This is a genomic window from Achromobacter sp. JD-1, assembly GCF_038594925.1.
GTDB classification, from domain to species: Bacteria; Pseudomonadota; Gammaproteobacteria; order Burkholderiales; family Burkholderiaceae_B; genus Achromobacter; species Achromobacter spanius_C.
On record NZ_JBCGCS010000005.1, the window covers coordinates 56,126 to 111,239 of the forward strand.

Sequence of the window (55,114 nt, forward strand, 5' to 3'; positions counted from 1 at the left end):
GGTACTGGCGGGGAATCGCGAAGAAGCTGAAGATCAGCGCGATCACGAAGACGTTGTCCATGGACAGCGATTTCTCGATCATGAAGCCCGTGTAATAGGCCATGCCGCTGGTCGCGCCCAACTGCCACCACACCCAGCCGCCGAACAGCAGCGCGGCGGTGATGTAGCCGCCGGACAGCAACAGGCTTTCACGCACGCCGATCTCGCGGTCTTCCTTGTGCAGCACGCCCAGGTCAAAGGCCAGCAAGCTGACGACAATGCTCACGAACAGGAGCCAGGCCCAGGTCGGTGTCCCTAAAAAGTCGTTGGTGAAGAATGTGATCAAAGTGTCCATGATTGCCCCGCTGTGTTCGAAGGTGCCCATGATCCGGATTTGATGCCAACCGAGAAATCAGCCTGAAAGTGAGTTAAGGTTCGAAAAAACCGAAGTGAAGACAAGTCATGCTGAACTACCGACACCTGTATTACTTCTGGATGGTGGCCAAGGAAGGCGGCTTTTCCCGGGCCGCCGAACGGCTGGACATGGCCATCCAGACCATCAGCGCCCAAGTGCGCGATCTGGAAAAAAACCTGGGCCACCAGTTGCTGAAGCCCGCTGGGCGCGGCGTGGCCCTTACCGACGCCGGCAAGGCCGCTTTCGCGCGCGCCGAAGAGATTTTTCAGATTGGCCATGTGCTGCCGCAGGAAGTGCGCGCCGCCGCCACCAAGCCTGTCATCCGCCTGTCCGTGGGCCTGTCCGACGGCATCTCGAAGCTGGCGGCGCACGCCTTGCTGGGCCCCGTGCTGGACACGCCCGACCTGCGCCTGACCTGCCATGAAGGCGAGGTGGAAGAACTGCTGGGCGAACTGGCCCAACACCATCTGGACCTGGTGCTGGCCGGCCAGGGCGCGCCCGCCAACCCCAACCTGCGCCTGACCAGCGACCGTCTGGTGTCGTCGGCGGTGGACTGGTACGGCCCGGCGCGGCTAGTGCGCAAGGCCGACACGCAGGACTTCCCGCGCTGCCTGGAGCGGTTGCCCGTGCTGCTGCCCACCGGCCATTCCGTGTTGCGCCAGACGCTGGACCGCTGGTTCGGCGAACAGGGCGTGCTGCCCAATGTGGTGGGCGAATTCGAAGACAGCGCGCTGATGTCGGTGTTTGCCGCGCGCGGCCTGGGCGTATTCCCGCTCAGCCGGCTGGGTGGCGACGATATCGGCCTGCTGCGTGGCCTGCGCCCGCTGGCCCGCTGCGACGGCGTGCATGAAGAAATCCACGCCATCCGCAACCGGCGCGGCCAGCACCATCCCCTGGTTCAAGCGGTGCTGGCGCACGCAAAGACTTCGGTTTTTTCTTAATGTTTGTCACACGCACTCTGGTTTTTTAGAAATAGAATCCGCTTTATCGTGGCCCCTCTTTTGAATCGGAGTACCACTGCAATGAAGAAAATCATCTGGCTCACCTTCGCCGCGCTAGCCGCGCTCTGGACGGGGTTGGTGGCGCTGACCCTGCAACTGACTGACTGGGTGCTGGCCACCATCTCTACCGCGCAGGTGCCGGGCAGCGCGCTGGACACGTCCCAATGGGTTGCGCCCGCGTGGGCCGCGGGCTGGGTGGACCCGGCCTGGCTGGCGTCGCTGCAAGGCGGCCTGGTGTGGGCCGCGCAGGGCTTGAATCAAATCTTGCCGGTAGCGGGCAGCCTGGGCACGCTGATCGCGGTGCTCGGCTGGATCTTCTGGGGCTTCATCATGGTTGGCCTGGTGGCGCTGGCCATGGTCTTGCACTGGCTGGCGGGCAAGCGCGAGCAGGCCAATGCGGCGCCTGGCCGCCAGGTGATCTGACCCAGGGGTCAACTCAGGGAGTGACCACGAGGGGTAACCAAGTGGTGTAATACCGGCAGGCAACGCGCAGCCCGGTGCGCTGCCCCGACACAGGAGCGTGCCTTGCCCACCCGAACTGTTCCCGCCCCGACCTCTGCCGCCTTGTTGGTCGTGGCCTGCCTGTTGCCCCTGGGCGCCATGGCAGCCACGCCCGCATCACCCAGCAACACCAGCGTGGATGTCTGCACCGTCGCCGGCACGTCAGGGCAGTACAGCGTGCGTGTGCGCAATACGGGGGCCGCGCCGCTGGCGCGCGTCGACATCACCGGTGTGCACTTGAACGCCTCCGGGCAGGCGACCGAACCGGTCAACGTCAGCCTGTCGGATATTCCTCCCGGCAAATACAAAACCGCCATCCTGGCGCGGCGCGGCGAATCCGCCGCCTTGGACCGCATCGTCACCTACACCTTGGCCGACGGCAAACAGATCCCGCAACAGGAACTGTTTGCCGGCAAGGTGGCGCACGTATCGCCCGGCTCGGCATTGCAATACACGCTGGCGCCACTGGCCGTGCGCGGCTGGACGGTGGCGTATGGTTCGCCCAACGCCGCCAGGCTGGCGGCCGGCAGCGCCGTCATCCTGAGCTACCCGGTACGCAGCGGCAAGCAGCCCGCCACGCGGCCCGAAGCCGGCCGTACGCCGACGGCGGTGACGCCGCTGGAGCCTTGCGAATAACGCTGATCAGGTGCCGGCAAGCAGGTCGCGCTCGTTCAAGAGCGCATAGACGATTTCAGGCTTGTTCTCGAAACCCCGGCGGATGGCGGCGGGCAGCGCGGTGCGCGTCTTGCGGCACAAGCCCGGCGCGTCTTCCAGCTGAATCGCGATACCGCGCGACGTACGCACTTCGTTGTCGCTGGGCGTAATCACGATCACGATGCCCAACTGCGCCTGGATGCGGCCCTGCATGGCGCGCAGGTCATCCAGGCTGGTGATGTTTTCCAAGCGCGCGACGAGCCGTTTTTCTTCTTCCTTGGTCAGCCGCAGGATGCGGATATCCGCGGCGGGGTCCGCCAACAGGGTGTCGCGGTCGCACACACAGGCGCCCGGCGGACATTCTTGGCGGATGGGAAAGGGAAGGTTCATGGCGAAAAAACGCGCGACGACGCACAAGGCCTGGACGACACCAGACCGTCAATTCTACTCAAGATGCTCCGCCCCTCGCTGCTGCGCGCTACTCGTTTTCCCGCAGGGCGACGCGGTATATTGCCCCCCTTGCTCAAGGCGGGGAGAGGCGCATGAAACGGATTTTTCTGGCGGCCGCACTGGCGGCGTGGGCGGGGCAGGCGCAGGCGCAGGAGCAAGCCGCCCCGCGCAACGTGCCGTTTTCCATCAAGGCGGGCCTGCCGGGCGTGGTCACCCTCAGCAGCGGCGATACCCAGCAGGCCACCGTGCGCGTGGGCGATGGCCCCATGCAGCCCCTGGGCAGCTTCGATGACGACGTGGTTGACCAGGTCCAAGCCGTGGACATCAACCACGATGGCTACCGCGACCTGATACTGGGCCAAAGCGGCGGCAGCACGCAGCTTATCGCCCGGCTATTCCTGTATCAGCCTGATCGCGGCGGCTTCAAGGAAATTGTGCACCCCAACCCATCCAGCCCGTGCCGAGGCTTCGTCAACCCGGTCATCGACGACAAGCAGGCCGCGATCCACGTCGCGTGCCGCTATGGCGCCGCCAGCCACGGCTTCGAAGACTATGTGCTGCGACCCGACGGCACGGTGCGCGCCACGTCATGGGGCACGCAGGCGCTGTTCGGCCTGGAGAGCGAGGCCGCCGAACTGCGCTACCGCTTTCGCGAAGACGGGTCGATTGACCGCATCGACATCGAAGGCGAAGGATCGCCACTGGAAGGCGGCGCCGTGCCGGTCAGCAAGCTGGACCTGACCGACACCCCAGACGTCAACGCCACACCCACCCTGACCGCCACCGAAGGCGAACACCTGGACGTCGTGGCCCTGCGCCCGCCCGACTGGCTGCAAGTGCGCTACGCCAGCAAGACGGCGGGCGATGTGCTGAAGTGGGTGCGCTATGCCGATCTGCGCGTGGACAAGCATCGGCTGGTGGCGCCGTCGTCGCCTGGCCCCCTGACGCTGGACCTTGCCGACACGCTGGGCAACTGGAATGGCGAGGACGGCGGCCAGTTCATCGTCAGCGTGACCAACACCCGTGAAGCGCCTGTCGCCCTGAATGCGCCGCGAGTCTGGCTGCTGCTGACCAACGCACAGGGCCACCGCATCGTGCACCCGCTTTACCAGCGCGAAGCCGACACCCTGCACCCCGCCAACCCGCTGGGCCTGGCCCGCGACACTATCGTCTGGGCCGCCGGCGAAGACGGCAAGCCGGCCTACCTGCTGAACGACAACGGCTACAGCAACGTGCCGTTCCTGCCCGCGCTGGCGCCGGGCAAGTACCGAGCGGCCGTTGTATTGACCGACCCGGGCAATCTTGCACAGCCCATCGTGTCCAACGACATCGGCTTCGATTACCCCTTGCCGCAACAACCGCCCGCCTCACAATAAGCACGTCTTGAGGTTCATCCACCAGCGTACCGCCCATGCCGCTCAAGCTTCTTCGACCTCATCACGCCCGTTCGCGCCGCGCTTCAGCCTTCCGTCTCGCCGCCCTGCTCCTGGCCGCCCTGATCGCGCTGACCCTGGCCGCCGCCGCCCTGGCGGCCACCGGCCTGCTCACCCGCGCGCGCCCCGCCGACGTGGCCATCGTGTTGGGCAACACTGTGCTGCCCAGCGGCGAGCCCTCGCCTCGCCTGGCCGCGCGGCTTGATCGCGCCTACGAATGCTATGCGGCCCGACAATGCCGCATTCTTTTCGTCAGCGGCGGCGTCGACCCTGCCGGCGCCGATGAAGCCGCCGTGATGCGCAACTACTTGCAGGCGCGCGGCGTGCCCGCCGACCGCATCGTGATGGACAGCGCGGGCAACAATTCCTGGGCCACCGCGCGCCACGCCAGCGCCTATATGCGCGAACACGGCTACACCAGCGCGCTGGCCGTCACGCAATACTTCCACCTGCCGCGCACCATGCTGGCGTTGCGCCGCCACGGCGTGGCGGACGTCAGCGGCGGGTATCCCCGGTTTTTTGAATGGCGCGACCTCTATTCCGTATTCCGCGAGCTGCCCGCCGTAGCCTGGTACGGGTGGCGGTCGCTATAGTGACGTTCGTCAATCCGTATTGGTGACGTTCGTCACCCCTCATTGCCCGCCCCTTCAAGGACCCATGCCGTGCTGATTTTCCACAATCCCGTCCATGACAAACACGCAGGCCGCCAAGAGATGTTCCGCGGCAAACTCGTGCCCTGCCACGAAACGCCGGCGCGCCTGGAATATGTGCTGGACGCGCTGCGCCAGCGCGGCATTGGCGAACTGCGCGCGCCGTCGGCGCCCGACATGGACCTGATCAAGCGCGTGCACACGCCGCGCTACGTGGATTTTCTGGCCCGCGCCTGGCAGGACTGGGTGGCGCTGGACCCGGCCAATGCAGACCTCGACATCCTGCCGTCCGTCTGGCCCGTGCGGGGCTTTCGCCACGATATCGAACCCACCAACTTCGCCGCGCGCCTCGGCCTGTTCTCGTTCGACAGCGGCTGCCCGCTGACGGCCGGCACCTGGGAAGCGGCCACTGCCGGCGCGGCTTGCGCCATCGACGCAGCACGCGCCGTGATGGCGCCGAGCGGCCCGCGCGCCGCCATGGCCTTGACCCGCCCGCCCGGCCACCATGCGGGCGCCGACTTTTTCGGCGGCTATTGTTTCCTGAACAACGCGGCGCTGGCCGCGCAAGCCCTGCGCGATGCTGGCGCCGCGCGCGTGGCGGTCCTTGACGTGGACTACCACCACGGCAATGGCACGCAAAGCATTTTCTATGAACGGGGCGACGTGCTGACCGTATCGATACACGGCGACCCCACCACGGAATACCCCTTCTTTCTGGGCTATGCCGATGAAGCAGGCGAAGGCGCGGGCTTCGGCGCCAACCTGAACCTGCCACTTGCGGCCGGCACCGACTTCGCCACCTGGATGCAAGCGCTGCAAGAGGGCCTTGCGGCCATTCAGGCGTTCAAGGCCGATGCCGTGGTGGTGGCGCTGGGCGTGGACACCTACGAAGGCGACCCCATCTCGAAGTTCAAGCTGAAAAGCGCCGACTACCTTGACGTGGGCCGCGCGCTGGCCAGCCTGGGCCTGCCCACCGTGTTCACGATGGAAGGCGGCTATGCCGTGGCGGATGTGGGGATCAATGTGGCGAATGTGCTGGAGGGCGCGCGCTATTAATCCCGCGTTTCCAGCACCTTGTTGATGCGCAGCGCCAGCAAGGTGCACGCGGCGCCCGACAGCAGATAGATGCTGACGGCCACCAGCCCAAACCGAGCCGACAAGCCCAACGCCACCACCGGCGCGAACGCCGCGCCGATCAGCCAGGCCATGTCGGACGTGAGCGCCGCGCCGGTATAACGGAAGCGGCGCGTGAAGTTCGCGGTGACGGTGCCGGACGCCTGCCCATATGACAGGCCCAGCAACACAAAGCCCACCAGGATGAAAGCGTCCTGCGCGACCGGACCGCCCCCCAGCAGCCACGGCGTGAACAAGGCAAAAATGCCGATTGCCCCCGCCAGCAGGCCCAAGGTGGTGCGCCGACCGATGCGGTCGGCCAGCCAGCCCGAAGCCACCGTGCCCAGAATGCCCAGCACCGCGCCAAAGATCTGCACGATCAGCACGTCGGTAACCCGCTGCGTGGCGCTGATGGCAATCCAGGACAGCGGAAACACGGTGACCAGGTGGAACAGCGCGTAGCTGGCCAAGGCGGCAAACGCGCCAATGAACAGGTTGTAGCCTTGCGAACGCACCATCTCGGCAATGCTGATGGGTTCAAGCTCGCCTTCTTCAAGCAGTTGCGTGTATTCCTCGGTGACCACCAGACGCAAGCGCGCGAACAGCGCCACCACGTTGATGGCGAAGGCCACGAAGAACGGATAGCGCCAGCCCCATTCAAGGAAGTCCGCCTGCGTCAGCGTGACGTGCAAATACAGGAACAACGCGCTGGCCACCAGGAAACCCACCGGCGCGCCCAACTGCCCCATCATTGAATACCAGCCACGCCGATGCGGCGGCGCATTCAGCGCCAGCAACGACGGCAGGCCGTCCCAAGAACCGCCAAACGCCAAGCCTTGCAAGCAACGAAATACCGCCAACAAGACAATGGCGTGCGCGCCGATGGTTTCGTAGCTGGGCAGGAACGCCATGCCCACGGTGGCGGTGCCCAACACAAACAGGGCAACGGTCAGTTTTGTGGCGCGGCCCCAACGCCGCTGAATCGCCATCGACAGCGCGGTGCCGATGGGCCGCATGATGAACGCGAACGAGAAGATGACAAACGCCCAAAGCGTGCCTTCCAGCGGCGCTTCAAACGGGAAGAAGACTTTGGGAAAGACCAGCACGCAGGCGATGCCGAATACGAAAAAATCAAAGTATTCAGACGCGCGCCCCACCACCACGCCGACCGCGATTTCGCCTGGAGCCACCTTGGCATGGCTGGCCCCGCCGGACGTGGGCCCCGGGCCGGGAACGGAAGGGGCATGACCGGGATACCGCGTGGAGGTCGACATGGATTTGCTCACTGTTGGAAGTTCGAAAGGACGTCCGAAACCGCCTTGTCTACGATCTTGCAACCTGCTTGGCGCGCGACGAAGCCACCACGCGCCAAGCCGCATCCACACAGGGATAGCGCCCTGCCGCGCGCACAATCCCGTGCACACTTTTGTTCTTTTACCCTAGATTTTTCGCGGCTTCCAGCGTAGTGTTGCGTTTACTTCCCACGGTTACGTTTCGGGGTATGGCCATGTCGTCCCTCCCAAGGCTCCGCGGATTGATCTTGATTGCCGCCCTGCCATTGCTCGCTGGATGCAATGCGGTGCTGCTCTCGCCATCAGGCGACATAGCAGTGCAGCAACGCAATCTGATCATCATCTCAACCTGCTTGATGCTGCTGATCATCGTGCCGGTCATCTTCTTGACGTTTCTTTTTGCGTGGCGCTATCGGGCCAGCAACAAGGACGCGCACTACGACCCGGAATGGAACCACTCCACCATGCTGGAGCTGCTGATCTGGGCCGCGCCGCTCTTGATCATCATTGCGCTGGGCGCGCTGACCTGGGTCAGCACCCACCAGCTTGACCCCTACCGCCCGCTGGCCCGCCTGTCCGAAGGCCGCGAGGTGCCCGCCGGCACCAAGCCGCTGGTGGTCGAGGTGGTGGCGCTGGACTGGAAATGGCTGTTCCTGTATCCCGAACAAGGCGTGGCCGCCGTCAACGAAATGGCCGCGCCGGTCGACCGCCCCATCCAGTTCAAGATCACGTCGTCATCGGTGATGAACTCGTTCTTCGTCCCCGCGCTGGCCGGGCAGATCTACGCCATGCCCGGCATGCAGACCACCTTGCACGCCGTCATCAACCACCCCGGCGAATACGAAGGCCTGTCCGCCAACTTCAGCGGTCCGGGCTTCTCGGCGATGCGATTCAAGTTCCACGGCCTGGACCAGCAAGGCTTTGACAAATGGGTGGCCGACGCCCGCGCCTCCAGCACCACGCTTAGCCGCGACGCCTACCTGAAGCTTGAACAGCCCAGCGAACGCAACCCCGTGCAACGTTACGCCTCGGTGGCGCCAGGCCTGTTCGACGCCATCGTGAACCGCTGCGTGGAAGGCAACCGCATGTGCATGAAGGACGCCATGGCCATCGACTCGCAAGGCGGCATGGGCATACCCGGCGCGCTCAACATCACCACCCTGGACCCGGCCACGCGCGAGCGCCTGGGGCTGACCGGCACGCCGCCGCGCAAGTACGTGGGTTCCATGTGCACGTCGACCGAAGGGCTGGTGTTGTAGCGCCGCGCGTCTGCCGCGATCCGAACCGGATGACGCTGGGGTTTCATGAAATCGTGGTCTTTACGCTGGAATCAAGATGCCTGATCAACCAGACCTCACCAAGCTGATCTTCGGTCGATTGACCTGGGACGCCATCCCCTTTCACGACCCCATTCTGCTTGCCACGTTTTTCGTGGTCGCGGTGGGCGGCATCGTGCTGCTGGGCTCCATCACTTACTACAAGAAGTGGGGCTATCTGTGGCATGAATGGTTCACCAGCATCGACCACAAGAAAATCGGGATCATGTATGTGATTCTGGGCATCGTCATGCTGCTGCGCGGTTTCGCCGACGCCATCATGATGCGCTTGCAGCAGGCCGTGGCCTTTGGCGATTCCACCGGTTATCTGCCGCCCCACCACTACGACCAGATCTTCACCGCGCATGGCGTGATCATGATCTTCTTCGTGGCCATGCCGCTGGTCACGGGCCTGATGAACTACATCGTGCCGTTGCAGATCGGCGCGCGCGACGTGGCTTTTCCGTTCCTGAACAACTTCAGTTTCTGGATGACGACAGGCGGCGTGATCCTGGTGATGATGTCGCTGTTCGTGGGCGAATTCGCGCGCACCGGATGGCTGGCGTATCCACCACTATCAGGCATATTGCACAGCCCCGACGTTGGGGTCGATTACTACATATGGGCCTTGCAGATTGCCGGGGTGGGAACCCTGCTATCCGGCGTCAACCTGCTGGTCACCATCGTGAAAATGCGCGCGCCCGGCATGAAGATGATGCGCATGCCCATCTTCACCTGGACCGCCCTGTGCACCAACGTGTTGATCGTGGCGGCCTTCCCCGTGTTGACCGCCGTGCTGGCGCTGCTGTCCATGGACCGCTACGTGGGCACCAACTTCTTCACGGCGGACTTCGGCGGCAACGCCATGATGTACGTGAACCTGATCTGGATCTGGGGCCACCCCGAGGTCTACATCCTGATCCTGCCCGCCTTCGGCATTTTCTCGGAAGTGGTGGCCACGTTCTGCCGCAAGCGCCTGTTCGGCTATGCCTCCATGGTGTACGCCACGGTGGTGATTACGGTGCTGTCATACCTGGTCTGGCTGCACCACTTCTTCACCATGGGGTCAGGGGCCAGCGTGAACTCGTTCTTCGGGATCACGACCATGATCATCTCGATCCCGACCGGCGCCAAGATCTTCAACTGGCTGTTCACCATGTACCGCGGCCGCATCCAGTTTGAAGTCCCCATGCTGTGGACGATGGGCTTCATGGTCACGTTTGTGATCGGCGGTATGACAGGCGTGCTACTGGCGGTGCCGCCCGCTGACTTCGTCCTGCACAACAGCCTGTTCCTGGTGGCGCACTTTCACAACGTCATCATCGGCGGCGTACTGTTCGGGCTGATGGCCGGCATCACCTACTGGTTCCCCAAGGCCTTTGGCTACAAGCTTGACCCGTTCTGGGGCAAGTGCTCGTTCTGGTTCTGGCTGGTGGGCTTCTACGTGGCCTTCATGCCGCTGTACGTGCTGGGCCTGATGGGCGTGACCCGCCGCGTAAGCCACTTTGAAGACATGTCGTTGCAGATCTGGTTCCAGGTCGCGGCGTTTGGCGCGCTGCTGATCGCCTGCGGCATCGCCAGCTTCATCATCCAGTTGGTGGTCAGCTACCGCCGCCGCGACCAACTGCGCGACGAAACGGGCGACCCCTGGGACGCCCGCACGCTGGAATGGTCCACGTCGTCGCCCCCGCCCAACTACAACTTTGCCTTCACCCCGCGCGTGCATGACCTGGACGCCTGGTGGCAGATGAAGCAGCACGGCTACCAGCGGCCGCAGCAGGGCTTCATCCCCATCCACATGCCGAAGAACACCTGGGCCGGCGTGGTGCTGGCGGCCATCAGCGTGGTGATGGGCTTTGCGCTGATCTGGCACATGTGGCCACTGGCCGTGTTGTCTTTCGTGGCGCTGATCCTGGTGTCCATCATTCATACCTTCAACTACAAGCGCGACTACTACGTGCCGGCCGCCGAGGTCGTGCGCGAAGAAGACGCCCGCACGAGGTTGTTAGCGAAACATGTCTGATACCTTGGCCCCCACCCTGCAAGGCGGCGCCACGCCGCCCTCCGAGCCCGTGTTCTACGTCCCGGGCGAACATCACCCCAAGAACGGCACCCTGCTGGGCTTCTGGGTCTACCTGATGAGCGACTGCCTCATCTTTGCCTGCCTGTTCGCCGTCTACGGGGTATTGGGCCGCAGCTACGCGGCCGGCCCGTCCGGCGCCGACCTGTTCGACCTGCCCCTGGTGGCGGTGAACACGTCGCTGCTGCTGCTGTCGTCCATCACCTACGGTTTCGCCATGCTGGAGATGCGGCGCAAGCGCATCGGGGCGACGCAGTTGTGGCTGGGCATCACCGGCATTCTGGGCCTGGGCTTCCTGGCGTTGGAAATCTATGAGTTCACGCACCTGATCCACCTGGGCGCGGGGCCGCAGCGCAGCGCCTTCCTGTCGGCCTTCTTCACGCTGGTCGGCACGCACGGCTTGCACGTCACCTTTGGCATTGTCTGGCTGGTGACGATGATGATCCAGGTGCGCCTGCACGGCCTGATCCCCGAGAACCGCCGCCGCCTGATGTGCCTGTCGCTGTTCTGGCACTTCCTGGACCTGATCTGGGTGGGCGTGTTCACCTTCGTGTATCTGATGGGAGTGCTGCCATGAGCTCGCACATGGATAACCTGGCTGACCGCGGCCACCATGGCCATGACCACCATGACGACCATGACGACGACGGCGCCAGCCACGGCACCGTGAAGAGCTACGTCACGGGGTTCATCCTGGCGGCCATCCTGACCGCGATTCCCTTCTGGCTGGTCATGGACCGCGTGTTCGAGAGTTCCCGCACAACCGCCCTGATCATCCTGGCGTTCGCGATGGTGCAAATCGTGGTCCACCTTGTGTACTTCCTGCACATGGACACCAAGTCCGAAAGCGGCTGGAACATGTTGGCGTTAATATTCACGCTGGTGCTGGTCGTAATCACGCTCAGCGGATCAATCTGGATCATGTATCACTTGAACGCCAATATGATGCCCATGTCCATACACGACATGCGGAAAATGCCCTGATGGCCGCAGTAAAAGACAACACATTCCGCGACACCCCCCGTAAACCGCGCAGCAAAACCACCCTGGTCATCCTGGGGGTGGTGGCTGCCGCGCTCTTTGCGGGCTTGTGCGCCCTGGGAACCTGGCAGGTGCATCGCCTGGCCTGGAAGCAAGAGCTGATTGCGCAGGTGAAACAGCGCGCGCATGCGCCCACCGCGCCGGCGCCGGGCAAGCCGGACTGGCGCGGCCTGACCGCCGGCAATGCCGAATACCGCCACGTAACGGCAACCGGCACCTTCCAGTACGACCGCCAGACGCTGGTGCAGGCGGCCACCGAACTGGGCAGCGGCTATTGGGTCATGACCCCCTTGCAACTGGCCGATGGCGGTGGCACGGTGCTGGTCAACCGTGGTTTTGTGCTGCCGCAATGGCGCAAGAATCAGGCGGCGTCACCTCCGCCGCCCGCCGCCGACGCGCGCGTCACCGGGCTGCTGCGCATGGGTGAGCCAAGCAGCGGTTTTCTGCGCAACAACGATCCGGCCGCCAACCTCTGGTATTCGCGTGACCTGCCCGGCATCGCCAAGGCCCGTGGCCTGACTGACGTGGCGCCCTACTTCATTGATGCCGACGCCGCGTCCAGCCCCAGCCGCGACCCGGCCCAAGCTCCCGTCGGCGGGCTGACCGTGCTGACCTTCCCGAACAACCATCTGGTCTATGCCATTACCTGGTATGCGCTGGCGCTGATGATCATTGTTGGCGTGGTGATCTTCGTGCGCGAAGAAAAGCGCGGGCGCGGCAAGGGCTGACGCTAAACCGGCAAGTAAAAGCCGCGCTACCCGTCATGGGCAGCGCGGCTTTTTTATTTCACCATGACTCCAGCACCGAACTTCGCTGGACTACGCCATAGTCTGATACAGCAGGTTTATCAATAACTTAGGCGGATTCATCATATGCCGGTGCTTTCTGAAACTTGACCCGGCTTCCACCCGCTTGGCTCCCAACAGGCTCCTGGAAATCGGGTTTTCCGAGGAGTCATCATGGCGAAAATCAAACTCACCAAGTCCGCAGTCGATGCGGCACAAGCCCAAGCCCAGCCAGTCGAACTGCGCGATACCCTGGTTCCTGGCTTCCTGTGCAAGATCACCCCGGCAGGCCGCAAGGTGTTCATGCTCCAGTACCGCACGAACGCCGGAGAGCGGCGCAAACCTGCCCTGGGTCTGTACGGTGAGCTGACCGTCGAACAGGCCCGGTCGCTGGCACAGGAGTGGCTGGCGCAAGTGCGCCGGGGTGGCGACCCTGCTGCAGAGAAGGCTGCAGCGCGTCAGGCACCCACGGTCAAGGAACTCTGCATCAAGTTCATGGAGGACTATTCCAGCCAGCGTAACAAGCCGAGCACGCAGGAAGGCTATCAGAGCGTCATTGATCGCAACATCATCCCGATGCTTGGCCGCATGAAGGTGCAGGATCTGAAGCGGCCTGACGTGGCTTCGATGATGAAGAAGATGGCCCACAAGCCCGCTGATGCGAACCGCACGTTCAGCGTGATGCGCAAGATGTTCAACTTGGCAGAGGTATGGGGCTATCGCCCTGACGGCACCAACCCATGCCGCCATGTACCCATGTACCCGAACGGCAAAGCGACTCACCTCATCAGCGACGAGGAAATGGGCAAGTTGTTTCGCTACCTTGACCAGTTAGAGGCTGAAGGGCTGGAGCATGTTGTGATCCCGTTGGCCATCCGCCTGCAATTCGAGTTTGCCGCTCGCCTTTCTGAGATCGTCTCACTCCAATGGGATTGGATTGATCTGGAAAACCGGCGGGTGGTGTGGCCTGACAGCAAGACAGGCGGTATGTCCAAGCCCATGAGCGAAGAAGCCTATCGGCTTCTTTCGACGGCGGCTCGCAATGCTACGACGCCCCATGTATTACCGTCTCCGCGCCACCCTGATCGGCATTTGACCGACGGGGAGTATTACAACGGTTGGAGCCGCACTCTCAAAGCTGCTGGCGTGACGCATGTGGGTACGCACGGCATCCGTCACCGCTCGGCGACGGACATTGCCAATTCTGGCATCCCAGTGAAGGTCGGTATGGCTCTGACGGCGCACAAGACCGTGGCGATGTTCATGCGCTACGTCCACACCGAAGACAAGCCCGTGCGGGAGGCCGCCGAGTTGGTGGCGAACCGGCGCAAGGCGATCACCGGCGCTAAGCAATCCCCTGCGGAGGTGACGGGATGAGCAGGCGCAAGGTGTCCACCCCTTCACCAGCAGCGCCGAAGGCACTGTTGGGTGACATTCGGGCACTGATTGAGGCTGCGCACCAGCGCGCCGCCTCGGCGGTCAATGCCGAACTAACCTTGCTGTTCTGGCGCATCGGCCAGCGTATCCATACGGAGGTGCTGGCTGGGCAGCGTGCCGAGTACGGCGAGGAGATCTTGCCTTCCCTGGCCGAGCAGCTTGTCCGCGACTACGGGCGCAGCTTCGCGGACAAGAACCTGCGCCGGATGGTGCAGTTCGCGGCCACTTACCCCCAGGAGCCAATTGTCGTGACGCTGTCACGACAATTGAGCTGGTCACATTTCGTGGCCTTGCTGCCGCTGAAAGACCCCCTTCAGCGGGACTATTACGCTCAGATTGCGAGCACCGAGCGCTGGAGCGTGCGGACGCTACGCGAGCGCATCGACTCGATGTTGTACGAGCGCACGGCGCTATCCCAAAAACCGGAAGAAACCATCGCGCAGGAGCTGGCGACCCTGCGCGATGCAAAGCGCATGACCCCAGCACTGGTCATGCGCGATCCCTACATCCTCGACTTCCTGGGGCTGCGGGATAGCTGGCAGGAAAGCGACCTGGAGGCAGCCATCATCCGCGAAATGGAAGCTTTCCTGCTGGAGCTGGGCGCGGGCTTCTGCTTCGTTGCCCGGCAGAAGCGCATCCAGATCGACGACGAGGATTTCCACCTTGACCTGCTTTTCTACAACCGCAAGCTGCGGCGGCTGGTGGCGGTGGAATTGAAGATCGGCGAGTTCAAGGCAGCCTACAAGGGACAGATGGAGCTTTACTTGCGCTGGCTGGACAAGCACGAGCGGGAGCCGGAAGAAGCCTCGCCGCTGGGGATCATCCTTTGCACCGGCAAGAAGCGCGAACAGATCGAATTACTGGAACTGGACAAGTCAGGCATCCACGTCGCCGAGTACCTGACCAGCTTGCCGCCGCGAGCGGTGCTGGGCGATAAGCTGCAGCAGGCGACCGAGAGGGCGCGATTGCAGATCGAGCAGCGGGAGCCTAGCGAGAAGTCCTGACAGCAGCATCAGTGCGTCCTGGCGTACCGCCGTCGGGTTCGCGGGCTACGCCCCGCGCTTCGTGCCGAATCGCAGCCATCCGGCTTTGACCCCTGACGCCTTCGGCCCTCGTGGGCCTGCGCGCTCCGCTTGCCCGAAAGCCGACTGTGTGAAGTAAGTGGGTGTGGGCGGTCTTGCTGTTCCCTTCACCGTATCACGGCGTTCTCACCGTCAATGACTGCGCGTGCTAGCACGCTTGCGGCCTGTCGTCCGTCTTCGATCCCTGACTGCTTACGCTGCGCCGTGCTGGCCACGGTTCCGGGCAATTCCGCCCGAGCAACCGGAGCACGATCATGTCGCAACTGTCCTTTTCCTCGTTCGATGACGTTTTGCTGGTGCGTGACGCGCAGGGGCGCTACTTGCCGGCGTCGGTGGATCAAATTCTTGAAGCGGCACGCCAGGCCGTCGAGCTGAAGATGCAGCGTGGTGCTGAGTTCACTTCGCCTGCGCTGGTCAAGGAGTACCTGAGCAACAAGCTGTCAGGTTTCGAGCATGAAGTCTTTGCAGTGCTGTTTCTGGACACGCGTCACCGGCTGATCGAGTATCGGGAGATGTTCCACGGCACCATCGACAGTGCATCGGTGTATCCGCGCGAAGTGGTCAAGGAGGCGCTGCGGCTCAATGCGGCTGCGGTCATCGTTTCGCACAACCATCCGAGCGGAACCCCCGAGCCGAGCGCGGCTGACCGGGCGCTGACCCAACGGCTCAAGGAAGCGTTGGGTCTGGTAGACGTGCGCGTGCTCGATCACATCATCGTTGCGGGCAACGAAACGGCATCGTTCGCCGAGCGTGGGCTGATCTAGCCCAAGGGGCTTCGGCCCCTTTGTGCTGCACCTGGTGGCATAGCTATGCCCTCGCGGCCTGATGCTCAGGCCGTCGCAACCTGAATCATCTCGTCGTAATGTTTCTTGTCCACCTCTTCCAGCCACTGGAAGATGTGCCCGATGACGCTGTGGCTTTCGCCTGCTAAGTTTTCTGCGGATTCCTCAGTTATCTCAATAACGTCGCTATGTGAATACTTATTGATAAAGCGGTAGATTTTTTCTTTAAGCTCTGGTGTCGTGATGGTGCAATCTTTAAGGCCAGCCTCCATCAATTGACTAATGTCGCTTCGCCGCCTTGGATATTTGAAGGTGAAGAACGATTCAACAAGCTTTCGGGCGAGGTTAGCGGTCAAGAACGCCTCATCTCGATTGAGTGTCGTGTGGGCCCTGTACTCGTAGAGCTTCTTGAATATATAGTGGTACTCGGAACCGTAGTTCTTCAGTGAGTCGTCGGCATCCACAAGCAGGGAGTGACGAGGGGAGCCAGGTGGCGCATCTAGACGATAAAAGAAGCAATTCTCGGCATTGCCTTTTTTGACTCGATTCCTATTGGTGCCAGTGAACCAGTCTCTCACTAGCTTAAAGTACGTAAAGTTGTGAGTCAGTACAAAAAGTTGTTTGGCTTCCGTGCATTGCGTTCTCAGGAATGAATAGGCATGAAACAAGTGATTTGAATCAAAACTTGAAACTGGATCATCAACGACGACAATCGTGTCCTTGATGTTGTTTCCATTTTCCTTGAGCTTCGTGATGAAGTAGACAAATGCAATCGCAGTCTTCTCACCCTCACTCAAATTCCCGTCATGCTCACCAACTCCGTTTCTGATGATTTCATAACCCTTCTTCTTTTGATTGAAGCTCAGGCAAAGTTCAGAGCGGCCAATGAAACGATGCAAGATGTCATTGAATTCCTTCGCCCCGACCGTTTCATTCGATAGCAGCGCTTCTATGGCGCCGACCTCTCGACTAATTTTTTCAATTTCCTTGTAGTCGTTCTTTGCTTCTGACTCAAGGTCATTGCATTTCTTCTCGCTTCCAGCATAGTCAAATTCTTGCACTTCAGCCGCAGCGAAGTGAAGTTCCAGTGCCACCTTGCTTTTTGAGGTCTCAGATTTGAAATTTGAAGTCTTATTGTTGTGCTTTCCGACGAGAGCAGCAATCGACTTCAATATTTCATTGAAATTTGTGACATCATCTTCAACAACGTCTGTGACCAAAATGTCTGTCTTTGCAGGGTCTGTAATTTTAGCTTTCAGGGCTTCCCGCCATCCTTCGATCTGCTGGTCGATCTTCTCAGCAGCAGATGTGTATTCCTTCTGGAGCCTCTCTGCGTCGGCCGATAGTTCTTTATAAAACTCGGTCGCTGCGGGTAACTGATTGGCTGGAGCCCCTTGGGATTCAATCCACGTGGCGGCACTCTGAAGTCGGTGTTGAAAATCCGTAAACTCTTTACTGAAATGGGCAGCAAGAGCCTCAGCACGAAGCTGGGTGAACGGAGAGCCACAGAACTCGCAGGATTGCGAGTCATGGCTTTTATGGATCTCCAAGCCTGTTTGAACCCATTCGCGGATGTCTGGGTTATCAGTCAGCCGCTGGATAGCTTGATTGACCGCCGTAGTCCCAATCAAATCTCTGATGCGACCCGCCGCCTTCTTAAAATAGTCTGGCTCAATAACCGTTGAGGTGAACATGATGCTTGGCAACTGATCTGGCTTGGCGGCGTTCGTAAGGTCAATAACTTTGTCATCCGGAAGAACCGACTCGGCCTTGGTAATGGCCTCTCCGTTTTTCTGAATAAAACTAGAGAGTTTGCGGCGGTCATAATTCAAATAATAGCTATCGCTTGTATCAATCGCCTGAAGTCCTAGCTTCATCTTTTTAGCAGCATTGGTCAGAAACTTATCCAATGCCTCACGCTGTTTCTTGATATCGCCTTGCTTGTCGTCGAAAGCTTTCTTCTTCGACTGAAGCTCGCCCTTAAGCTTCTCCAACTTCTGTAGGTCATCAATCTTCTCTTTCGCAATAAGAAGGATGCTTTTTACAGACTTGTCCCAGTCAATGTTTTCATGCACGAAGCGTTGGTTGAAAACATGAATATTCAATTGGGATGAGTGAAGTGTGGCTTCGGTGATCGTTGAGCCGTCCTCCAAAGCGACTGAAAACTGCCCCGCGCTAAAACGAGGAACCATCGAGCGAAGCTCAAAGCAAGAGAAAAGATTCGATAGGGTTGACTTGCCTGTTCCATTCCAACCATAGACCAAGTTATACCGGCCGAACTTCTGAATCTTTGTTCCGTTGAAGTCGTTGAAGATGCCGAACTGCTTGAGACGGTTAATGCAGACGATCATTTTTGGAATCTCCCCATTCTTGCTTTGGCAACATTTTCTTGCAAAGACAATAATAAGCGAAGAGTGCCCTTGCGTCTCCGCTTCGCGGACCGCGCTGCTCCAGGTTCGCTACTCGCTCATCCCCGACGGGACTGGCATTCACCAGCCTTCCACATCCCTGACGCCTACGGCCCGGCTTCCAGCTTCGGGCCTGCGCGCTTCGCTTGCGTGCGGTTTGCACATAGCGGCGGCCGTTGCCATGTCCAGCCGTCTCTCCTGACTTCATCACCTTGCTCGCGACTGTAGCCCGTGGCCGCGTGCCATCAAGGCGCGTCAGGCCGTGTCCTCGGCTGCGCCTGCGGGCCGCACCTACCTGACACTTTTTTCCTTGACGGCCCACGTCCGTGGGCTCCTGACCGTCGCGGGCGATGAACTCAGGAAAGACGGTGGCAACAGGGCCAACCGGGTTCCTCGTGCCAACCGCACCGAACAGCCGAAAGGCTGGGCTCCGAATCTAGGAATCCGGTGTGCGGTTTGAACAGCAAACCCTTTTCGTCAGGAGAAAGACCATGCTTGCATCCCGTTTCGCTTCCCGTTCCCCGGTACTGCGCAGCGACTCCCCGCTGTCCGATGACCAGATTCACCGCGTGGCCCCGTCCATCTTTGCGGAAGCGCCCCACGAAAGCCGTTCCCAGCGTTACGCCTATATCCCCACCGCCACGGTGCTGACCGAACTGCGCAAGGAAGGGTTTCAGCCCTTCATGGTGACGCAGACCCGCACCCGCCACGAAGACCGGCGCGATTACACCAAGCACATGATCCGGCTGCGCCACGCCAGCCAGATCAACGCCCGAGGCGAGGCCAACGAAATCATTCTGCTGAACTCGCACGATGGCACCAGCAGCTACCAGATGCTGGCCGGCATGTTCCGTTTCGTGTGCAGCAATGGCCTTGTTTGCGGCAACACCGTGGCCGATGTGCGCGTGCCGCATAAGAGCGACGTGGCCGGGCAAGTGATCGAAGGTGCCTATCAGGTACTGCACGGTTTTGACCGTGCGCTGGAATCCCGCGAGTCCATGCAGGCCATCACGCTGGACGAAGGCGAGGCCGAAGTGTTCGCCCGCGCCGCGCTGTCGCTCAAGTACGACGACCCGGACAAGCCAGCCCCAATCACCGAATCGCAAATCCTGATGCCGCGCCGGTTCGACGACCGCCGCCCGGACTTGTGGATGACCTTCAACCGCATACAGGAAAACCTGACCAAAGGCGGTTTGTCTGGACGCAGCGCCAACGGACGCCGCCAGCAGACCCGCCCGGTGCAGGGCATTGATTCCGATGTGCGCCTCAATCGCGCCCTGTGGCTGCTGGCCGACGGCCTGCGCCAATTGAAAGCCTGATTTCCCTGCGCGGCAGGGGCAGGCAGCAACCCTTGCCGCGTCATTCGCTGCTGCATTCCATCATCGCAAGGAGTTTTCACCATGAACGCCATCAACCACACCGAAGCCCAAGCCATCCACGCCACGGCCAGCGCCGCGCCTGCCGTGCTGCTGGAAGCCGCCGACCCGAGCAAGAATCTGATTCTTGTGCCGCTGTCGCGGCTGGTATCGCGTCCCACGGGCCGCAACGTGCGCAAGACCCCGCGCATGTCGATTCCCGAACTCGCCGCCAGCATCCAGCGTGTCGGCCTGCTGCAAAACCTGATCGTGACCGCGACCGCTGACGGCGAGCGTTACGAAGTCGTGGCCGGAGGCCGTCGCCTTGCCGCCCTCAAGCTGCTGGCGAAGAAGCGCCGCATCAGCAAGGAATGGGAGGTGCCTTGCCTGCTGGTGGCCGATGGCACCGCCCGCACGGCCAGCCTGACCGAGAACGTGCAGCGTGAAGCTATGCACCCCGCCGACCAGTTCGAGGCATTCGCCGCGCTGGTGGCCGAAGGCCGACCCATCGAGGACATTGCCGCAGATTTCAGCGTCACGCCGCTGGTGGTGCAGCGCCGCTTGAAACTCGCCAACGTGTCGCCGCGCCTGCTGGCCGACTATCGAGCCGAGGCCGTGAGCCTTGACCAGTTGATGGCACTTGCCATCACCGACGACCACACCGCACAGGAAGCCGCGTTCTACGATGCGCCGACATGGCAGCGCAGCCCGCACAACCTGCGCGACCGCCTGACGGAGCGCGAGATTGATGCCCACCGGCATCCGCTGGTGCGCTTCGTTGGGCTGAATGCTTACGAGGCCGCAGGCGGTGGCACCCGCCGCGATCTGTTCGCGGAAGCCGATAGCGGCGTGTATCTGACCGATGCCACGCTGCTGGAACGGCTGGCGCAGGACAAGCTGGCCAGCCTTGCCGCCGAGGTGAAGGCCGAAGGCTGGGCATGGGTGGATGCCACCCCCGGCACGACCCATGCCGACCTGCAAGCCTTCCAGCGCGCCCCGAGGCAGCGCCGCAGCCCGAACAAGCGCGAAGCCCAACGCATCGAGAAGCTGCAAACCAAGATGCAGGCGCTGGCCGAGGCCGTGGATGCCGCCCTGGACGCCGACGATGAAGAAAAGGCCGACGCCTTGCAGGAGGAAGGCGAACACCTGGGCGAACAGTTGCAGGCGCTGGAAGATGGCTTGCTGGACTACGGGGAAGCCGTCAAAGCTGCCGCCGGGGCCATCGTCACCATCGACCGCAACGGCGAGGCCGTGATTCATCGTGGCCTGCTGCGCGAAGCTGAGGCCAAGGCGCTGCGCACGCTTGAACGGCTGCGGCAAGGTTTCGGCAGCGAAGCCGACAACGACGACGAAGGAGAGGAAGCGGACAACGCCCCCAAGACCGCCGCCATGTCCGACCGGCTGGCGCAACGCTTGAGCGCCCACCGTACCGCCGCGCTGCAAATCGAAGTCGCCCGGCATCCGCAGGTGGCGCTGGCCGCACTGGTGCATGGCATGGTGCAGACCGTCTTGCACGGCAGCTACTACGGCCACGACCTGCCGCTGGGCGTGAAGCTGACCCAGCAAGATCGGCTGGAAGGCATGGCCCCGGACTGGCCGGAATCGCCCGCCGCCGTGGCACTGCGCGAACTGCAACAGGTAGCGGGTGAAGCCTTGCCGGAGGACAGCGCCGAACTGTTCGCCGCACTATTGGCGAAGCCGCAGGATGAACTGGTGCGCCTGCTGGCCGTATGCGTGGCATCCACGGTCGATGTGGTGACGCCCCGCGCCACACAGCACCAGCCGGGTGCTGAACTGGCGCAGGCCGTGACGCTGGACATGGCGGCATGGTGGCAACCGACCGCCGAAGGCTATTTCCAGCATGTGCCGAAGGCCGCGATTCTGGACGCCGTGGGCGAATTCGCACCGGAGCACGTCACCCGGTTGGCGAAGTTGAAAAAAGGCGACATTGCCAGCGAAGCCGAACGGCTGGCCGATGGCACCGGCTGGATGCCTGCCATCTTCCGTGCCGAAGCCACGCAGCAGACCGTGCAGGAGGTGGTAACGGACGAGGCAGCCGAAGCCCCGGAGGAAGTCGCCGCCGTGGCGGATGAGCAGACGCAGGCCGAGGCACTGGCCGCCTGACCTTGCACCACAGATAGCGCCCCGGTTCCGGCCGGGGCGCTTCATGCCGAGGATTCCCCCATGAGCCACAACACCACGAACCGCCCACGCATGGCCGCGACCTACGCCCCCGGCACGGTGTGCGCCCGCCGCTGGCATGGCGATGGCGACGTGCGCGGCTACCGCCCGCCTTGCGGCTGGATAGCCCGCGCCGACCTGACCGACCTACACCCCATCACGGGCCGCGCCTTGCCGCGTGCCGTGTGGTGGATCATCGAAACCAAAGAATAGGGAGCAGCCCCGCGCCCAAGCCGTTCCGTCTTGGGCGCGGGGAATACCAAAAAACCGGGCGCGGCGGTGGCCGCGCCCGGTTTCAAGGCTCAAAGCCAAAACGCCCCTTTGCCGCCTTCGGTCAGGCGACAAAGGGGCCGCGCACAAGTCGCCTTGTGCGCAAAAGCCATTGAAGCCATGCAAGTGCAGCGGCGCACGCGCCGCCGACATTCCGACAGCACCTCGCCGCAATGGGCGGCGCTTGTGGGGCTACGCCCCGGCTTGCTGCGGCAGGTTGCACGAAAGCGTGCCATGCTCGACGCTGACGGTTCGTTGCCTGTGCGTCATGAAGGACGGTTCACCGACACACCACCTGGCCTCGATGTGGATCTTCCACGCCACGCATCAAGCATGTGGCCGCAAGTTGTGGCAGGAGCGTTCGTACCTTGTTGCTGGGGCATTGACCTGGCCGCGTCAGGGAACAAGCCGGTGAAGTTGTCATGCGAGGATGCCGAGTCGGCCATGTCTCCATTCGGGAGCGGGCGGCCCGTGCGTCCTTGGCTTGTCGTGAATCCTGGCGGTGGCGCGGCTGCGCCTTGGGCTTTATGACCACAACCTTGCGGCGAAAACAATTTCCCCTGCGCTGCGCGCATTCCTAGCGGGGCAAATTCTTTTCGCCTCCAGGTTCTCCACGTTGTTGCGACCGCTCCGCGGTGCGGCCAGCCCATCCCCCGCCGGGCGGATCACAACAAGGACGCACTGGCGCGACCTTGTTCAACCCGAAAGGAGAAATCATCATGGCTAACATCGGCACCCTCACCGCAGAGAAAGACGGCTTCACCGGCACGCTTCGCACCCTGACGCTCAACGTCAAGGTCAAGCTGGTTCCCAACGACAAGGGTGACAACGAAAGCGCACCCGACTACCGCCTGCAAGCGGCTGGCCACGACATCGGCGCGGCGTGGAAGAAGACCAGCGAGGCCGGACGCCCCTATGTGTCCGTGACGCTGGATGATCCTTCGTTCCCGGCAACGGTCTATGCCCGGCTGATCGAAGGCGAGGATGGCACGCACGACCTGATCTGGTCACGCAGCAAGCCCAAGGCGGCCTGACAGCCGCTCACCACGCCCCGCCGGTTACGCCGGGGCGTGGTGTTGCTGGATTGCTCAGGGCCGTTATGACGAATTACACGCCGTTTCTAGCGGATTTGATGTCGAGAAGGTTGATCTGGTCGATCTTGTCCTTGTGGATCACGATGGTCAGCTTCGCGGGATGTTTGAATCTCATCTCACTGATCCTGAACGTCCACAGCATTATCTTCAGAAGATCCTCGTCAGAAATGTTCTTGTGCCCTTTGATTCGCGTGATTCCTGAGCCGAAGATCGTGGTTGATACGCTTTTCTGAGCGTAGACATTGTTGACCTTGTCCCAAAAGTTGATGAGGAACTCAAGGTACTCCGGCATTGTTAGTATCGCTTTGTTGTTCTCGTCAAATTTGGAAAGTGCGGTCAGCAAGTAGTCTTTGTACAAGCAGATCGTGCCTATCTGATACCTTTTCTTCTTCCCCTGTTTCCTTGCTTCGTTCTCATCTATGACTTCTCTGTCGTCAAAGGCATATCCCTCGATGTAGCGATCCAGTTCGGACGTCGGTACGCCAAGATGCTTCTGAATAAAAATGCCATTGAGGGACGTATCACCAATCACCTTATTGTCCACCAAGGTGTCGAAGTACTCATTGAAGGCGATGGCCTTCAACCCTGGCTGCTGGAAGATGTCGCCGGTCTTAATCGCAACATCGCTGCCTTCGACATTGATGTTGATACTGTTCAAACTGTTCGACCGGAGCCATATCATCAAGTAGGTGAGGGCCAGTAGTGCCAAAAAAGCCCAGCCGACCTTAAGTTTCCATTCGGCAGGAATGTCAACAAAAAGAACTACGACTGACAGCGTGCCACTGACAACAGATGTGATTTCAAGAAATTTCTTGATGACCCGCTTATCAAAAAAGTTGACCTTCGCCATGATGAAAACCGTTCGCTCCAAGGTGTCAATTGATTATGGGTTGTATCTGTAGATACCCGGGGCCTTCTTAGTCCCCACCATGAACTCGCCATCCTGCAAAGATTTCTTGATGAGTTCCTTGTTCATTGGGACATGAAGCGTAGGGACTTTGCTCATCGAATCCCGGAAAATGGGCAGGCGTCCCCAGAGGTTTCTGACCCCCTCCTTCAATGATCCACTGACGAGAAGGCTTTCCTTGGTGGCGTACTCCGGGTAGACGACAATGATGGGGAGCCCTTGGTCATTGATGCCATAGTCGATTTCTTCCCGAAGGGCGCGGGAGTTCGTCGTGATTGAACTCAGTATGAGGATGATGTTTTTGGAGCTGCGAAGGCGTTCACGCAGTCTGGGTTTAAGTGTGCACTCCCAATCGCTGCCGTCGCGGACGCTGTAAGTTTTTGCATGAGAATCCACGAAGGGGAACGCTGCATCAGCGCCTTTCCACATTCTCAGGGTGTTGTAGTACTGAAAATCTTTAGTTGCATTGGCACCCAGCGCACTGGGATGGAACGGTTCTGCAACGTAAAAGGCTGTGTAATTCCCGTTTCGATACGCCATATCGTCTCTCAATCTCCATTTTGATTTAGTAGCGCCTCAAGCTCCTGTCGCACCTGCTCCAGCAATTGATCGGCCTTCTGCTCACTATCACCGGCATACGCCAGCGTCAGCAACGTGAGCGGATGAACCTTCATGACTTCGCACAGTTCGGTCAGCTTGTTTAGCGCTGGGCTTTTCAGGTCGCGCTCCAGCGAACTTAGATAGGTGCGGCTGGACACGTCCGAGAACGCCTCTTGGCTCAGGCCACGTGCTTTCCTGATCTTTCGCAACGCATCGGGCAGCGATGGCTTGAGCGTCGTCATTCTGGACTTTCCCCAAAATCCAGAATGACAACTCATTGCGCCCTATAGGACTACAATCTATAGTGTTCATTTCGTTTATTTGTTCTTTTACTGAAAGCCGCATTGGCGGTTTTCTTCAAAAGCGGAGAGCCTGATCCGTGTCTTTCCTGACTTCCGTGCATGTGCCTTCGTGCCTCTACGTCTCTGCGGATACGTGGGATTGCGCATTAGTGCTTTCGTTGGAAGGCGTGAAAGCGCCTCTGCTGCTCTGCAAGTCCGTGGACGTACAGCCATGACTCCGCTCATCACCGCCGACGAGCGCACGCGCCTGCTGTCCAACGGCCAGGCCCGCGCTGCCGGGCAGGACACCGACCCCCTGCCCGTGGTGCGCCTGTTCACGCCAGATGCGCATGCCACCTGGCTGCTAGCCTCGCTCGACCCAGCCGATGGCGATGCTGCTCACGGCCTGATCGACTTGGGGATTGGCATGCCTGCACTGGGAACGGTGAAGCTGTCCGACCTGGCCGCCATCGTCGGGCCGCGCCAGCAGCCCGTGATGCGGGATCGCTACTTCCAGCCCGTGCGGCGGCTGTCGGAATACCTGCGACTGGCCGAAGACAACGGCTCGATCACCGATTGAGCGCCACCGCCAAGCGGGGCGCACTGTGTCTATTTCGGTCTGGTTTGTGACCCGTTCGGTCTGAATCGGCAGTGTTGCACCGAAGCGGTGCGTGCCAGATCGAAACGGTCATGATGCCTGGCGCGGCCTGCGGCAAGCTGACCGACGCGGCATGCCATTGGAGTGCGTTGCCGCCGTCGCACTCGGACGATTTCAGCAACGCATCGGAGTTCATCGGTCTTGACACTGCCAGTTTACGCTTCACCCATGACGTTTTGACGATGGCCCCGTAGCACGCCGTTTCGCCGTGGCGACGCACCCCCAGCACAGGGAGGTTGCCGCATGGCCGATCGCAGTGCCGAGCCGTGGTATGCCACGGCGGCCTATCTCTACGTTCTGCATCTGGATAGCCCGGCGCTGGCCTGGGAGTACCTGCGCCGCCATCCCGACTACCGGCGCGACTGGCTCCGCCGTCGTCGCCAACCGGATGCTGCCGGGCATTGGGGGCTGCGCCTGCTGGAAGATCCCGCTCTGGATGCGCGAGACGCGCACCCGGCCTGGTTCCCCGATCACGATGCCGTGGTGCAGCTCTACCCAGATGCCGATCCACCGCCCGATGCCCTGTGCTTTGAGTTCTGGAAGCTGCCGGGCCACAAACACCTGATCCATGACGGCAAGCGCCTGGTGCTGGTGGCGCGCTGGCCTGGCTGCTGCCTGCGTTTCGTGCTCGCGCCAGGCTTGGCCGATGGCATGGCTTACGCCTATGCCATTCGAGCCTGCGCCGCGCCTTGCGAACGCTATGCGGCCCTGGCGAGCGAACTGAACAAGATCGCCGTAGCAGCCGGTGCCGTACCTGCGGCAACCGTCCGGCCACGCCCGCCGCTGTCCGCATTGCTGGAAATGCACACGCTGCAGGCGCTGGACGCGACCCTGGCGGGTGCGTCCTTGCGGGAGGTGGCCGAAGGGCTGTTTGGTGCGGATGCCGTTGCCGCCGACTGGCACGCCGACAGCGCTCTGCGCGCCCGCGTACGGCGGCTGGTGCGCCGGGGCGATGGGCTGATGCGCGGCGGTTATCGCCGTCTGGCACAGCTTCCGGCTGTCACTCCGTATGAGGGGGGACGTTTCGCATCCGCAGCAGAACGTCCCTGAGCAAGAGCCTCAAGTTTCTTGAGACTGCCTCCATCCGGCTGCGCTGTGTGGCCGGGCTTGATGGAGGTACATCCCATGCGACCCGCTCCCTTGCGGCCTGCCGCCGCTCCCGTTGCCACACCCGCACAACCCCAACGCTATCTCACCAACGACGAAGCCGCTGACTACCTGCGCCTGTCACCGCGCACGCTGGAGAAACAGCGCGTCATCGGTGGTGGCCCGAAGTTCCGCAAGTTCGGTCGCCGCGTCATGTACGCCGTGGCCGACCTCGATGCCTGGGCGGAAACGCGCAGCTTCGAGACCACGTCCGATCCTGAATATGCCGAGCACCACTCGGCTGATAGCCGTGCGCGCTGATCGGCGCATCGCTGGTGGCCATCGCCATGTCCCGCCCACCAGGGCACGCCTTGCAGCAGCGCGAACAGCTCGACCTGTTTCGCGCACTGCCGGGCGAGGACATGGCACCGCGCGATGCCCAGGACTTGATGGCCTATCCGTTCTTCTCGCTGGCGAAGTCGCGGCGCACCGCGCCGATCGACTTCCGCAGCGGCAACATCACCATTCGCGTGGAAGGTACGCAGGAGCACGGCATCGCTACGATCTGGGATGCCGACATTCTGATCTGGGCGGCCAGCCAGATCGTGGAAGCCAAGGACGCGGGCATCCAGCCGTCCCGGCGGATGCAGGCTACGCCTTACGAGATCCTGCGCTTCATCGGGCGCGGCAAGTCGCTGCGCGACTACCAGCGTCTCAAGGCCGCGCTCGACCGGCTGCAATCGACCACAGTGGCCACGTCCATCCGCGAAACCACGGGAAGGCGCTTGCACCGCTTTTCGTGGATCAACGAGTGGAAGGAGCTGGCCGATGCCAGAGGCACGCCGCTGGGCATCGAGCTGATTCTGCCGGACTGGTTCTATGCGGGCGTGCTGGACGCCGCCCTGGTGCTGACCATCGACCCGACGTACTTCCGACTCACGGGTGGCATCGAGCGCTGGCTGTACCGCCTGGTGCGCAAGCATGGCGGCCGGCAGGAATACGGCTGGCAGTTCGACTTCCGGCATCTGCACCGCAAGTCGGGCAGCAGCACGCGGTTTTCGGATTTCGCCTACGACCTGCGGGCGCTGGTCGCCCGGCAATCACTGCCGGGATACGAGCTGGGCATCGTGCGGATTCCCGAGGACGACATGGAATTGCTGACCTTCCGGCCCGTGCCGCAGACGGCACGGGGATAACAGCGGGACAAGCTGTGGATGGGGTCGTGCTATCAGGAGTAAGAGGTGTCGTGCTATCAGGAGTACGCCTATCGTGCTATCAGGAGTACGAAAACGCCGGAAAGCCAGTAACGGCGCGGGTTTGCGATCCCTCTAACATTACTAACTTAAATTCTCTAACTATTGATAGAGAAACAGCATTGCGGTGGACAACTGCCGCAGGCCGAAAAGCCAGCCAGGAAAAGCTGCAAAAATCACCCCGTTCGGCACGGCAAAAACAATCCGGCCTTCCAAGCTGGAGGGCCGCGCCATGATCGTCGCCTTGCTCAACCAAAAAGGCGGCGTCGGCAAGACCACGCTCGCCACGCACATCGCTGGCGAACTGGCGCTGCGCGGCCTGCACGTCGTCCTGCTGGATGCCGACCCGCAGGGTTCCTCACTGGACTGGACACAGCGCAGAAGCCAGCAGGGCTTGCCCCGGCTGTTCAGCGCCGTGGGCCTGGCGCGCGAAACACTGCACCAGGAAGCCCCAGAACTCGCCAGGCGGGCTGATCACGTCATCATTGACGGGCCACCCAGGATCGCCGCCTTGGCGCGTTCTGCGCTGCTGGCGGCTGAACGGGTGCTGATCCCGGTACAGCCCAGCCCCTACGACCTGTGGGCCAGCGCCGAGATGGTGGCGCTGATCCGTGAGGCCCAGGTGTTCCGGCCTGCGCTACGCGCGGCCTTCGTCATCAACCGGCGCGTCAGCACCACGGTAATCGGGCGCGAAGCACGGCAAGCCTTGGCCGAACAGCCGTTGCCAGCGCTGCGCAGCGAGGTGCGCCAGCGCATCGTCTTCGCCGACAGCGTGGCTGCTGGTCGATTGGCGCGGGAGACAGCCCCCGATAGTGCGGCGGCGCAGGAAATCACCGCGCTGGTCGATGAGCTGCTGCGGTGGCCGTCATGATCGACAACAGCAACCCACCCAACAGCAAACGCCCGGCCAAGCGGGTCGGCATCGGCGCGCGTCCGCCCGCCAATCCGCACGCCGAGGCGTGGATTCGCCAAGGCGACGCGGATGCGCTCAACAAGGGCGACCTCTACACCGCTCGCCTGACCCTCGACATCACGCCCGCCATGCGGGCGCGCATCAAAGTGTCGGCCTTCACGCAAGGCGTGACCGTGGCCGACCTGCTGCGCGGTTTGCTGGAGCGCGAGTTTCCAGAACACCGCAGGGAGAACACGCCATGACCGCATCCGCATTGTCTGCTGCCGCGCCTGTCGCCATCGCGGCCACGGCTACCCATGAAGCCTCTTCCAGCCAGCCTAGCAGCGCGCCGTTGACGCGCGTATCGCTCGCCTACATCGAACCGCGCTTCAAGCTCTACCTGCGTTTCGGCGAACCGGCACGCACGCTCCAGCTCGATCGCTGGCGGCGCTGCGCCATGTTCATGCCGGGTGCAATGCTCTGCCGCGTTCGTTGGCAGGCCAACGACTACGGCACGATCCGCTGGCAGCTCATGGTGATGCAGGCTGCTACACCGCTTGATGCCGTGCAGCGCATCCCCGGCGTGCAGCCAGGCGCATGCCTGCTGCTGCATGCCGAAGGTGACGCCAATGTGCGCGCCGTGCTGGAACGCATCGACGGCATCGAGGCGCTGGACATCGCTGCCATTGACGTGTCGCCCGCGTACTGGCGCACGCTGGGCAACCGTCTGGCGGCTCGCCTCGCGCTGCCCGAATACACCGCCGTGCGGCATGCCGCCTGGCTGGCCGGGAAGGTGCTGCCATGACAGCCCATCCCACCGCCGCACGCACGCCCGAAGCCGCGCCGCTTCCTCGCTCGCGCCTGCGCGCTCGCCTCGTGCTGGCGGGCTTCGCCGCCGTCGGCCTCGCTGCGCTGGCCTGGGCGGCTTTCGTGCAGCCGCTGCCGCGCCTGACCTACAACCCGTCCGACAGCGTGGCGATCGGCTGGTATCGCATCGAACCGTTCGACCTGCGCACCGCCTCGCTGCCACGTCCGTTGTCCGTGGGCAGCATCGTGCTGGTGCCGCTGCCCGACAGGGCCGCCATGCTGGCTGCGCAGCGCGGCTACCTGCCGACCCGCGTGCCGCTGCTCAAACGTGTGGGCGCGGTCGCGCCGCAACACGTCTGCATCGTCGCAGGGCAGGTTCGCATCGACGGCATGCCGGTAGCCGCTGCGCTGCCTACCGACCGGCTGGGCCGACCGTTGCCATCCTTGCAGCTTTGCCGCCGCCTCCAACCGGGCGAGCTGTTCCTGTTGAGCGCGACCAATCCGGCATCGTTCGACAGCCGCTATTTCGGGCCGGTCTGCGCATCCGCCGTGATCGGCGTTGCGCATCCAGTGTGGCTGGAGACACGCCCATGATGGCCGCCAATTCACTGTACGTTGCCGTGCCTCTTGTCGTGCTATCAGGCGCGTCATTCTGCAGGTCTTCGCTGTGTCGTCGCGCGCGCAGTGCGGGTGCATTCGCACCGCACTTCGCGCCGCCTTCGGCGCAGCCGTCCGACGTGCAGGCGTCTTGCCTCGAACGCGCTCGGCCTGCGGCCCAGGCTTGTCCATCTGCGCGTTCGCCGGCGGGCTGGCTGCAAGCAGCGCAGTGCCGCCGGGCCGACGACGCCCGGAGCGGGAGCGAGAGGCAAAGGCGGAAGGCAAGACAAAAGGACGCAGCACCGGGCCGCGTCGAAAGCCAGTCTGCACATGGGGGTGGCACGGCACGGAGCGGCTTCGCCGCCGTGCCGTGTTCGGCGTGAGGGTTGCGCCAATGCAGGCATGTCCGCGTGCTTCGCACGACAGGACACGCCGTAACTTTCGAGGAGCGCAGCCATGACCGACCGCCGCGACGACGATTTCCGGGTGCGCCCCAGCGCCCCGAAGAACCGGGGCAAGGGCCAGGGACAGAGCTTCGTTTCCAAGGTACTCAAGCAGGCTGGTAAGGCCAGCGGCGGCAAGTCCTCAATGCGCCATTCCGCCGCGTCCGGCGGCCAGGGCAAGCGCGCAGGTCAGCGGCCCGGTTCGCGCCTGGGGCGCGGCCATACGGCGGGGCGTTTCGCGGGTGCGAAGCTGACGCCCATGTCGCGGCGTGTGACCATCAAGACGCTGCTGGTCAATCAACGCAACGCCAGCCCGCAATCGCTCGCCAAGCACCTGCGCTACATCGAGCGCGACGGAGCCGGCCGCGATGGTGAACCGGGCCGGGCCTACGGGGCGCAGACGGACGAAGCCGACCTGGATGCTTTCAAGGAGCGGGCCGCCGATGACCGGCACCATTTCCGCTTCATCGTCTCACCGGAAGACGGTGCCGAGCTTCAGGAGTTGCGCACCTACACTCGGCATCTGGTGAACCGGATGGAAGCCGACCTGGGGACGCGGCTGGATTGGGTGGCGGTCGATCACTGGAACACCGACAACCCGCACACCCACCTGATCGTGCGCGGGCGTGACGAGACGGGCAAAGACCTCATCATCGCCGGTGACTACATCGCCCACGGCTTCCGCCATCGCGCTTCCGAACTGGCGACGGAGTGGCTGGGGCCGCGCACCGAATTGGAGATCCAGCAGACCTTGCAGCGCGAGGTGGAGCAAGAGCGGTGGACGAGCCTCGACCGCACATTGCAGCGCGAGGTCGGCGAGGATGGCCGGGTGCGGATCGAACGCTTCAACGAACCCCGGCTGCAACGCCAGCGGCTGCTGCTGATCGGCCGCCTGCAACGCTTGCAGCGTCTGGGCCTGGCCGACGAGGCGCAGCCCGGCACCTGGGCCGTCCATGCCGATGCCGAGAAGACCTTGCGCACCCTGGGCGAGCGCGGCGACATCATCCGCACGATGCAGCGGGCCATGAACGACCAGCCGCGCGAACTGGCGGTGTTCGCGCCGGGCCAGGACGCCGATGAACGCGGCCGCACCATCGTAGGCCGCGTCGCGGCCAAGGGGCTGGCCGACGAGTTGCACGACCGCGGCTATCTGGTCATCGACGGCGTGGACGGCAAGGCCCACTACGTCGCGCTCAATGCCCGCGACGAACTGGCGAACTATCCCACCGGCGCGGTGGTGGAAGTACGCGGTTCCGCCGAGGTGCGCGCGGCCGACAAGAACATCGCCGCGCTGGTAAGCGATGGCCTGTACCGCGCTGACCACCACCTTGCCATCGAGCAAGGCCGGGCCAAGCCCGGACGCGACCCGCAGGAAGTCGTCGCGGCCCATGTTCGCCGGCTGGAAGCCCTGCGCCGGGCCGGCATCGTGGCGCGCGTGGCAGAGGGGCTATGGAAGGTGCCGGACGACCTGGCCGAGCGTGGCCGCCAGTACGACGCGCAACGGCTGGGCGGCGTGGCGGTGGAACTGAAGTCGCACCTGCCCATCGAGCGGCAGGCCCGCGTGATTGGGGCCACCTGGCTGGATCAGCAGTTGATCGGCGGCGGCAAAGGGCTGGGCGACCTGGGCTTTGGCGGCGAGGTAAAGAACACCCTGCAACAGCGCGCCGATTTCCTGGCCGAACAGGGGCTGGCCGAGCGGCAGGGACAGCGTGTGATCCTCGCGCGAAACCTGCTGGGCACGCTACGCAATCGGGAACTGACGCAGGCCGCGAAGACCGTTGCCGCCGAAACCGGCCTGGAGCATCGCCCTGGGGCGGACGGACTGCGCGTGGCCGGCATCTACCGGCGCTCTGTCATGCTCGCCAGCGGGCGCTACGCCATACTCGACGACGGCCTGGGATTCAGCCTGGTGCCGTGGAAGCCGGTAATTGAGAAGAAGCTGGGGCAGCAGATCGCTGCGACGGTGCGCAGCGGGAGTGTGTCGTGGGAGGTTGGGAAGCAACGTAGCCCCTCCGTTTGAGATTTCCTTGTGATAAGCTCTTTTCGACCTCGGCGAATAGCCACTCCCGAAACGCCATCAATCGCGGAAGGTTGGAGCATTCGGGCCGGTAAACGACGTAATAGGCCACTTCCAATGCAAAACTGATTTCGGGGAATAGCCGCACCAGGCGGCCCGCCGCCAAATCATCACGCGCCATGACGCTGCGCGCGAGTGCGATGCCGTGTCCCTCAGCTGCCGCTTGCAGCACCGCCGCCGAGTTGTTGATCCTCATGCCGCGTGCGGTAGTCACGCCGGAAGCGCCCGCCTTATCCAGCCAGACGTCCCAGGTCGGGAAGCCCGCATGTCCGTCCATCGACAGGTCATGGATCAGGGTTTCGCGAACCAGATCACGTGGCTTTCGCAGGCGCCTGTGCTGGCCCGACAGTTCGGGGGAGCACACAGGAAAAACTTCTTCATCCATGAGCTTGTCGGCCTTCAAGCCAGGCCAGCTTCCCATGCCATAGCGCACGCCAATGTCCACTTGTTGGGCCACGAAGTCCACCGACTTGTGGTTGGTATCCAGGCGTACATCGGTGTCCGGGCAGGCGGTCTGGAACCGGCCGATACGTGGCAACAGCCATTTGGCGGCAAACGCAGGGCTGACCGTTACGGTGAGTACCCTGCTGGTTGAACCCTTCTGCAGCCGTTCCATTCCCAGCGTCAATCGGTCGAAGCCGGCACGAATGTCCGGTAGTGCGTGCTCGGCCGTCTCGGTCGGAACCAATCGTGCCTTTCCGCTGTTGCTCCGCACGAACAGTGGCGTACCCAGCCAGTCCTCCAGCGTGCGCACAAGCTGACCGACGGCTGCCGGCGTCACGTTCAGTTCGGCTGCTGCTGCGGAAAAGCTCTGATGGCGGGCGCTGGCCTCAAATGCCCGCAGGGCGTTCAGATGATTAGGTGACTTCATGGCGATAAAGTTTTTCTTTCAATAAGGCGAAGTTTATCTCAGTTGTCCAGACAGGAGAATCAAGGTTCAAATACAGCTTGAACCGGTGCGATCCGAGACGTTGATGGCGGCGGATGGCCGGACGTCAGATTGAACGGCCCGCAGCCCTGCAATGAGTCGATCACCATTCCTATCGGAGAACGTCATGACGAAGAAATCCACGTTGGCCACAACGGCAACCATCGCGCTGCTCTCAAGTTTCGCGATAATGATTCTGTTACATACCTACGGTCCCGGACGTGCATTCATGATGCAGTCAGCGTTTGACACGATGCACCCGATGTCAGGCATATGGCATGGCATGGGGTGGATGATGGTGTTTGGCCCCCTTGCGATGATTCTCTTTTTTGGCGGCGTCGTGACCCTGGCCGTCCTGTTTGTGCGGTTCTTAACCGGGCGGTCCTGACGGCACGATGCTCGTAAATTCAGACTTCTCGCTCCGATCTGTCGTTACGCTCTACCCGCATCTGAGCGGCGTAGATAAGGAGTGTTCTCAATTTTGGAGGCGGTAGCCTATGACACTCACACGTCGTTCGTTTTTAACTGGAGCCGTGCTGGCGGGCGGTTCGCTGTGGGCGGCCTCATCCCTTTGGCGGCCATCCTTTGCCGCCGAGGCGAGGCAACTGCGGATTCCCGAATTGATCGATGCCCGTGATCAGGGCCAATCGATAGCGCTTACTGCACAGGTTGGTAAAACCTCCTTTTTCCCTGGGCGCGAAAGCGTGACGCTAGGGTTTAACGGGAGCTATCTTGGCCCGACACTGCGTGTTCACCGTGGCGACGAGGTCGAAGTGGCGGTGAGAAACGCTTTGGGCGAGGACACGACGGTCCATTGGCACGGCCTGCTTATTCCGGGAGAGCTTGATGGCGGCCCCCACCAAACCATCCGTCCGGGATCCACATGGCGACCGGTGCTCCCGATTCGTCAGCCTGCGGCGACGCTCTGGTACCACTCGCATATGCATGGTCGTACTGGGGAGCAAGTCTATGCCGGACTGGCAGGCCTTCTGATCGTTAGCGATGACGATGAGCGGGCGCTTGGGTTGCCGTCGGAGTACGGGGTCGATGACCTGCCCTTGATCTTGCAGGATCGGCAATTCGAGAACGGCACCCTCATATTGCCTCAAGGCATGATGTCGACCATGCACGGGCGTCGAGGCGACACCCTGATGGTCAATGGGACCGTCAATCCGGTGGCTCGTGTTCCACGCGGGCTGGTTCGCCTGCGCTTGGTGAATGGCTCCAATGCCAGAGAGTACGATCTCGCGTTCGCGGATGATCGCCCCTTTCACTGGATAGCGTCTGAAGGCGGCTTGCTCGAAAAGCCGGTCGAGCTTCGCTCCCTGCGGCTTGCACCGGGAGAACGAGCGGAAATCCTGGCTGACTTTTCGGACGGCCGTCCAGCCACGCTCGAAACCGGGCCGGATGGCAATCTTTCAATGATGATGGGAATGATGAGGGGGGCGGCAAACCTGCTTGGCGGGAATGGGCGCGAGGCGGTCATTCAGTTTGAACCCCAGGGAAAGGCTGCGCTTGATTCCAAAGTGCCGGAAAGACTGCTTGCTCATGAGCGTCCGGACGTTTCGAAGGCGGTACGGCGGCGGCGGTTTGTCATGAACATGGGCATGGGAAACATGATGCGCGGCGGAATGGGGATGCTCAGCATCAATGGCCGCGCTTTCGACATGGGGAGGGTTGACGAACAGATCCGCCTTGGCGACACAGAAATTTGGGAGGTCACCGGAGAGATGATGGCGCATCCTTTCCATATCCACGGTGTCCATTTCGAAGTTTTGAGTCGTAACGGTGCGGCTCCCGGCATTCGTGACCAGGGGCTTAGGGATACGGTTGTCGCCCAGGAGCCGGTCGAGCTTTTGGTGAAGTTCACACAGACGGCCGTGGCATCACCTTTCATGTACCACTGCCATATCCTTGAACATGAAGACAACGGGATGATGGGGCAGTTTGTTGTCAGTTGATGCCTGTGGATTTGCTTATCCCAGTATCGACGTGGTTCACACGCTTTTTTAGTCAAGATTCTGTCTATTGTCAGATGAGGGAATTTCAGATGAGCAATCAATTCAAGGGCAAGAAGCTGCTGGTCGTCGGCGGCACGAGCGGCATGGGCATGCAAACTGCCCGGATGGTGCTGGCCCAGGGCGGCAGTGCGGTGATCGTGGGCAAGCGCCCGGAGAAGACCGATGCAGCGCGCAAGGAGCTGTCGGCCCTGGGGGCCGTCGCGGCGCTGACGGCCGATCTGTCCAGCGACGAAGGACTGGCCGGGATGCTTCAGGCCATCGATGAGGAGCATGCGGACATCGACCTGCTGGTCAACGCCGCCGGCATGTTCATTCCCAAGCCTTTTCTGGAGCACTCGGGCGCTGACTACGACCAGTACATGAAGCTGAACAAGGCGTTCTTCTTCATCACGCAGAAGGTCGCCGCCAACCTGGTCGCCAAGGATCGCCCCGGCGCCATCGTCAACATCGGCTCGATGTGGGCCAAACAGGCCATCGCCGCTACCCCATCATCTGCCTACTCAATGGCCAAGGCGGGCCTGCACTCGCTAACCCAGCACCTGGCGATGGAGCTGGCACCCAAGCACATCCGCGTCAATGCCGTGTCCCCCGCCGTGGTGGAGACGCCGATCTATGAAGGCTTCATCCCGAAGGCCGAAGTGCATGGCGCGCTGCAAGGGTTCAACAGTCTCCACCCCATCGGTCGCATTGGCACTGCGCAGGACGTTGCCGAAGTTGCCACCTTCCTGCTGTCGGACAAGGCGGCCTGGGTCACCGGCGCGATCTGGGACGTCGATGGCGGTGTGATGGCCGGTCGCAACTGATGCCGAAGGCGCTGGGGCTCTGAGCGGCTTCGTGAACTGAAGATATTCATATTGAATTAATTTTGAAGGAACTCATGATGGACAAGATGACATTTGCAGTAAGTGCCAAATGCGAAGGGACGGTAACGACCGCAACCTCTAGTGAACACAAACTTGTGATCGATGCCGACGCTGAGATGGGCGGCAAGGGAATGGGGCCTAATCCAATGGAAACCGTGTTATCGGCATTGGCTGCTTGCGAAAATATCACTGCCCGCCTTATTGCCCAGGAAATGGAATTTGATCTGCAAGGTATTGATTTTGAAATTACGGCAGAACTGGATCCGCAGGGGGTTATGGGCGATTTGAATATTCGTACCTACTTTGAGAAAGTGGAAGTAAAGGCCGTCTTGCAGACGACGGAGTCTGACGATCGAATCCAGGCACTGAAGCAAGCCGTCGAACGGCGTTGCCCGGCGTATGGCATGGTCAAGGCAGCGAATGTTGAAATGATTGATCTCTGGGTTAAGGCTTGAACAAAGGAGAAATGCAAATGGTTTACTTGCAAATCACCCTCCAGGTCGCTGAAGCCAACCGTCCCGCCGCTGTGGGCGTGTACCAGAAGTACAAGGCGCCGTTCCTCGACACCATCGCCGGTGCCAAGTCCAAGGAACTGCTGGTGCGCGATGAAGACGTGCAGGTGCTGCACGGTTTCGATACCAAGGAAAACGCCGAAGCCTATCTGCAAAGCGAGCTGTTCACTGCCGATGTGGTTGGCGGTCTCAAGCCGCTGCTCGATGCTGCGCCCGACGTTCGCATCTACCAAGTCGCCTGATCGGCTGACAACACATGCCGGGCGCACGCGTTGCGCCCGGCATTCCTTTTTCAATGCGAATTCTGGATGGCTTCCCTCATGCGCCTCAACGCTGATTTCTCGCTTCGCGTCGAGGTCACCCCTGACGACTATCACTGGGTGGCTTCGCCCCAGGCAGGGGTCGAGCGAGTGATGCTCGATCGCATCGGCGCCGAGAAGGCCCGTGCCACCAGCCTGGTGCGCTATGCACCGGAGTCGTGTTTCCCGCGCCATCCGCATCCCGGTGGCGAGGAGATCCTGGTGCTGTCGGGCACGTTCTCCGAAGACGATCAGGACTACCCCGCAGGCTGGTACATGCGCAACCCGCCCGGTTCCAGCCATGCGCCGGCCAGCCGCGAAGGCGCGCTCATCTTCGTCAAGCTGTGGCAGATGCTGCCCGACGAGCAGCCCAGCGTGCGCATCGATACCAACGATCCAGCCAACTGGCAGCAGCAGAACGGTCGCGCAGTGTGCCCGCTGTTCTCGGGCGAGGCCGAACAGGTTTGCCTGCTGCGCCTGGCGGCGCACGAGAGGGTGTTCTCTGGTCAGGTGGACGGTGCCGAACTGCTGGTACTCGCAGGCAGCCTGAATGAAGCAGGCAAAACCTATCCGTCTGGAAGCTGGTTGCGTTTGCCTGCAGTCGCGGCGTCACAGCTTGGTGCTGGCGCGCAGGGCGTCACGGTCTATCTCAAAACCGGCCACCTGCTGGACGTGGTGGGAGTGTGAGCATGCAGCACGCACGCATTGCCATCGTCGGCGCGGGGTTGAGCGGCCTGTATGCCACCTGGTTGTTACAGCGCCAAGGCATCGACGATGTCGTCATTCTGGAAGCGCGTGATGTATTGGGCGGCCGTATCGCCTCCTTCGACGCTGGCACCTCATCGCTCGACCGTTTCGATCTGGGGCCGACCTGGTTCTGGCCGGACTATCAGCGCGAGCTGGATCAACTGATTCACGAACTCGGCTTGGCGCGCTTCGCGCAGCATGAGGCTGGGGATATGGTGGTCGAGCGCACGGCAGGCGCACCACCTCAGCGCATGCGTGGCTATGCCAATGTGCCGACCTCAATGCGCCTGCTGGGCGGCATGGGCGCGCTGATCGACGCCATACGCGGACAACTGCCGACTGAGCGCATCGTCACCGGGCAGAGCGTGTGCCGTCTGCGCCGCATGGCGCATGGCATCGAGCTGGACAGCGAGGATGCCAACGGCCACGCCAGCACCTGGCACGCTCAGCACGTCCTACTGGCGTTGCCGCCGCGTCTGGTCACGCAGGGCATGACGTTCTCGCCTGCCTTGCCTGAAAGGCTCGCGGCCCAATGGCAGGAGACTGCGACCTGGATGGCACCGCACGCCAAATACATCGCGGTCTACGAGCAGCCGTTCTGGCGCGAGCAAGGCCTCTCCGGCGAGGCACGCAGCATGATCGGCCCGCTGGGTGAAATCCACGATTCCTCCATGCCGGGTGGCCGGGCCGCGCTGTTCGGCTTTTTCGGTCTGCCGGTGTCGGTGCGTCAGCAGGTGCCCGAAGACGTGCTGCGCCAGCATTGCCGGGCGCAGTTCGCACGCCTGTTCGGGCCGAAGGCGGCCACGCCGATCGCCGATGCGGTCAAGGACTGGGCAGTTGATCCGTTCACCGCCGTGGCCGATGACCAGCACAGCGGCGGCCAGCACCCCCATGCGCCGGTCGCCACTGTTGCCTCCGGCCCTTGGCAAGACGTGCTGATCGGCATCGCCAGTGAGTGGTCGCCGCAGTTTCCGGGCTACGTCGCGGGTGCCATCGAGGCGGCACGCCTGGGCGTACAGGCGTTGCCTGCGCCCGAGGCGGGCTTGGCCTGTTCAACACCGACTTGAAACAAAGAGCAGACATGTACGATTTTGATGTGGTCATCGACCGGCGCCATACAAACTCCATGAAGTGGGAGCATGGTCGCCAGTTCCTCACGCCTGAGCAGCGAGCGGCTGACCCGTTGCCGATGTGGGTGGCGGACATGGACTTTCGTGTCGCGCAGCCCATTTTGGATGCGCTGCGTCAGCAGACCGAGCTGGGGGTGCTGGGCTATGGCGGTACACCGGACTCCTACCGCGAGGCGGCTGCCTCATGGCAGTCGCGGCACTTTGGTTGGCAGGCGCAGCCCGAATGGCTGGTGCAATCGCCAGGCGTCATCAGCGCGCTGAACATGGCCATCCAGGTCTTCTCCCAGCCAGGTGACCATGTGCTGGTGCAGACGCCCGTGTATTTCCACTTCCTGCATGATGTAGTCGCCAATGGTCGTCGGCTGGCCCTGGCTCCGCTGACTCTGGAAGCGGGCCGTTACCGTTTTGACCCAGCGGTGTTCGAGGCTGCCATCCAGCCGAACACCCGGCTGTTCATCCTGAGTAATCCGCACAATCCGACGGGCAATGTCTGGACGCGCGAAGAACTGCTTTCCATGGCAGAAATCTGCGCGCGCCACGGGATCTTGATCGTGTCGGACGAAGTGCATCAGGATCTGGTGTTTGGTGAGGGGCAGCGGCATGTGCCGATGGCGATGCTGGACGAGACCATCGCGCAGAACACCATTGTCTGCACCGCACCCAGCAAAACATTCAATATCGCGGGCCTGTCCTGCGCCAACATCTTCATCCCCAACCCGCGCCACCGGCAGACGTTCTGGACGCAGTGTGAGCGTAATGGCGTATTCCTGGTCAACACCATGGGCACCGCCGCCTGCGAGGCAGCTTACCGCGAGGGCGAGCCGTGGATGAACGCGATGCTGGCCTATGTGGGCGAAAACCAGCGTCACTTCGCCGCTCGCGTTGCCGAACTCGGACTGCCGATCTCTGTCACGCCGACCGATGCGCTGTATCTGGCCTGGCTGGATTTCCGCCAACTCGACATGCCTGCTGCCGCACTACACGACTTCCTGCTTCGACAAGCGCAACTGTGGCTCGATCCTGGCCACAAGTTCGGCCTTGCTGGCGAAGGTTTCATGCGCATCAATCTGGCGTGTCCACGCGCCTTGGTGGATGACGCGCTGAACCGGTTGGCAATGGCTTTGTTGCGTTGATCCGTCACCCGATTTTCCCAGGAGATCAGAAAATGCCAGCCACTTATCGCGCCATGCAGGTCACAACGCCCGGTTCCCTAGAGATGGTCGAGCGTCCCATTCCCGAACCGGGCGCAGGCGAAGTGCTGATCGCTGTCGAGGCCTGCGGCATTTGCGGCGCGGATGCGTCCGACATCGAGGGCGCAGACCCGGCGCTGCAGCCTCACCGCGTACCGGGTCATGAGGTGGTCGGTCGCATTGTCGAGCTGGGCGCAGGTGTGCCCGCCCGCTGGACGATTGGCCAGCGGGTTGGCGTAGGTCGGCTGGGCGGTCATTGCAACGAGTGTGAGCAGTGCCGTCAGGGACTGTTCCAACTGTGCCGCAATCAGCCCTTCGTCGGCGCGTCCTGCGATGGCGGCTATGCCGAACGGATGGTCGCGCGCCATACCGGGCTGGTGTCCATTCCCGACGAACTAAACGCGGAAGATGCTGCACCGATCCTGTGTGCGGGCCTGGCGACCTTCAATGCACTCAAGAAATGCGGCGCGCAAGCCGGTGACTTGATTGCCATTCTCGGCATCGGCGGCTTGGGCCACATGGCGCTGCAGTACGCCCGTTGCATGGGCTTCAAGGTCGTTGCCATCGGACGTGGGCAGGACATTGCCGAAGATGCGCTGGCGCTGGGTGCTCACATCTATATCGACACCCATCAAGAAGACGCCGCCAGCGCGCTAAAGCGCCTGGGCGGGGCGATGGCGATCATCACCATGATCAGTGATCCGGCAGCGATCACGGCGTCCCTGGCCGGGCTGGCGCCGCAAGGCCGCCTGGTGGTGCTTGGGGCAGGCAAAGATCCGCTGCCTGTGTCGGCAGGCTTCCTGGTCAGTGGCGAGCGCAGCGTGCTGGGCTCGATCACCGGCTCACCTTACGAAAACGAGAAAACGCTGAATTTCAGCGTGCTGACGGGAGCCAGACCGTTGATCGAGACCTTACCGCTGGAGCGCGCCAATGAGGCGTATCAGCGCATGCGCTCGGGCGACGTGAAGTTTCGCATGGTGCTGACGATGAACAAGCAGCGCTGACAGTCACATCCATCTCAATGGCTATCCCGGTAGCCCCAACCTTATAAGAACAGAGTTCTCCCTTGCCAAATACTGAAACGGCATCGCTGCCACAAACTCCAGCCTCCCTGTCGGAACGCGATCAGCGCGGCAACATCATTCGCCTCACTTTGGCGCAAGCGCTGGCGGGAGCGAACTCTGTGGTGGTCTATGCCACGGGGGCAATCATCGGCCACATGCTGGCCCCGAACAAGACGCTGGCAACGCTACCCATTTCCATCTTCGTGGTGGGCATGGCCGCCTGCATCCTGCCCGCAGGTGCCATTGCCCGACGCCACGGTCGGCGTGCTGCATTCCTGGCGGGTACTGTGTGCGGCGTACTGACGGGTTTGCTGGCAGCCGTCGCGGTGATGCTGGGTTCGTTCTGGCTGTTCTGCCTGGCGACCTTCTTCGGCGGTGCCTATGCCGCTGTGGTGCTGTCGTTTCGATTTGCGGCGGCGGATGGTGTCGATCCAACCAAGCGCGCCCGCGCCTTGTCCTTCGTCATGGGCGGTGGCGTACTTGCCGGTGTCGTCGGGCCGCAATTGGTGACGCATACCATGTACCTGTGGCCGGCGCATATGTTCGCTGCCACCTTTGTGGCTCAGGCCATCGTGGCTGCGCTGTCGGCCCTGGTGTTGCTGGGTGTGCGCTTGCCGATGCCCAGCGCGGCGGAAGTGGCGGGAGGCAGGCCGTTGGGCCTGATTGCGCGCCAGCCGCTGTTCATCACCGCCGTGATTTGCGGCGCGGTGTCGTACATGCTGATGAACTTCCTCATGACTGCGGCTCCGCTGGCGATGCAGATGTGTGGGCATTCGCAGGAGAGTTCCAACCTGGGCCTGCAATGGCATGTGATTGCCATGTACGCGCCGAGCTTCTTCACCGGCCACTTGATCACACGCTTTGGTGCTGGGCGTGTCGTGATCGTTGGTTTGCTGCTGACGGGCCTGTCTGCTGCGGTAGGGCTGATGGGTATTGATGTCGCCCACTTCTGGCTGACCCTGATCCTGCTCGGCGTGGGCTGGAACTTCGGCTTCATCGGCGCTTCCGCCCTGGTGCTCGAATGCCATCGGCCGGAAGAAAAAACCCGCGTGCAGTCGCTCAATGACTTCATCGTCTTCGGCACGATGGCGGTCGGCTCGTTCGCCTCGGGCGGGCTGCTGGCTGCCTATGACTGGAACACGGTGCTATGGGTGTCGTTCGTGCCGCTGGTGCTGGCCATGGTGGCGTTAGCGCTGGCTCGTCCTACGAAGCCATCTGTGGATAAGGTGAGCAACCCATAACGGAGAAATGGATCGAGGCTAACGGTCGTTGGCCTCGCCCAGCACTCAGGAGGACGTGGCCACGTTATCCTGTAACGCAAGACCGGCTGCACGCCACTCCGGCACTCCGCCAGCCAGTGGCATGGCCTGTACCCCGTGGGCCTGCAGGATGGAGACGGCCTGCATCGACAGCACGCAGTACGGCCCACGACAGTAAGCCACGACTTCCACACCCCGTGACAACTCGCCGATTCGATCAGCCAGTTGCTCCAGCGGGATGTTGATCGCGCCGGGCAGATGCCCCTGAGCAAATTCGTCGTCACCGCGAATGTCCAGCAACACCACGGCGCCTTCCTCCAGACGGTCAAGCAGGCCGTCAATCGAGACAGACTCCATCTCTTGGGGGCGTTGGCGACTATCTGTGATGGCCTGGCGGATGCGGGTGTGTTGGAACTCCACATAGTCATGCAGGGCAGCGACTACGGTAGCCAGCGGCCCTGGCCCTAGGCGATAGAGCATGCGTTTTCCGTCACGCCGCGCCTGTACGCAGCCTGCACGCTTGAGGTGTTGCAGATGCTGCGAAGCGTTCGCCACAGATATCCCGGTCAATTCGGCCAAGGTCTCGACCGACCTTTCTCCACGCACGATCTGCTCCAGCAACGCTAAGCGATGCGGATGCCCCAAGGTCTTGGCGACCTCGGCCAATGGGTCAAGGCGACTGGTGGCGTCGATAGGGAAATTAGGGTTCATTGACAGCAACATAACATCAATCTATCATTCAAGCAAAGAATTGAATGATAGATTGACACAGATCTACTTCGCCCCAAGCCCATTACATCAGCAACTTCGGAGTCTATGAACTATGAGCACTGCACTGTCACCCGCCGTCTGGGATTCGCTGTGGGTCTGCTTCGTCATCGCGTTGGCGGCCAGTAGCATTTCGATTTCGATCACTCAAGGCGAACTCTTTGCCCCCCTTCGCACCTGGGCACAAAAGATCGGCCACATGACGGGCTATCTGTTCCAGTGCTTCTTCTGCATCAGCCATTGGGTGGTGTTTCTGGGCATTGCCATCTATCGACCGGAAATTACCCACAGCGGTTTCGCGTTGGTGGATTGGGTGGTTGCGGCGTTCTTCAGCCTGACGATCTCTACGTTGGTCAGCGGATTGCTGTTCAAGGTGCTGTTGACCGGCATGGCCAAAAAGGTGCGCGACAAAGAACTCAAAGAGATGTTCGCGCCCAAGTGATCGACTTTCCTTCTCCCAAGGATTCGACCTTCATGTTTTCAGAATACGTTCGTGATGATTCGGCAGGTCTACAGCTCGCCAGTTTCCAATTGCACTGGCGCATCCCTTGTCCCACATCGCCTGTCGCGGCATTCGGATACCGTATCGGAATAGTCACCGACCAGGCATCCAGAACCACGGCCAACTTTTCTCTCCCAACTCTGGAGTCTTCTTCCATGCTTCAAGAACTGAACAACGACAACTTCGACACTGCCTTGGAACAAGCACCTGGCTTGTACGCGGTGCGCTTCTGGGCCGAATGGTGTTCCCCGTGCCGGACGATGTCCCCCATCTTCAAGGATGTTGCCCAAGACATGCAGGGCACCGTGCTGTTTGGTGAAGTCGATCTTGACCAGGCGCCGGAGCTGGCAGGCCGCTATGGTGTGCAAAGCATCCCGACCGTACTGCTTTTCAAGGATGGGAAGGTGATTGACCGCCTGACCGGCGCGGCACCCAAACCCAACGTCGCACGCTTCATCAACAACCATCTGAGCTGACCATGGCAACACATCGTCAACTCATCATTCTCGGCTCTGGCCCTGCAGGTTGGACTGCCGCTGTATATGCTGCCCGCGCAAATCTCAAGCCAGCCGTCATCACCGGCCTGCAGCAAGGCGGGCAATTGATGACGACCACAGAGGTGGACAACTGGCCAGGGGATGCCCACGGTCTGATGGGGCCGGATCTTATGGCGCGCATGCAGGAACACGCCGAGCGTTTTGAGACCGAAGTCATCTTTGATCACATCCACACGGCGGATCTGTCGCAGCGCCCCTTCCGCCTGACGGGCGACAGCGATAGCTATACCTGCGATGCGCTGATTATCGCGACGGGTGCCACCGCCAAATATCTGGGTATCGAATCGGAGGAGCATTACAAGGGGCGCGGCGTGTCAGCTTGCGCCACCTGCGATGGCTTCTTCTACAGGAATCAGGATGTCGTGGTGGTTGGCGGTGGCAACACCGCCGTCGAAGAAGCCCTTTACCTGTCCAACATTGCACGCAAGGTCTACCTGGTTCACCGGCGCGACACCCTGCGCGCAGAGAAGATCCTGCAGGACAAGCTGCGCGCCAAGGTCGAAGCCGGAAAGATCGAAACCGTCTGGCACCATCAGGTGGATGAGGTGCTGGGCAACGAGTCGGGTGTAACGGGAGTGCGCGTGAAATCGCTGCTCGACGGAGCGCTTCGTGAGATAGAGGCGCATGGCTTCTTCGTCGCTATTGGCCACCAGCCGAACACCAGCTTGTTCGACGGGCAGTTGGCGATGAACAACGGCTATCTGGAGATCCATTCTGGCCTGGGCGGCAACGCAACGCAGACCTCAGTGGCTGGCGTGTTCGCCGCAGGCGATGTGGCTGACCAGCACTACCGCCAAGCCATCACCTCGGCAGGCTTCGGTTGCATGGCTGCGCTGGATGCAGAGCGCTACTTGGATGTTTCAGGAGCTTGACGTTGATGAAATAACCAATGGCTGGGCGAGTTCCATAGCTTAGCCATCGAGGGATAGAGGGGCATGTATGGAATTCCGTCACCTGCGATGTTTTCTCGCCGTTGCTGAAGAACTGCATTTCGCCAAAGCTGCAGAACGGCTGCATATTGAGCAGTCCCCGCTATCCCGCACCATCAAGGAACTCGAAGAGGACTTGGGCGAACAGTTGTTCGTCCGTACCAGTCGCAGTACCCGACTGACCAGGGCCGGAAAGTTATTCTTGGAGCATGTCCCGCGAATCTTCACCGCCGTACAGCAGGCCCGGGACAGCGTAAAGGCTGCTGCAAGTGGCTTCGATGGGCAATTGCGTATAGCGCTATCCGATGGCATTACACCTTCGCGCTTACCGACGTTGTTGGCCTTGTGTCGCCAGGAAGAGCCAGAAGTCGATATTCGATTGTTTGAAGTGCCACTGTCACAACAGATCAAGGGGTTGCACGAAGACCTCTATGACGTGGGATTCTCACTGTCTGAAGAAGTGGGAGACGGCATCGTCAGCAGTCCTGTCTGGCAGGATGTATTCATGGTCGCGGTGCCTGCCCGGCACCCACTGCTCAAATACAAAAGAATCCCCTTGGAAGAGGCGCTGCGCTATCCCTTGGTGTTGTGTGATCCGCAGGTGTGTGAGGGGCATGCGCGCCAGGTTGAACGCCTGCTGCGTCGATCAGATACGGAGCCGCTGATTGCCGAGCGCGTGGCCTCTTGTGACCTCATGATGGCACTGGTATCGGCTGGATTCGCCCTGGGTTTAGCCAGCGCGCCGTACATCACGGCCAGCCGTGAGCCCGGTGTGATCGCTAGATCGCTGGCAGGACGATCAGCAAAGCTAACGACCTATCTGCTGCATCGAGAAAGCGAATCATCCGCCGTTTTGATGCGTTTCTTGGAACGTGTGAAAGCACTCCGGTCGAAAAGCGAAATGATGTCTCCCCATTGTGAGGGTGGCACCTTGGAGGATAGTGATCAATGAACTTGAAACTGCTTACCCCGTTCCTGTTGGTTACTACGCTGGCAGCCTGCGGCCCGTCCGAGCCGCCGAAGCAGGAAATCAATGTGCCGACCGTGGACGAACTGGCCGCCGATCCCGAGCGTTTGAAGGAACTGCGCCACCAGTGCAAGACCGAACGTCCGGCAATGGGCGACGTGCTGTGTAACCGGGTGGCCGAAGCGACGAACAAGCGCTTCTTCGGCGACGGCAAGGTGCCTTACACGCCATCGGAAACACCCCCGAAGTTCTGACCGTTGGCGGCTTGCCGCATATCCTGATTTACTTTCTCGACACGCCGCAGTGCGCCCACGCCTGCGGCGTTTTTATTGGCTTCGTCCCTGCATGGAGCGATGTTTTCTGCATCACCTTGCTGCCGATAACGGTCTTTGACCGGCACTGAACCGGCACCGATCCTGACGCCTGCGGCACGCCTTTGTGCCGCGTTTTCCACGGGGAATCAGCGCAGGAGAAATCGGAGGCCAAGGTATGCAGGCTCAGGGTGTGTTGTTCGGGCAGATCGCCGCCGTGTTCGGCATCGTGATCGCCGGTGTGTGGGGTGCCACGCAATGGACAGCCGCCGCCTTGGGTTACCAGCTACGCCTGGGCTCGCCCTGGTTCGACTTCCACGGCACGCCGGTCTATTACCCGTGGAAGCTGTTCGAGTGGTGGTTCTTCTTCGACGCCTACGCGCCGCAGGTGTTCGACACCGGCGGCATGATCGCGGCAAGCAGCGGCCTGCTGGCTGTGGCGGTCGCCATCGCCATGTCGGTGTGGCGCTCGCGCCAGGCGCGCAAGGTGACGACCTATGGCTCGGCCCGCTGGGCTGATGCTGCCGACATTCGCAAAGCCGGGCTGACGCAGCCTGCTGGCGTCTTTCTCGGTCAGCATGAAGGCCACTATCTGCGGCACGAAGGGCCGGAGCATGTCCTGACCTTTGCGCCGACGCGATCGGGCAAAGGCGTGGGCCTGGTGGTGCCGACGCTGCTGTCCTGGCCCGCGTCCGCCGTCATCCACGACATCAAGGGCGAGAACTGGCAGATCACCGCTGGCTGGCGTTCGCGCTTCTCGCATTGCTTGCTGTTCAACCCGACCGATGCCAGTTCGGCGGCCTACAACCCGCTGCTGGAAGTGCGGCGCGGCGCGCATGAAGTGCGCGACGTGCAGAACATTGCCGACATTCTGGTTGATCCCGAAGGTGCGCTGGAGAAACGCAATCACTGGGAGAAGACCAGTCACGCGCTACTGGTCGGAGCGATCCTGCATGTGCTGTACGCGGGGGAAGACAAGACGCTGCGTGGCGTCGCCAACTTCCTGTCCGATCCGGCCAGCCCGTTCGAGCTGACCTTGCACCGGATGATGACGACCAAGCACCTGGGCGATGCCCAGCATCCCGTCGTTGCATCCGCTGCCCGCGAAGTGCTCAACAAGTCGGACAACGAGCGGTCTGGCGTGCTCTCCACCGCCATGTCGTTCCTCGGTCTGTACCGTGATCCGACCGTGGCCGAAGTCACTTCGCGCTGCGACTGGCGCATCGCTGACCTGATCGCAGCCGAGCATCCCGTCTCGCTGTACCTGGTGGTGCCGCCGTCGGACATCTCGCGCACCAAGCCGCTGATCCGGCTGATCCTCAACCAGATCGGGCGACGGCTCACCGAATCGCTCGATGGCTCCGACGGCATCGAGCGCCGCCACAAACTGCTATTGATGCTTGACGAGTTCCCGGCGCTGGGCCGCCTTGACTTCTTCGAGACGGCGCTGGCCTTCATGGCGGGCTATGGCATCCGCAGCTTCCTGATCGCACAGTCGCTCAACCAGATCGACAAGGCGTATGGCCAGAACCATTCGATTCTGGACAACTGCCATGTGCGCGTGACCTTCGCCACCAACGACGAACGCACGGCCAAACGCATTTCTGAAACCTTGGGCACGGCCACTGAGTTGCGCGCGCAGCGCAACTACGCAGGCCACCGGCTCGCACCCTGGCTGGGGCACCTGATGGTGTCGCGGCAGGAAACGGCGCGGCCACTGCTGACGCCGGGCGAAGTGATGCAACTGCCGACCGATGAAGCGGTGGTGATGGTGTCCAGCGTCGCACCGATCAAGGCGAAGAAGCTGCGCTATTTCGCCGACGCCAATTTCAAGCAACGGGTATTGCCGCCGCCTGCGGTGACGGCTGGCCGCTATGCCGATGTGCCGCCTGCACGACCTGACGACTGGAGCTGCCTGGCAATACCTGCAGTTCCTGCGGCGCCAGCCACTGCATCCAGCGATGACCTGGAGACCTTGGGATCGACCGACGACGGCGGCCCACGCCGCCAGCCCGAACTGTCCGAAGCCATCGCCTACGCCCCCGAGATGGATGCCCCGACCAGCGACCTGTCGCTGCTCGATGACGACGACATGCCCCCGGTGCTTCCCGGCCAGCTCGACCACGCCCTGCAACGCACGGCGCGGCTGGCTTCTCTCGACCCCAACGACGGAATCGACCTATGAGCCAATACCGATTGAACCTGTTCATCCAGCACGAACACGCCAAGCGTTTGGACGAGCTGGCCGCCAAGAAAGGCGTTTCCAAGTCCAGCATCGTCGCCGCTGCTTTGGCGTCCTGGCTATCGCCTGATGCCGGCGACCAGCGCGAGGCCGCCATCGCCAAGCGTCTGGATCGCCTGTCGCGGCAAGCCGAGCGCCTGGAGCGTGACCAGAACATCCAGATCGAAACGCTGGCGCTGTTCGTCCGCTACTACCTGACTGTCAGCACGCCGGTGCCGGAGGCCCATCAGGATGCAGCCCGCGCCCAGGGCAAGGCGCGTTTCGAGCAGTTCGTCGAACAGTTGGGCCGTCACCTGCTGCGCGGCCGCAGCCTGGTGCGCGACGTGGTGGAAGAACTGCACCCGGACACCGCACGGATGGATGAGGTGGCGGCGATGGCTGCCGCCCATGAGCGCACTGTGGAGCGTGCGCCATGAGTGCCGCTCCTCAAATCCCACCCGAGCCGCGTTCATCCGCTACAGCGTCCCAGGATCGCCGCATTCAGATGCTGCGCACGGCGATGGGGCCGGTGATAGCTGCTGCGCTGGAAGACCCGGACGTGGTGGAAGTGATGCTCAACCCCGATCGCACCCTGTGGGTGGATCGGCTGTCCTCTGGCCGTACGCCGCTTGGAGTCGAACTGCCCGAGGCCGATGGCGAACGCATCATCCGTCTGGTCGCCGCCCATGTCGGTGCGGAGGTGCATCGCGGCCAACCACTCTTGACCGCCGAACTGCCGGAAACCGGCGAACGTTTCGAGGGCATCCTACCGCCCGCCGCACCCGGCCCGGCCTTTGCGCTGCGCAAGCGTGCCGTGAGCATCATCGGCCTGGATCGCTATGTGGCCGACGGCATCCTGACCGCTGGGCAGGCCGACTTTCTGCGTCATGCCGTGCGCGAACGGCACAACATCCTGATCGCTGGTGGCACTAGCACTGGCAAGACCACACTGGCCAATGCCTTGCTGGCCGAGATCGCCGCGACCGGCGACCGCGTGCTGGTACTCGAAGACACCATCGAGCTGCAATGCGCGGCCCGTGACCATGTGCCGCTACGCACCCGTGCGGGCGTCGTGTCGATGCAGGAGCTGGTGCGCGCCACGATGCGGCTGCGCCCGGATCGCGTGATCGTCGGCGAAGTGCGCGGCGGCGAAGCCCTGGACTTGGTGAAGGTGTGGGGTACCGGCCATCCCGACGGCATCGCCACCATCCATGCCGGCTCCGCCTTGGGGGCACTGCTGCGCCTGGAACAACTGATCCTCGAAGTGGCGGTGAATCCGCCGCGTGCGCTGATCGCCGAGGCGGTCAATGTCGTCATCCACATCGCAGGCCGTGGCCGCAAGCGCCACGTCGAAACCATTTCCCGCGTCGTCGGTTTCGACGGCGCGGGCTACCGCCTGGCGGATGCGCTGGAAGCGCCGCTTCCCGAGCTGCCGCCGGTTCCTCTTGCAGCCGCTGCCGCTGCGCCTTCCTCAATCCCTGAACAACCTGGAGAACTGCCATGACGCACGTTGATGCTTTCCGTCTTTCTGTAAATCCGCTTTCCCCGCTGACCATGCTGGCGCGTTTGCATCGCCTAGCCCGACCCGCAGGACAAGGGTTGCTGCTCGCGGTGTTGATGCTGTTGCTGGCGGGCACGGCGCAGGCCGCCGGTTCCTCGATGCCGTGGGAAGGCCCGCTGCAATCCATTCTCGAATCCATCCAGGGGCCGGTGGCCCGCATCGTCGCGGTCATCATCATTATTGCGACGGGCCTGGCGCTGGCCTTCGGCGATACCAGTGGCGGTTTCCGCAAGCTGATCCAGATCGTCTTCGGCCTGTCCATCGCCTTCGCGGCCTCCAGCTTCTTCCTGTCGTTCTTCAGCTTCTCCGGCGGGGCCGTCGTATGAGCACGGCCACCGATCTTCCGGGCTTTGAAGTGCCGCTGCATCGCTCGCTGACCGAGCCGATCCTGCTGGGCGGTGCGCCGCGCACCGTGGCGATTGCCAACGGCACGCTGGCTGCCGCCGTCGGGCTGGGCCTGCAACTGTGGATTCCCGGCGTGGTGCTGTGGATCACCGGCCACTCGCTGGCGGTCTGGGGTGCGCGCGTCGATCCGCAGTTCATGCAGGTCTTCGCCCGGCACATCAAGCACAAGCCGCTGCTGGACGCATAGGGAGAAGCCGACATGCTGAACCTTGCCGAATACCGCCAGCGGCCCGCGCTGCTGGCCGACTGGCTGCCCTGGGCCGGGCTGATCGGGCCGGGCGTCGTCTTGAACAAGGATGGCTCGTTCCAGCGCACGGCGCGTTTTCGTGGGCCGGATCTGGACAGCGCCACGCAAGGCGAGCTGATCGCCACGTCGGCTCGGCTCAACAACGCACTGCGCCGCCTGGGATCGGGCTGGGCCTTGTTCATCGAAGCCGAGCGCCGCCCGGCAGCAGGCTATCCACGTTCCGAGTTTCCCGAACCGCTATCTTGGTTGGTGGAAGAAGAGCGCCGTTCGGCCTTCGAGGAATCCGGCCACCACTACGAGAGCGCCTATCACCTGACGCTCGCGTACCTGCCGCCGGAGGAATCCCGCGCCCGCGCCGCCAAGATGCTCTATGAGAACGCGCCGGGCGACGGCGTGGACTGGCAGGGTCGGCTGGAAGCCTTCGTGGCGGAAACGGATCGCGTGTTCGACCTGCTCGATGGCGTGATGCCGGAGATTGCCTGGCTCGATGACAGCCAAACACTGACCTACCTGCACGCCACGGTGTCCACGCGGCACTACCGCGTGGGCGTGCCCGACGTGCCGTTCCATATAGACGCACTGTTGGCCGACTCCGCCCTGGTCGGTGGCCTCGCACCCATGCTGGGCGACCAGCACCTGCGCGTGGTGTCGGTGCGGGGCTTTCCGACTTCGACCTGGCCGGGGATTCTGGACGACCTCAACCGTCTGGGCTTCGGCTACCGCTGGAGCACGCGCTTTCTGTGCATGGACAAAGCCGAGGCGGAAAAAGAACTGGGCCGCCTGCGCCGCCAGTGGTTCGCCAAGCGCAAGAATGTCGTCGCGCTGTTGCGTGAAACGATCTTCCAGCAGGAAAGCCCGCTGGTCGATACCGACGCCAACAACAAGGCCGCCGATGCAGACGCCGCCTTGCAGGAGCTGGGCAGCGATCAGGTGGCCTTCGGCTACCTGACGGCTACCGTGACAGTGCTCGACACCGACCCGGCCGTGGCCGACGAGAAGCTGCGGATGGTGGAGCGCGTCATCCAGGGCCGGGGCTTCGTCACCATCCCCGAAACCCTCAATGCGGTGGATGCCTGGTTGTCGTCCATCCCTGGCAACGCCTATGCCAACGTGCGTCAGCCCATCGTCTCGACGCTGAATCTGGCGCACATGATGCCGCTGTCCGCCGTGTGGGCCGGGCCGGAGAGAAACGCGCATCTGGATGGCCCACCGCTGATCGTCACTCGCACCGATGGCGCAACGCCGTTCCGGCTGGTGACGCATATCGGCGACGTGGGCCACACGCTGGTCGCCGGGCCGACCGGCATGGGCAAATCGGTGCTACTCGCCACACTGGCGATGCAGTTTCGCCGCTATCCCGGCTCGCGCATCTTCGCCTTCGATATGGGCCGCTCCATGCGCGCCACCATCCTCGGGCTGGGCGGCGAGCATTACGACCTGGGCAATGACGGGGCGATTGCGTTCCAGCCATTGGCCCGCATCGACCAGGAGAGCTATCGCACCTGGGCCGCCGAATGGGTGGAAGGCCGCCTGTTGCATGAAGGTGTCGCCATCGGCCCGGACGAGAAGGCCGTGATCTGGTCGGCACTGGGCAGCCTCGCCGGTGCGCCGGTGGAGCAACGCACGCTGACGGGCCTGTCGGTGCTGCTGCAATCCAACGCACTGCGCCAGGCACTTGCGCCCTATGTGCTGGGCGGTGCCCACGGAAAGCTGCTGGACGCCGATGCCGACCGCCTGGGTTCCGGCAGCGTGCAGGGCTTCGAGATGGAAGAGCTGATGCACAGCAAGGCGGCGGTGCTGGCCGTGCTGGGCTACCTGTTCGCCCGCTTCGATGAACGCTTCGACGGCGCGCCCACGCTGCTGATCCTCGATGAAGCCTGGTTGTTTCTCGATGACCCGGTGTTCGCCGCCCGCATCCGCCAGTGGCTCAAGACGCTGCGCAAGAAGAACGTCAGTGTCATCTTCGCCACGCAATCGCTGGCCGACATCAAGGATTCGAGCATTGCCCCGGCGGTGATCGAAAGCTGCGCCAGTCGGATTTTTCTGCCGAACCCGCAGGCCACCGAGCCGCAGATCCGCACGATCTACGAAGGCTTCGGGCTGAACGCGCGCCAGATCGAGATCGTGGCGACCGCGCAGCCCAAGCGTGACTACTACTACCAATCGCGTCTGGGCAATCGCCTGTTCGACCTCGACCTGGGGCCAGCCACGCTGGCCTTTGCCGGGGCTTCCACCCCGCAAGACCAACGCGACATGGATCGCGTGCTGCTGGACGCCGGCACACCGGGCTTCGCCGGTGCTTGGTTGCGGGATCGCGGCCTCGATTGGGCTGCCGACCTGTTGCCGTCCACGCCGGCGGCAGCGTCCTTCCTTGCTTCACAACCCCTGGAGGTTTCACCATGAAGACCCAACCCCGTTTGCTGTCCGTCTCGCTTGCCGCCGTGCTGTCGGTGTCGCTGCTGGCCGTTCAGCCCGCATCCGCGCTGACGGTGTTCGACCCGTCCAACTTCGTGCAGAACACGCTGACCGCCGTGCGCACGCTGGAGCAGATCAACAACCAGATCAACCAGCTTCAGAACGAAGCCCAGATGCTGATGAACCAGGCACGCAATCTGGCGAATCTGGACTTCAACATCGTCAATCGGCTGCGCTCGACGCTGGCGACGACTGAACGTTTGATCGCCGAGGCGCGCGGCTTGGCCTACGACGTGCAGAGCATGGATGCCACCTTCGCTCGGCTGTACCCGGAGCAGTACGCCGCGACCGTCAGCGGCGACCAGATGCTGCGCGACGCGCAGGAACGCTGGAAGAACACGCTGAACGGCCTGCATACCGCGATGCGGATGCAGGCGCAGGTGTCGCAGAACCTGGCGCAAGACGAAAGCGCGTTGTCCGATCTGGTCAGCCAGAGTCAGTCCGCCACTGGTGCGCTGCAAGCGATGCAGGCGACCAACCAGCTTCTGGCCTTGCAGGCCAAGCAGTCCATCCAGGCACAGCAGCTCCAGATCACGCAGGAACGCGCTGCCGCGCTGGAACTGGCACGCCAGGCGGCGGCTGTCGAACGTGGCCGTGAAGTGACGCGCCGCTTCCTGGGTGATGGCACGCCCTACACGCCGCAGCGCGTGGATTTCTACGGCAACTGACGGGAGACGACCATGCGATGCGTTTCCTTGCTGTTGCCTGTGCTGCTGGTCGCTTGCAGCCAGCAGCCGACCGAAGACCTGGCCGCTGCCCTGGCAGCCGATCCCGTGCGGCTCAAGGCTTTGCGTGCGCAGTGTGCAGCCGACCGGGCTACGGCAGGCGAAGACGCTTGCCTGGCAGCGGCTGAAGCCTTCCGGCGGCGCTTCTTCGCCGGTGAAACCGGGCCTGACGAGTTCCGCACGCTGGCCGATCTGCCGCCGATCCCGCCGAGCTTCGACACACCCGCCAGTGAGCAGGACGCCATGCCTTTCGAGGGGGACGTGCCATGAATGACGTGACAGTGATCGACCGATTTCTCGCTACCTTCTCGCGCTACATCGACTCGGGCTTTGGGCTGCTGCAGGGCGAAGTCGCGTTCCTAACCGCCACGCTGATCGTCATCGACATGACCATCGCTGGGCTGTACTGGGCGATGAGCCACGCCACCGGCCAGGGCGATGACGTGATCGCCAAGCTGCTGCGCAAGGTGCTCTACGTCGGTGCGTTCGCCTACATCATCAACAACTTCAACT

61 protein-coding genes (2 of these 61 cut by a window edge) are annotated in these 55,114 nt (G+C 62.3%); 51 read left to right on the forward strand and 10 right to left on the reverse strand.

The features are described from left to right. On the reverse strand, window positions 1–334 hold the 5' portion of the coding sequence (locus tag WBR68_RS09920) for a TerC family protein (RefSeq protein ID WP_050450119.1). Its footprint begins 653 nt before the window's first position; 334 of the gene's 987 nt are visible here — the first part of the coding sequence; its start codon is at window positions 332–334; its stop codon lies beyond the left edge, outside the window. Window positions 335–441: 107 nt separating this feature from the next. Here WBR68_RS09920 and WBR68_RS09925 point away from each other — a divergent pair, with 107 nt between their 5' ends. From WBR68_RS09925 to WBR68_RS09935, 3 genes are all read left to right on the forward strand, one after another. Continuing rightward, window positions 442–1,335 (forward strand): LysR family transcriptional regulator, encoded by an 894-nt coding sequence (locus WBR68_RS09925; protein ID WP_050450103.1) that lies wholly within the window; start codon window positions 442–444, stop codon window positions 1,333–1,335. 81 nt (window positions 1,336–1,416) lie between these two features. After that, window positions 1,417–1,818: a hypothetical protein gene (locus tag WBR68_RS09930; protein ID WP_050450102.1), complete on the forward strand. Its 402-nt coding sequence runs from the start codon at window positions 1,417–1,419 to the stop codon at window positions 1,816–1,818. Between the two features lie 102 nt (window positions 1,819–1,920). Next, on the forward strand, window positions 1,921–2,532 hold the full coding sequence (locus WBR68_RS09935) for a hypothetical protein (protein ID WP_230694094.1): 612 nt from the start codon (window positions 1,921–1,923) through the stop codon (window positions 2,530–2,532). Window positions 2,533–2,538: 6 nt separating this feature from the next. Here the strand turns inward: WBR68_RS09935 and WBR68_RS09940 are convergent, their stop codons facing one another. Beyond that, window positions 2,539–2,940 (reverse strand): hypothetical protein, encoded by a 402-nt coding sequence (locus WBR68_RS09940; protein WP_050450118.1) that lies wholly within the window; start codon window positions 2,938–2,940, stop codon window positions 2,539–2,541. A 152-nt stretch (window positions 2,941–3,092) separates the two neighbouring features. Here WBR68_RS09940 and WBR68_RS09945 point away from each other — a divergent pair, with 152 nt between their 5' ends. The 3 genes from WBR68_RS09945 to WBR68_RS09955 all read left to right on the forward strand — a co-directional run bounded on the left by WBR68_RS09945 (window position 3,093) and on the right by WBR68_RS09955 (window position 6,139). Then, on the forward strand, window positions 3,093–4,376 hold the full coding sequence (locus tag WBR68_RS09945; RefSeq protein ID WP_230694095.1) for an XAC2610-related protein: 1,284 nt from the start codon (window positions 3,093–3,095) through the stop codon (window positions 4,374–4,376). A 35-nt stretch (window positions 4,377–4,411) separates the two neighbouring features. Beyond that, entirely contained in the window at window positions 4,412–5,026 is a 615-nt protein-coding gene (locus WBR68_RS09950) for a YdcF family protein (RefSeq protein WP_230694096.1), read from the forward strand. A 69-nt stretch (window positions 5,027–5,095) separates the two neighbouring features. Further along, window positions 5,096–6,139: a histone deacetylase family protein gene (locus tag WBR68_RS09955; RefSeq protein ID WP_342490497.1), complete on the forward strand. Its 1,044-nt coding sequence runs from the start codon at window positions 5,096–5,098 to the stop codon at window positions 6,137–6,139. Here the strand turns inward: WBR68_RS09955 and WBR68_RS09960 are convergent. Then, window positions 6,136–7,470, reverse strand: coding sequence for an MFS transporter (locus WBR68_RS09960; RefSeq protein ID WP_127185616.1), 1,335 nt, complete (start codon window positions 7,468–7,470; stop codon window positions 6,136–6,138). The two genes, WBR68_RS09955 and WBR68_RS09960, sit on opposite strands and share 4 nt — an antisense overlap. Before the next feature lie 233 nt (window positions 7,471–7,703). Here WBR68_RS09960 and cyoA point away from each other — a divergent pair, with 233 nt between their 5' ends. The 8 genes from cyoA to radC all read left to right on the forward strand — a co-directional run bounded on the left by cyoA (window position 7,704) and on the right by radC (window position 15,993). Further along, window positions 7,704–8,747: a ubiquinol oxidase subunit II gene (gene cyoA, locus WBR68_RS09965; RefSeq protein WP_230694097.1), complete on the forward strand. Its 1,044-nt coding sequence runs from the start codon at window positions 7,704–7,706 to the stop codon at window positions 8,745–8,747. A gap of 76 nt (window positions 8,748–8,823) precedes the next feature. Next, a complete protein-coding gene (gene cyoB, locus WBR68_RS09970; protein WP_050445412.1) occupies window positions 8,824–10,827 on the forward strand; it encodes a cytochrome o ubiquinol oxidase subunit I in 2,004 nt (667 codons plus the stop codon). Next, on the forward strand, window positions 10,820–11,461 hold the full coding sequence (cyoC, locus tag WBR68_RS09975) for a cytochrome o ubiquinol oxidase subunit III (RefSeq protein WP_050445413.1): 642 nt from the start codon (window positions 10,820–10,822) through the stop codon (window positions 11,459–11,461). Before cyoB ends, cyoC begins: the two co-directional genes overlap by 8 nt. Next, complete coding sequence (gene cyoD, locus WBR68_RS09980) at window positions 11,458–11,868, forward strand: cytochrome o ubiquinol oxidase subunit IV (RefSeq protein ID WP_050445414.1); 411 nt, start codon at window positions 11,458–11,460, stop codon at window positions 11,866–11,868. Before cyoC ends, cyoD begins: the two co-directional genes overlap by 4 nt. Then, window positions 11,868–12,653, forward strand: coding sequence for an SURF1 family protein (locus WBR68_RS09985; RefSeq protein WP_050445416.1), 786 nt, complete (start codon window positions 11,868–11,870; stop codon window positions 12,651–12,653). The genes cyoD and WBR68_RS09985 overlap by 1 nt, the downstream gene beginning before the upstream one ends. 231 nt (window positions 12,654–12,884) lie before the next feature. Continuing rightward, entirely contained in the window at window positions 12,885–14,087 is a 1,203-nt protein-coding gene (locus tag WBR68_RS09990; protein WP_153855185.1) for a tyrosine-type recombinase/integrase, read from the forward strand. After that, complete coding sequence (locus WBR68_RS09995) at window positions 14,084–15,151, forward strand: PDDEXK nuclease domain-containing protein (protein ID WP_153855186.1); 1,068 nt, start codon at window positions 14,084–14,086, stop codon at window positions 15,149–15,151. Before WBR68_RS09990 ends, WBR68_RS09995 begins: the two co-directional genes overlap by 4 nt. A 332-nt stretch (window positions 15,152–15,483) precedes the next feature. Further along, window positions 15,484–15,993, forward strand: coding sequence for a RadC family protein (gene radC / locus WBR68_RS10000; protein ID WP_153855187.1), 510 nt, complete (start codon window positions 15,484–15,486; stop codon window positions 15,991–15,993). 65 nt (window positions 15,994–16,058) lie between these two features. On the opposite strand, the gene WBR68_RS10005 is transcribed toward radC, so the two are convergent. Next, a complete protein-coding gene (locus tag WBR68_RS10005; RefSeq protein ID WP_153855188.1) occupies window positions 16,059–18,362 on the reverse strand; it encodes an ATP-binding protein in 2,304 nt (767 codons plus the stop codon). 548 nt (window positions 18,363–18,910) lie between these two features. Here WBR68_RS10005 and WBR68_RS10010 point away from each other — a divergent pair. From WBR68_RS10010 to WBR68_RS10025, 4 genes are all read left to right on the forward strand, one after another. Then, a complete protein-coding gene (locus tag WBR68_RS10010) occupies window positions 18,911–19,738 on the forward strand; it encodes a DUF932 domain-containing protein (RefSeq protein WP_153855260.1) in 828 nt (275 codons plus the stop codon). 81 nt (window positions 19,739–19,819) lie between these two features. Next, window positions 19,820–21,898: a ParB/RepB/Spo0J family partition protein gene (locus WBR68_RS10015; protein ID WP_153855189.1), complete on the forward strand. Its 2,079-nt coding sequence runs from the start codon at window positions 19,820–19,822 to the stop codon at window positions 21,896–21,898. 60 nt (window positions 21,899–21,958) lie between these two features. Then, on the forward strand, window positions 21,959–22,168 hold the full coding sequence (locus WBR68_RS10020) for a hypothetical protein (RefSeq protein WP_153855190.1): 210 nt from the start codon (window positions 21,959–21,961) through the stop codon (window positions 22,166–22,168). A gap of 776 nt (window positions 22,169–22,944) precedes the next feature. Beyond that, window positions 22,945–23,259, forward strand: coding sequence for a DUF736 domain-containing protein (locus WBR68_RS10025; RefSeq protein ID WP_153855191.1), 315 nt, complete (start codon window positions 22,945–22,947; stop codon window positions 23,257–23,259). A gap of 73 nt (window positions 23,260–23,332) precedes the next feature. Here the strand turns inward: WBR68_RS10025 and WBR68_RS10030 are convergent, their stop codons facing one another. Genes WBR68_RS10030 through WBR68_RS10040 form a run of 3 tightly spaced genes read right to left on the reverse strand, consistent with a single transcriptional unit; the run spans window position 23,333 to window position 25,068 of the window. Next, window positions 23,333–24,169: a macro domain-containing protein gene (locus WBR68_RS10030; RefSeq protein WP_153855192.1), complete on the reverse strand. Its 837-nt coding sequence runs from the start codon at window positions 24,167–24,169 to the stop codon at window positions 23,333–23,335. 33 nt (window positions 24,170–24,202) lie between these two features. Continuing rightward, window positions 24,203–24,766: a TIR domain-containing protein gene (locus WBR68_RS10035; protein ID WP_153855193.1), complete on the reverse strand. Its 564-nt coding sequence runs from the start codon at window positions 24,764–24,766 to the stop codon at window positions 24,203–24,205. An 8-nt stretch (window positions 24,767–24,774) separates the two neighbouring features. Further along, window positions 24,775–25,068: a helix-turn-helix domain-containing protein gene (locus tag WBR68_RS10040; protein WP_230694098.1), complete on the reverse strand. Its 294-nt coding sequence runs from the start codon at window positions 25,066–25,068 to the stop codon at window positions 24,775–24,777. Window positions 25,069–25,339: 271 nt separating this feature from the next. On the opposite strand from WBR68_RS10040, the gene WBR68_RS10045 reads away from it, so the two are divergent. The 4 genes from WBR68_RS10045 to WBR68_RS10060 all read left to right on the forward strand — a co-directional run bounded on the left by WBR68_RS10045 (window position 25,340) and on the right by WBR68_RS10060 (window position 28,047). Then, a complete protein-coding gene (locus WBR68_RS10045; protein WP_153855195.1) occupies window positions 25,340–25,687 on the forward strand; it encodes a DUF2958 domain-containing protein in 348 nt (115 codons plus the stop codon). Between the two features lie 321 nt (window positions 25,688–26,008). Beyond that, window positions 26,009–26,815: a DUF2285 domain-containing protein gene (locus tag WBR68_RS10050; RefSeq protein ID WP_153855196.1), complete on the forward strand. Its 807-nt coding sequence runs from the start codon at window positions 26,009–26,011 to the stop codon at window positions 26,813–26,815. A 75-nt stretch (window positions 26,816–26,890) separates the two neighbouring features. Beyond that, window positions 26,891–27,172, forward strand: coding sequence for a helix-turn-helix domain-containing protein (locus WBR68_RS10055; protein ID WP_014995090.1), 282 nt, complete (start codon window positions 26,891–26,893; stop codon window positions 27,170–27,172). 26 nt (window positions 27,173–27,198) lie between these two features. Then, on the forward strand, window positions 27,199–28,047 hold the full coding sequence (locus tag WBR68_RS10060; protein ID WP_153855261.1) for a replication initiator protein A: 849 nt from the start codon (window positions 27,199–27,201) through the stop codon (window positions 28,045–28,047). A 159-nt stretch (window positions 28,048–28,206) separates the two neighbouring features. Here the strand turns inward: WBR68_RS10060 and WBR68_RS10065 are convergent, their stop codons facing one another. Beyond that, on the reverse strand, window positions 28,207–28,338 hold the full coding sequence (locus WBR68_RS10065; protein ID WP_255695983.1) for a hypothetical protein: 132 nt from the start codon (window positions 28,336–28,338) through the stop codon (window positions 28,207–28,209). Here WBR68_RS10065 and parA point away from each other — a divergent pair. The 5 genes from parA (at window position 28,337) to WBR68_RS10090 (ending at window position 32,863) form a co-directional block, all read left to right on the forward strand. Then, a complete protein-coding gene (gene parA / locus WBR68_RS10070; protein ID WP_023081401.1) occupies window positions 28,337–28,975 on the forward strand; it encodes a ParA family partition ATPase in 639 nt (212 codons plus the stop codon). The genes WBR68_RS10065 and parA overlap by 2 nt on opposite strands. Beyond that, window positions 28,972–29,259 (forward strand): chromosome partitioning protein ParB, encoded by a 288-nt coding sequence (locus tag WBR68_RS10075; RefSeq protein ID WP_153855197.1) that lies wholly within the window; start codon window positions 28,972–28,974, stop codon window positions 29,257–29,259. The genes parA and WBR68_RS10075 overlap by 4 nt, the downstream gene beginning before the upstream one ends. After that, window positions 29,256–29,801, forward strand: coding sequence for a DUF2840 domain-containing protein (locus WBR68_RS10080; protein ID WP_230694099.1), 546 nt, complete (start codon window positions 29,256–29,258; stop codon window positions 29,799–29,801). Before WBR68_RS10075 ends, WBR68_RS10080 begins: the two co-directional genes overlap by 4 nt. Continuing rightward, window positions 29,798–30,397, forward strand: coding sequence for a S26 family signal peptidase (locus WBR68_RS10085; protein ID WP_153855199.1), 600 nt, complete (start codon window positions 29,798–29,800; stop codon window positions 30,395–30,397). The genes WBR68_RS10080 and WBR68_RS10085 overlap by 4 nt, the downstream gene beginning before the upstream one ends. 459 nt (window positions 30,398–30,856) lie before the next feature. After that, window positions 30,857–32,863: a relaxase/mobilization nuclease domain-containing protein gene (locus WBR68_RS10090; protein ID WP_034395056.1), complete on the forward strand. Its 2,007-nt coding sequence runs from the start codon at window positions 30,857–30,859 to the stop codon at window positions 32,861–32,863. Here WBR68_RS10090 and gcvA read toward each other — a convergent pair. Next, on the reverse strand, window positions 32,745–33,791 hold the full coding sequence (gene gcvA, locus WBR68_RS10095) for a transcriptional regulator GcvA (RefSeq protein WP_230694100.1): 1,047 nt from the start codon (window positions 33,789–33,791) through the stop codon (window positions 32,745–32,747). The two genes, WBR68_RS10090 and gcvA, sit on opposite strands and share 119 nt — an antisense overlap. Window positions 33,792–33,975: 184 nt before the next feature. Here gcvA and WBR68_RS10100 point away from each other — a divergent pair, with 184 nt between their 5' ends. From WBR68_RS10100 to WBR68_RS10145, 10 genes are all read left to right on the forward strand, one after another. Beyond that, window positions 33,976–34,236: a hypothetical protein gene (locus WBR68_RS10100; protein ID WP_034395053.1), complete on the forward strand. Its 261-nt coding sequence runs from the start codon at window positions 33,976–33,978 to the stop codon at window positions 34,234–34,236. 109 nt (window positions 34,237–34,345) lie between these two features. Then, a complete protein-coding gene (locus WBR68_RS10105) occupies window positions 34,346–35,809 on the forward strand; it encodes a multicopper oxidase family protein (protein ID WP_034395049.1) in 1,464 nt (487 codons plus the stop codon). 89 nt (window positions 35,810–35,898) lie between these two features. Next, window positions 35,899–36,672: an SDR family NAD(P)-dependent oxidoreductase gene (locus WBR68_RS10110; protein ID WP_034395046.1), complete on the forward strand. Its 774-nt coding sequence runs from the start codon at window positions 35,899–35,901 to the stop codon at window positions 36,670–36,672. Window positions 36,673–36,746: 74 nt separating this feature from the next. Next, a complete protein-coding gene (locus WBR68_RS10115; protein WP_207383480.1) occupies window positions 36,747–37,187 on the forward strand; it encodes an OsmC family protein in 441 nt (146 codons plus the stop codon). A 17-nt stretch (window positions 37,188–37,204) separates the two neighbouring features. Then, a complete protein-coding gene (locus WBR68_RS10120; protein ID WP_034395072.1) occupies window positions 37,205–37,486 on the forward strand; it encodes a hypothetical protein in 282 nt (93 codons plus the stop codon). Window positions 37,487–37,564: 78 nt separating this feature from the next. Then, a complete protein-coding gene (locus tag WBR68_RS10125; protein ID WP_034395070.1) occupies window positions 37,565–38,230 on the forward strand; it encodes a cupin domain-containing protein in 666 nt (221 codons plus the stop codon). Between the two features lie 2 nt (window positions 38,231–38,232). Beyond that, window positions 38,233–39,357, forward strand: a complete 1,125-nt coding sequence (locus WBR68_RS10130; RefSeq protein ID WP_153855200.1) for a flavin monoamine oxidase family protein — start codon at window positions 38,233–38,235, stop codon at window positions 39,355–39,357. Window positions 39,358–39,371: 14 nt separating this feature from the next. Then, window positions 39,372–40,553 carry a MalY/PatB family protein gene (locus tag WBR68_RS10135; protein ID WP_034395043.1) on the forward strand — a complete coding sequence of 394 codons (1,182 nt, stop codon included), beginning with the start codon at window positions 39,372–39,374 and terminating at the stop codon, window positions 40,551–40,553. Window positions 40,554–40,585: 32 nt separating this feature from the next. After that, window positions 40,586–41,614, forward strand: a complete 1,029-nt coding sequence (locus WBR68_RS10140; protein ID WP_034395040.1) for an alcohol dehydrogenase — start codon at window positions 40,586–40,588, stop codon at window positions 41,612–41,614. Window positions 41,615–41,676: 62 nt separating this feature from the next. Then, window positions 41,677–42,915 (forward strand): MFS transporter, encoded by a 1,239-nt coding sequence (locus tag WBR68_RS10145; RefSeq protein ID WP_052052837.1) that lies wholly within the window; start codon window positions 41,677–41,679, stop codon window positions 42,913–42,915. A gap of 45 nt (window positions 42,916–42,960) precedes the next feature. Here WBR68_RS10145 and WBR68_RS10150 read toward each other — a convergent pair whose 3' ends face one another. Further along, the gene (locus tag WBR68_RS10150; RefSeq protein WP_342490498.1) at window positions 42,961–43,656 is read right to left on the reverse strand and encodes an ArsR/SmtB family transcription factor; all 696 of its coding nucleotides are present in this window, start codon (window positions 43,654–43,656) and stop codon (window positions 42,961–42,963) included. 100 nt (window positions 43,657–43,756) lie between these two features. Between WBR68_RS10150 and WBR68_RS10155 the strand changes: the two genes are divergently transcribed. The 14 genes from WBR68_RS10155 to trbL form a co-directional block, all read left to right on the forward strand. Next, on the forward strand, window positions 43,757–44,143 hold the full coding sequence (locus WBR68_RS10155; RefSeq protein WP_034395037.1) for a DUF1360 domain-containing protein: 387 nt from the start codon (window positions 43,757–43,759) through the stop codon (window positions 44,141–44,143). After that, window positions 44,140–44,679, forward strand: coding sequence for a thioredoxin (gene trxA, locus WBR68_RS10160; protein ID WP_230694101.1), 540 nt, complete (start codon window positions 44,140–44,142; stop codon window positions 44,677–44,679). Before WBR68_RS10155 ends, trxA begins: the two co-directional genes overlap by 4 nt. A 2-nt stretch (window positions 44,680–44,681) precedes the next feature. After that, window positions 44,682–45,632 carry a thioredoxin-disulfide reductase gene (trxB, locus tag WBR68_RS10165; RefSeq protein WP_034395031.1) on the forward strand — a complete coding sequence of 317 codons (951 nt, stop codon included), beginning with the start codon at window positions 44,682–44,684 and terminating at the stop codon, window positions 45,630–45,632. A 67-nt stretch (window positions 45,633–45,699) separates the two neighbouring features. Then, window positions 45,700–46,641 carry a LysR family transcriptional regulator gene (locus WBR68_RS10170; protein ID WP_034395028.1) on the forward strand — a complete coding sequence of 314 codons (942 nt, stop codon included), beginning with the start codon at window positions 45,700–45,702 and terminating at the stop codon, window positions 46,639–46,641. Between the two features lie 2 nt (window positions 46,642–46,643). Then, on the forward strand, window positions 46,644–46,910 hold the full coding sequence (locus WBR68_RS10175; protein ID WP_194936615.1) for an EexN family lipoprotein: 267 nt from the start codon (window positions 46,644–46,646) through the stop codon (window positions 46,908–46,910). Window positions 46,911–47,145: 235 nt separating this feature from the next. Further along, window positions 47,146–49,152, forward strand: coding sequence for a conjugal transfer protein TraG (locus WBR68_RS10180; RefSeq protein ID WP_034395023.1), 2,007 nt, complete (start codon window positions 47,146–47,148; stop codon window positions 49,150–49,152). Next, window positions 49,149–49,625: a ribbon-helix-helix protein, CopG family gene (locus WBR68_RS10185; protein ID WP_034395019.1), complete on the forward strand. Its 477-nt coding sequence runs from the start codon at window positions 49,149–49,151 to the stop codon at window positions 49,623–49,625. Before WBR68_RS10180 ends, WBR68_RS10185 begins: the two co-directional genes overlap by 4 nt. Then, entirely contained in the window at window positions 49,622–50,692 is a 1,071-nt protein-coding gene (gene trbB, locus WBR68_RS10190; protein WP_230694102.1) for a P-type conjugative transfer ATPase TrbB, read from the forward strand. Before WBR68_RS10185 ends, trbB begins: the two co-directional genes overlap by 4 nt. Beyond that, entirely contained in the window at window positions 50,689–51,075 is a 387-nt protein-coding gene (locus WBR68_RS10195) for a TrbC/VirB2 family protein (protein WP_034395013.1), read from the forward strand. The genes trbB and WBR68_RS10195 overlap by 4 nt, the downstream gene beginning before the upstream one ends. Further along, on the forward strand, window positions 51,072–51,341 hold the full coding sequence (locus WBR68_RS10200; protein WP_034395010.1) for a VirB3 family type IV secretion system protein: 270 nt from the start codon (window positions 51,072–51,074) through the stop codon (window positions 51,339–51,341). Before WBR68_RS10195 ends, WBR68_RS10200 begins: the two co-directional genes overlap by 4 nt. A 12-nt stretch (window positions 51,342–51,353) precedes the next feature. Next, the gene (gene trbE, locus WBR68_RS10205) at window positions 51,354–53,804 is read left to right on the forward strand and encodes a conjugal transfer protein TrbE (protein WP_153855201.1); all 2,451 of its coding nucleotides are present in this window, start codon (window positions 51,354–51,356) and stop codon (window positions 53,802–53,804) included. Continuing rightward, entirely contained in the window at window positions 53,801–54,544 is a 744-nt protein-coding gene (gene trbJ / locus WBR68_RS10210) for a P-type conjugative transfer protein TrbJ (protein ID WP_034395004.1), read from the forward strand. Before trbE ends, trbJ begins: the two co-directional genes overlap by 4 nt. Before the next feature lie 12 nt (window positions 54,545–54,556). Continuing rightward, window positions 54,557–54,871 (forward strand): lipoprotein, encoded by a 315-nt coding sequence (locus WBR68_RS10215; protein ID WP_034395002.1) that lies wholly within the window; start codon window positions 54,557–54,559, stop codon window positions 54,869–54,871. After that, window positions 54,868–55,114: the 5' end (the start) of a P-type conjugative transfer protein TrbL gene (trbL, locus tag WBR68_RS10220; RefSeq protein ID WP_034395001.1), read on the forward strand. 1,142 nt of this gene lie beyond the right edge of the window; only the first 247 of its 1,389 coding nucleotides appear in the window; the start codon lies at window positions 54,868–54,870; the stop codon falls past the right edge of the window. Before WBR68_RS10215 ends, trbL begins: the two co-directional genes overlap by 4 nt.

Excerpts from the sequence above, each read along its gene's own strand:
- WBR68_RS09925 (WP_050450103.1), top strand. The coding sequence starts at position 442 with ATGCTGAACTACCGACACCTGTATTACTTCTGGATGGTGGCCAAGGAA.
- WBR68_RS09930 (WP_050450102.1), top strand. The coding sequence starts at position 1,417 with ATGAAGAAAATCATCTGGCTCACCTTCGCCGCGCTAGCCGCGCTCTGG.
- WBR68_RS09940 (WP_050450118.1), bottom strand. The coding sequence starts at position 2,940 with ATGAACCTTCCCTTTCCCATCCGCCAAGAATGTCCGCCGGGCGCCTGT.
- WBR68_RS09945 (WP_230694095.1), top strand. The coding sequence starts at position 3,093 with ATGAAACGGATTTTTCTGGCGGCCGCACTGGCGGCGTGGGCGGGGCAG.
- WBR68_RS09950 (WP_230694096.1), top strand. The coding sequence starts at position 4,412 with ATGCCGCTCAAGCTTCTTCGACCTCATCACGCCCGTTCGCGCCGCGCT.
- WBR68_RS09960 (WP_127185616.1), bottom strand. The coding sequence starts at position 7,470 with ATGTCGACCTCCACGCGGTATCCCGGTCATGCCCCTTCCGTTCCCGGC.
- cyoA (WP_230694097.1), top strand. The coding sequence starts at position 7,704 with ATGTCGTCCCTCCCAAGGCTCCGCGGATTGATCTTGATTGCCGCCCTG.
- cyoB (WP_050445412.1), top strand. The coding sequence starts at position 8,824 with ATGCCTGATCAACCAGACCTCACCAAGCTGATCTTCGGTCGATTGACC.
- cyoC (WP_050445413.1), top strand. The coding sequence starts at position 10,820 with ATGTCTGATACCTTGGCCCCCACCCTGCAAGGCGGCGCCACGCCGCCC.
- cyoD (WP_050445414.1), top strand. The coding sequence starts at position 11,458 with ATGAGCTCGCACATGGATAACCTGGCTGACCGCGGCCACCATGGCCAT.
- WBR68_RS09985 (WP_050445416.1), top strand. The coding sequence starts at position 11,868 with ATGGCCGCAGTAAAAGACAACACATTCCGCGACACCCCCCGTAAACCG.
- WBR68_RS09990 (WP_153855185.1), top strand. The coding sequence starts at position 12,885 with ATGGCGAAAATCAAACTCACCAAGTCCGCAGTCGATGCGGCACAAGCC.
- WBR68_RS09995 (WP_153855186.1), top strand. The coding sequence starts at position 14,084 with ATGAGCAGGCGCAAGGTGTCCACCCCTTCACCAGCAGCGCCGAAGGCA.
- radC (WP_153855187.1), top strand. The coding sequence starts at position 15,484 with ATGTCGCAACTGTCCTTTTCCTCGTTCGATGACGTTTTGCTGGTGCGT.
- WBR68_RS10005 (WP_153855188.1), bottom strand. The coding sequence starts at position 18,362 with ATGATCGTCTGCATTAACCGTCTCAAGCAGTTCGGCATCTTCAACGAC.
- WBR68_RS10010 (WP_153855260.1), top strand. The coding sequence starts at position 18,911 with ATGCTTGCATCCCGTTTCGCTTCCCGTTCCCCGGTACTGCGCAGCGAC.
- WBR68_RS10015 (WP_153855189.1), top strand. The coding sequence starts at position 19,820 with ATGAACGCCATCAACCACACCGAAGCCCAAGCCATCCACGCCACGGCC.
- WBR68_RS10020 (WP_153855190.1), top strand. The coding sequence starts at position 21,959 with ATGAGCCACAACACCACGAACCGCCCACGCATGGCCGCGACCTACGCC.
- WBR68_RS10025 (WP_153855191.1), top strand. The coding sequence starts at position 22,945 with ATGGCTAACATCGGCACCCTCACCGCAGAGAAAGACGGCTTCACCGGC.
- WBR68_RS10030 (WP_153855192.1), bottom strand. The coding sequence starts at position 24,169 with ATGGCGAAGGTCAACTTTTTTGATAAGCGGGTCATCAAGAAATTTCTT.
- WBR68_RS10035 (WP_153855193.1), bottom strand. The coding sequence starts at position 24,766 with ATGGCGTATCGAAACGGGAATTACACAGCCTTTTACGTTGCAGAACCG.
- WBR68_RS10040 (WP_230694098.1), bottom strand. The coding sequence starts at position 25,068 with ATGACGACGCTCAAGCCATCGCTGCCCGATGCGTTGCGAAAGATCAGG.
- WBR68_RS10045 (WP_153855195.1), top strand. The coding sequence starts at position 25,340 with ATGACTCCGCTCATCACCGCCGACGAGCGCACGCGCCTGCTGTCCAAC.
- WBR68_RS10050 (WP_153855196.1), top strand. The coding sequence starts at position 26,009 with ATGGCCGATCGCAGTGCCGAGCCGTGGTATGCCACGGCGGCCTATCTC.
- WBR68_RS10055 (WP_014995090.1), top strand. The coding sequence starts at position 26,891 with ATGCGACCCGCTCCCTTGCGGCCTGCCGCCGCTCCCGTTGCCACACCC.
- WBR68_RS10060 (WP_153855261.1), top strand. The coding sequence starts at position 27,199 with ATGTCCCGCCCACCAGGGCACGCCTTGCAGCAGCGCGAACAGCTCGAC.
- parA (WP_023081401.1), top strand. The coding sequence starts at position 28,337 with ATGATCGTCGCCTTGCTCAACCAAAAAGGCGGCGTCGGCAAGACCACG.
- WBR68_RS10065 (WP_255695983.1), bottom strand. The coding sequence starts at position 28,338 with ATGGCGCGGCCCTCCAGCTTGGAAGGCCGGATTGTTTTTGCCGTGCCG.
- WBR68_RS10075 (WP_153855197.1), top strand. The coding sequence starts at position 28,972 with ATGATCGACAACAGCAACCCACCCAACAGCAAACGCCCGGCCAAGCGG.
- WBR68_RS10080 (WP_230694099.1), top strand. The coding sequence starts at position 29,256 with ATGACCGCATCCGCATTGTCTGCTGCCGCGCCTGTCGCCATCGCGGCC.
- WBR68_RS10085 (WP_153855199.1), top strand. The coding sequence starts at position 29,798 with ATGACAGCCCATCCCACCGCCGCACGCACGCCCGAAGCCGCGCCGCTT.
- WBR68_RS10090 (WP_034395056.1), top strand. The coding sequence starts at position 30,857 with ATGACCGACCGCCGCGACGACGATTTCCGGGTGCGCCCCAGCGCCCCG.
- gcvA (WP_230694100.1), bottom strand. The coding sequence starts at position 33,791 with ATGAAGTCACCTAATCATCTGAACGCCCTGCGGGCATTTGAGGCCAGC.
- WBR68_RS10100 (WP_034395053.1), top strand. The coding sequence starts at position 33,976 with ATGACGAAGAAATCCACGTTGGCCACAACGGCAACCATCGCGCTGCTC.
- WBR68_RS10105 (WP_034395049.1), top strand. The coding sequence starts at position 34,346 with ATGACACTCACACGTCGTTCGTTTTTAACTGGAGCCGTGCTGGCGGGC.
- WBR68_RS10110 (WP_034395046.1), top strand. The coding sequence starts at position 35,899 with ATGAGCAATCAATTCAAGGGCAAGAAGCTGCTGGTCGTCGGCGGCACG.
- WBR68_RS10115 (WP_207383480.1), top strand. The coding sequence starts at position 36,747 with ATGATGGACAAGATGACATTTGCAGTAAGTGCCAAATGCGAAGGGACG.
- WBR68_RS10120 (WP_034395072.1), top strand. The coding sequence starts at position 37,205 with ATGGTTTACTTGCAAATCACCCTCCAGGTCGCTGAAGCCAACCGTCCC.
- WBR68_RS10125 (WP_034395070.1), top strand. The coding sequence starts at position 37,565 with ATGCGCCTCAACGCTGATTTCTCGCTTCGCGTCGAGGTCACCCCTGAC.
- WBR68_RS10130 (WP_153855200.1), top strand. The coding sequence starts at position 38,233 with ATGCAGCACGCACGCATTGCCATCGTCGGCGCGGGGTTGAGCGGCCTG.
- WBR68_RS10135 (WP_034395043.1), top strand. The coding sequence starts at position 39,372 with ATGTACGATTTTGATGTGGTCATCGACCGGCGCCATACAAACTCCATG.
- WBR68_RS10140 (WP_034395040.1), top strand. The coding sequence starts at position 40,586 with ATGCCAGCCACTTATCGCGCCATGCAGGTCACAACGCCCGGTTCCCTA.
- WBR68_RS10150 (WP_342490498.1), bottom strand. The coding sequence starts at position 43,656 with ATGTTGCTGTCAATGAACCCTAATTTCCCTATCGACGCCACCAGTCGC.
- WBR68_RS10155 (WP_034395037.1), top strand. The coding sequence starts at position 43,757 with ATGAGCACTGCACTGTCACCCGCCGTCTGGGATTCGCTGTGGGTCTGC.
- trxB (WP_034395031.1), top strand. The coding sequence starts at position 44,682 with ATGGCAACACATCGTCAACTCATCATTCTCGGCTCTGGCCCTGCAGGT.
- WBR68_RS10170 (WP_034395028.1), top strand. The coding sequence starts at position 45,700 with ATGGAATTCCGTCACCTGCGATGTTTTCTCGCCGTTGCTGAAGAACTG.
- WBR68_RS10180 (WP_034395023.1), top strand. The coding sequence starts at position 47,146 with ATGCAGGCTCAGGGTGTGTTGTTCGGGCAGATCGCCGCCGTGTTCGGC.
- WBR68_RS10185 (WP_034395019.1), top strand. The coding sequence starts at position 49,149 with ATGAGCCAATACCGATTGAACCTGTTCATCCAGCACGAACACGCCAAG.
- trbB (WP_230694102.1), top strand. The coding sequence starts at position 49,622 with ATGAGTGCCGCTCCTCAAATCCCACCCGAGCCGCGTTCATCCGCTACA.
- WBR68_RS10195 (WP_034395013.1), top strand. The coding sequence starts at position 50,689 with ATGACGCACGTTGATGCTTTCCGTCTTTCTGTAAATCCGCTTTCCCCG.
- WBR68_RS10200 (WP_034395010.1), top strand. The coding sequence starts at position 51,072 with ATGAGCACGGCCACCGATCTTCCGGGCTTTGAAGTGCCGCTGCATCGC.
- trbE (WP_153855201.1), top strand. The coding sequence starts at position 51,354 with ATGCTGAACCTTGCCGAATACCGCCAGCGGCCCGCGCTGCTGGCCGAC.
- trbJ (WP_034395004.1), top strand. The coding sequence starts at position 53,801 with ATGAAGACCCAACCCCGTTTGCTGTCCGTCTCGCTTGCCGCCGTGCTG.
- WBR68_RS10215 (WP_034395002.1), top strand. The coding sequence starts at position 54,557 with ATGCGATGCGTTTCCTTGCTGTTGCCTGTGCTGCTGGTCGCTTGCAGC.